Annotated in this window: 53 protein-coding genes and 2 pseudogenes (2 of these 55 running past the window's edge); 30 read left to right on the top strand and 25 right to left on the bottom strand. The window is 60.7% G+C overall.

Annotated features, from left to right (window positions below):
* The 7 genes from PQQ86_RS33065 to PQQ86_RS33035 all read right to left on the bottom strand — a co-directional run.
* Nucleotides 1-1,991 carry the 5' portion of a xanthine dehydrogenase family protein molybdopterin-binding subunit gene (locus PQQ86_RS33065; protein WP_408276810.1) on the bottom strand. Its footprint begins 232 nt before the window's first position, so the window shows 1,991 of its 2,223 coding nt (coding positions 1-1,991); the start codon lies at nucleotides 1,989-1,991; the stop codon falls past the left edge of the window.
* Nucleotides 1,988-3,001, bottom strand: a complete 1,014-nt coding sequence (locus PQQ86_RS33060; RefSeq protein WP_408276807.1) for an FAD binding domain-containing protein — start codon at nucleotides 2,999-3,001, stop codon at nucleotides 1,988-1,990. The genes PQQ86_RS33065 and PQQ86_RS33060 overlap by 4 nt, the downstream gene beginning before the upstream one ends.
* A 13-nt stretch (nucleotides 3,002-3,014) precedes the next feature.
* The gene (locus tag PQQ86_RS33055; protein ID WP_408276805.1) at nucleotides 3,015-3,794 is read right to left on the bottom strand and encodes a (2Fe-2S)-binding protein; all 780 of its coding nucleotides are present in this window, start codon (nucleotides 3,792-3,794) and stop codon (nucleotides 3,015-3,017) included.
* Between the two features lie 356 nt (nucleotides 3,795-4,150).
* Nucleotides 4,151-4,834, bottom strand: a complete 684-nt coding sequence (locus tag PQQ86_RS33050) for a Fe2+-dependent dioxygenase (protein ID WP_408276802.1) — start codon at nucleotides 4,832-4,834, stop codon at nucleotides 4,151-4,153.
* Nucleotides 4,831-5,592 (bottom strand): tetratricopeptide repeat protein, encoded by a 762-nt coding sequence (locus tag PQQ86_RS33045; RefSeq protein WP_408276799.1) that lies wholly within the window; start codon nucleotides 5,590-5,592, stop codon nucleotides 4,831-4,833. The genes PQQ86_RS33050 and PQQ86_RS33045 overlap by 4 nt, the downstream gene beginning before the upstream one ends.
* 7 nt (nucleotides 5,593-5,599) lie before the next feature.
* Entirely contained in the window at nucleotides 5,600-7,849 is a 2,250-nt protein-coding gene (locus PQQ86_RS33040) for a TonB-dependent receptor (protein ID WP_408276798.1), read from the bottom strand.
* Nucleotides 7,850-8,178: 329 nt separating this feature from the next.
* Nucleotides 8,179-8,832, bottom strand: coding sequence for a LysR substrate-binding domain-containing protein (locus PQQ86_RS33035; protein WP_408276795.1), 654 nt, complete (start codon nucleotides 8,830-8,832; stop codon nucleotides 8,179-8,181).
* A gap of 309 nt (nucleotides 8,833-9,141) precedes the next feature.
* On the opposite strand from PQQ86_RS33035, the gene PQQ86_RS33030 reads away from it, so the two are divergent.
* The 5 genes from PQQ86_RS33030 (at nucleotide 9,142) to PQQ86_RS33010 (ending at nucleotide 13,719) form a co-directional block, all read left to right on the top strand.
* A complete protein-coding gene (locus tag PQQ86_RS33030) occupies nucleotides 9,142-9,675 on the top strand; it encodes a 3'-5' exonuclease family protein (RefSeq protein WP_408276792.1) in 534 nt (177 codons plus the stop codon).
* A 140-nt stretch (nucleotides 9,676-9,815) separates the two neighbouring features.
* Nucleotides 9,816-10,268: a helix-turn-helix domain-containing protein gene (locus tag PQQ86_RS33025; RefSeq protein WP_408276789.1), complete on the top strand. Its 453-nt coding sequence runs from the start codon at nucleotides 9,816-9,818 to the stop codon at nucleotides 10,266-10,268.
* A 40-nt stretch (nucleotides 10,269-10,308) separates the two neighbouring features.
* Entirely contained in the window at nucleotides 10,309-10,791 is a 483-nt protein-coding gene (locus PQQ86_RS33020) for a hypothetical protein (protein WP_408276787.1), read from the top strand.
* A 389-nt stretch (nucleotides 10,792-11,180) separates the two neighbouring features.
* Nucleotides 11,181-11,810, top strand: a complete 630-nt coding sequence (locus PQQ86_RS33015; RefSeq protein ID WP_408276782.1) for a cupin domain-containing protein — start codon at nucleotides 11,181-11,183, stop codon at nucleotides 11,808-11,810.
* Between the two features lie 985 nt (nucleotides 11,811-12,795).
* Nucleotides 12,796-13,719, top strand: coding sequence for an alpha/beta fold hydrolase (locus tag PQQ86_RS33010; protein ID WP_408276778.1), 924 nt, complete (start codon nucleotides 12,796-12,798; stop codon nucleotides 13,717-13,719).
* Between the two features lie 173 nt (nucleotides 13,720-13,892).
* Here PQQ86_RS33010 and PQQ86_RS33005 read toward each other — a convergent pair.
* Nucleotides 13,893-14,870, bottom strand: a pseudogene (locus PQQ86_RS33005) (aldehyde dehydrogenase family protein); the annotation flags it as partial.
* Between the two features lie 227 nt (nucleotides 14,871-15,097).
* Here PQQ86_RS33005 and PQQ86_RS33000 point away from each other — a divergent pair.
* The 6 genes from PQQ86_RS33000 (at nucleotide 15,098) to PQQ86_RS32975 (ending at nucleotide 20,428) form a co-directional block, all read left to right on the top strand.
* Nucleotides 15,098-15,229, top strand: a complete 132-nt coding sequence (locus tag PQQ86_RS33000; protein ID WP_408276775.1) for a hypothetical protein — start codon at nucleotides 15,098-15,100, stop codon at nucleotides 15,227-15,229.
* Between the two features lie 470 nt (nucleotides 15,230-15,699).
* On the top strand, nucleotides 15,700-16,671 hold the full coding sequence (locus PQQ86_RS32995; protein ID WP_408276772.1) for a quinone oxidoreductase family protein: 972 nt from the start codon (nucleotides 15,700-15,702) through the stop codon (nucleotides 16,669-16,671).
* Between the two features lie 471 nt (nucleotides 16,672-17,142).
* Nucleotides 17,143-17,745 carry a sensor histidine kinase gene (locus PQQ86_RS32990; RefSeq protein WP_408276769.1) on the top strand — a complete coding sequence of 201 codons (603 nt, stop codon included), beginning with the start codon at nucleotides 17,143-17,145 and terminating at the stop codon, nucleotides 17,743-17,745.
* A 491-nt stretch (nucleotides 17,746-18,236) separates the two neighbouring features.
* Nucleotides 18,237-18,620 (top strand): BON domain-containing protein, encoded by a 384-nt coding sequence (locus tag PQQ86_RS32985; protein WP_408276766.1) that lies wholly within the window; start codon nucleotides 18,237-18,239, stop codon nucleotides 18,618-18,620.
* A 101-nt stretch (nucleotides 18,621-18,721) separates the two neighbouring features.
* The gene (locus PQQ86_RS32980; RefSeq protein WP_408276763.1) at nucleotides 18,722-19,165 is read left to right on the top strand and encodes a DUF3331 domain-containing protein; all 444 of its coding nucleotides are present in this window, start codon (nucleotides 18,722-18,724) and stop codon (nucleotides 19,163-19,165) included.
* 87 nt (nucleotides 19,166-19,252) lie between these two features.
* Nucleotides 19,253-20,428 carry an MFS transporter gene (locus tag PQQ86_RS32975; protein WP_408276760.1) on the top strand — a complete coding sequence of 392 codons (1,176 nt, stop codon included), beginning with the start codon at nucleotides 19,253-19,255 and terminating at the stop codon, nucleotides 20,426-20,428.
* Nucleotides 20,429-20,455: 27 nt separating this feature from the next.
* On the opposite strand, the gene PQQ86_RS32970 is transcribed toward PQQ86_RS32975, so the two are convergent.
* Entirely contained in the window at nucleotides 20,456-21,844 is a 1,389-nt protein-coding gene (locus tag PQQ86_RS32970; protein WP_408276758.1) for an aminotransferase-like domain-containing protein, read from the bottom strand.
* Nucleotides 21,845-22,004: 160 nt separating this feature from the next.
* Between PQQ86_RS32970 and PQQ86_RS32965 the strand changes: the two genes are divergently transcribed.
* From PQQ86_RS32965 to PQQ86_RS32955, 3 genes are all read left to right on the top strand, one after another.
* Nucleotides 22,005-23,291: a hydroxymethylglutaryl-CoA reductase, degradative gene (locus PQQ86_RS32965; RefSeq protein WP_408276755.1), complete on the top strand. Its 1,287-nt coding sequence runs from the start codon at nucleotides 22,005-22,007 to the stop codon at nucleotides 23,289-23,291.
* Between the two features lie 359 nt (nucleotides 23,292-23,650).
* Nucleotides 23,651-24,151 carry a hypothetical protein gene (locus tag PQQ86_RS32960; RefSeq protein WP_408276752.1) on the top strand — a complete coding sequence of 167 codons (501 nt, stop codon included), beginning with the start codon at nucleotides 23,651-23,653 and terminating at the stop codon, nucleotides 24,149-24,151.
* The gene (locus PQQ86_RS32955; RefSeq protein WP_408276749.1) at nucleotides 24,151-25,530 is read left to right on the top strand and encodes a tripartite tricarboxylate transporter permease; all 1,380 of its coding nucleotides are present in this window, start codon (nucleotides 24,151-24,153) and stop codon (nucleotides 25,528-25,530) included. The genes PQQ86_RS32960 and PQQ86_RS32955 overlap by 1 nt, the downstream gene beginning before the upstream one ends.
* 45 nt (nucleotides 25,531-25,575) lie before the next feature.
* Here PQQ86_RS32955 and PQQ86_RS32950 read toward each other — a convergent pair whose 3' ends face one another.
* Nucleotides 25,576-26,139 (bottom strand): thioredoxin family protein, encoded by a 564-nt coding sequence (locus PQQ86_RS32950; RefSeq protein ID WP_408276746.1) that lies wholly within the window; start codon nucleotides 26,137-26,139, stop codon nucleotides 25,576-25,578.
* A 335-nt stretch (nucleotides 26,140-26,474) separates the two neighbouring features.
* Between PQQ86_RS32950 and PQQ86_RS32945 the strand changes: the two genes are divergently transcribed.
* The gene (locus PQQ86_RS32945; RefSeq protein ID WP_408276743.1) at nucleotides 26,475-28,247 is read left to right on the top strand and encodes a cytochrome c biogenesis protein DipZ; all 1,773 of its coding nucleotides are present in this window, start codon (nucleotides 26,475-26,477) and stop codon (nucleotides 28,245-28,247) included.
* 10 nt (nucleotides 28,248-28,257) lie between these two features.
* On the opposite strand, the gene PQQ86_RS32940 is transcribed toward PQQ86_RS32945, so the two are convergent.
* Nucleotides 28,258-29,949: an FAD-dependent oxidoreductase gene (locus tag PQQ86_RS32940; RefSeq protein ID WP_408276740.1), complete on the bottom strand. Its 1,692-nt coding sequence runs from the start codon at nucleotides 29,947-29,949 to the stop codon at nucleotides 28,258-28,260.
* Between the two features lie 405 nt (nucleotides 29,950-30,354).
* Here PQQ86_RS32940 and PQQ86_RS32935 point away from each other — a divergent pair, with 405 nt between their 5' ends.
* From PQQ86_RS32935 to PQQ86_RS32915, 5 genes are all read left to right on the top strand, one after another.
* Nucleotides 30,355-31,443, top strand: coding sequence for an ATP-binding protein (locus PQQ86_RS32935; RefSeq protein WP_408276737.1), 1,089 nt, complete (start codon nucleotides 30,355-30,357; stop codon nucleotides 31,441-31,443).
* A 150-nt stretch (nucleotides 31,444-31,593) separates the two neighbouring features.
* Nucleotides 31,594-32,994, top strand: coding sequence for an amidase family protein (locus PQQ86_RS32930; protein ID WP_408279418.1), 1,401 nt, complete (start codon nucleotides 31,594-31,596; stop codon nucleotides 32,992-32,994).
* A 356-nt stretch (nucleotides 32,995-33,350) separates the two neighbouring features.
* Nucleotides 33,351-34,523, top strand: coding sequence for an FAD-dependent monooxygenase (locus PQQ86_RS32925; RefSeq protein WP_408276735.1), 1,173 nt, complete (start codon nucleotides 33,351-33,353; stop codon nucleotides 34,521-34,523).
* Nucleotides 34,524-34,835: 312 nt separating this feature from the next.
* Complete coding sequence (locus tag PQQ86_RS32920) at nucleotides 34,836-35,291, top strand: MarR family winged helix-turn-helix transcriptional regulator (RefSeq protein WP_408279417.1); 456 nt, start codon at nucleotides 34,836-34,838, stop codon at nucleotides 35,289-35,291.
* 82 nt (nucleotides 35,292-35,373) lie between these two features.
* Nucleotides 35,374-36,543, top strand: coding sequence for an ABC transporter substrate-binding protein (locus tag PQQ86_RS32915; protein ID WP_408276732.1), 1,170 nt, complete (start codon nucleotides 35,374-35,376; stop codon nucleotides 36,541-36,543).
* A gap of 76 nt (nucleotides 36,544-36,619) precedes the next feature.
* Here PQQ86_RS32915 and PQQ86_RS32910 read toward each other — a convergent pair whose 3' ends face one another.
* The 3 genes from PQQ86_RS32910 to PQQ86_RS32900 form a co-directional block, all read right to left on the bottom strand.
* Nucleotides 36,620-37,075 carry an MEKHLA domain-containing protein gene (locus PQQ86_RS32910; RefSeq protein ID WP_408276729.1) on the bottom strand — a complete coding sequence of 152 codons (456 nt, stop codon included), beginning with the start codon at nucleotides 37,073-37,075 and terminating at the stop codon, nucleotides 36,620-36,622.
* A gap of 61 nt (nucleotides 37,076-37,136) precedes the next feature.
* The gene (locus PQQ86_RS32905) at nucleotides 37,137-37,586 is read right to left on the bottom strand and encodes a universal stress protein (protein WP_408276727.1); all 450 of its coding nucleotides are present in this window, start codon (nucleotides 37,584-37,586) and stop codon (nucleotides 37,137-37,139) included.
* Nucleotides 37,587-37,727: 141 nt separating this feature from the next.
* Complete coding sequence (locus tag PQQ86_RS32900; RefSeq protein WP_408279416.1) at nucleotides 37,728-38,264, bottom strand: RNA polymerase sigma factor; 537 nt, start codon at nucleotides 38,262-38,264, stop codon at nucleotides 37,728-37,730.
* A gap of 729 nt (nucleotides 38,265-38,993) precedes the next feature.
* On the opposite strand from PQQ86_RS32900, the gene PQQ86_RS32895 reads away from it, so the two are divergent.
* Entirely contained in the window at nucleotides 38,994-40,463 is a 1,470-nt protein-coding gene (locus tag PQQ86_RS32895; protein ID WP_408276725.1) for an aldehyde dehydrogenase, read from the top strand.
* A 160-nt stretch (nucleotides 40,464-40,623) separates the two neighbouring features.
* Nucleotides 40,624-41,532: a helix-turn-helix domain-containing protein gene (locus PQQ86_RS32890; RefSeq protein WP_408276722.1), complete on the top strand. Its 909-nt coding sequence runs from the start codon at nucleotides 40,624-40,626 to the stop codon at nucleotides 41,530-41,532.
* Nucleotides 41,533-41,562: 30 nt separating this feature from the next.
* Here PQQ86_RS32890 and PQQ86_RS32885 read toward each other — a convergent pair whose 3' ends face one another.
* The 8 genes from PQQ86_RS32885 to PQQ86_RS32850 all read right to left on the bottom strand — a co-directional run bounded on the left by PQQ86_RS32885 (nucleotide 41,563) and on the right by PQQ86_RS32850 (nucleotide 47,811).
* Nucleotides 41,563-42,501, bottom strand: coding sequence for an anti-sigma factor (locus PQQ86_RS32885; protein WP_408276719.1), 939 nt, complete (start codon nucleotides 42,499-42,501; stop codon nucleotides 41,563-41,565).
* Entirely contained in the window at nucleotides 42,498-43,046 is a 549-nt protein-coding gene (locus PQQ86_RS32880) for an RNA polymerase sigma factor (RefSeq protein WP_408276716.1), read from the bottom strand. The genes PQQ86_RS32885 and PQQ86_RS32880 overlap by 4 nt, the downstream gene beginning before the upstream one ends.
* Before the next feature lie 298 nt (nucleotides 43,047-43,344).
* Nucleotides 43,345-44,079, bottom strand: a complete 735-nt coding sequence (locus tag PQQ86_RS32875) for a CPBP family intramembrane glutamic endopeptidase (RefSeq protein WP_408276713.1) — start codon at nucleotides 44,077-44,079, stop codon at nucleotides 43,345-43,347.
* A 171-nt stretch (nucleotides 44,080-44,250) separates the two neighbouring features.
* Nucleotides 44,251-45,045, bottom strand: coding sequence for a GNAT family N-acetyltransferase (locus PQQ86_RS32870; protein ID WP_408276711.1), 795 nt, complete (start codon nucleotides 45,043-45,045; stop codon nucleotides 44,251-44,253).
* A gap of 196 nt (nucleotides 45,046-45,241) precedes the next feature.
* Nucleotides 45,242-46,459, bottom strand: a complete 1,218-nt coding sequence (locus PQQ86_RS32865; protein ID WP_408276708.1) for an MFS transporter — start codon at nucleotides 46,457-46,459, stop codon at nucleotides 45,242-45,244.
* A 273-nt stretch (nucleotides 46,460-46,732) separates the two neighbouring features.
* Nucleotides 46,733-47,149 carry an organic hydroperoxide resistance protein gene (locus PQQ86_RS32860; protein ID WP_408276705.1) on the bottom strand — a complete coding sequence of 139 codons (417 nt, stop codon included), beginning with the start codon at nucleotides 47,147-47,149 and terminating at the stop codon, nucleotides 46,733-46,735.
* Nucleotides 47,150-47,202: 53 nt separating this feature from the next.
* A complete protein-coding gene (locus PQQ86_RS32855; protein ID WP_408276703.1) occupies nucleotides 47,203-47,490 on the bottom strand; it encodes a hypothetical protein in 288 nt (95 codons plus the stop codon).
* Between the two features lie 63 nt (nucleotides 47,491-47,553).
* Nucleotides 47,554-47,811 (bottom strand): DUF4148 domain-containing protein, encoded by a 258-nt coding sequence (locus PQQ86_RS32850; RefSeq protein WP_408276700.1) that lies wholly within the window; start codon nucleotides 47,809-47,811, stop codon nucleotides 47,554-47,556.
* A 462-nt stretch (nucleotides 47,812-48,273) separates the two neighbouring features.
* Between PQQ86_RS32850 and PQQ86_RS32845 the strand changes: the two genes are divergently transcribed.
* Nucleotides 48,274-48,708 (top strand): cupin domain-containing protein, encoded by a 435-nt coding sequence (locus PQQ86_RS32845; protein WP_408276697.1) that lies wholly within the window; start codon nucleotides 48,274-48,276, stop codon nucleotides 48,706-48,708.
* Between the two features lie 50 nt (nucleotides 48,709-48,758).
* On the opposite strand, the gene PQQ86_RS32840 is transcribed toward PQQ86_RS32845, so the two are convergent.
* The gene (locus PQQ86_RS32840) at nucleotides 48,759-49,958 is read right to left on the bottom strand and encodes a cytochrome P450 (RefSeq protein WP_408276694.1); all 1,200 of its coding nucleotides are present in this window, start codon (nucleotides 49,956-49,958) and stop codon (nucleotides 48,759-48,761) included.
* Nucleotides 49,959-50,279: 321 nt separating this feature from the next.
* On the opposite strand from PQQ86_RS32840, the gene PQQ86_RS32835 reads away from it, so the two are divergent.
* The 3 genes from PQQ86_RS32835 to PQQ86_RS32825 all read left to right on the top strand — a co-directional run bounded on the left by PQQ86_RS32835 (nucleotide 50,280) and on the right by PQQ86_RS32825 (nucleotide 52,324).
* Nucleotides 50,280-50,606, top strand: a complete 327-nt coding sequence (locus PQQ86_RS32835; protein WP_408276691.1) for a DUF4148 domain-containing protein — start codon at nucleotides 50,280-50,282, stop codon at nucleotides 50,604-50,606.
* Between the two features lie 153 nt (nucleotides 50,607-50,759).
* Nucleotides 50,760-51,791: an alpha/beta hydrolase gene (locus PQQ86_RS32830; RefSeq protein WP_408276688.1), complete on the top strand. Its 1,032-nt coding sequence runs from the start codon at nucleotides 50,760-50,762 to the stop codon at nucleotides 51,789-51,791.
* Between the two features lie 23 nt (nucleotides 51,792-51,814).
* Nucleotides 51,815-52,324: a cytochrome P460 family protein gene (locus PQQ86_RS32825; RefSeq protein ID WP_408276686.1), complete on the top strand. Its 510-nt coding sequence runs from the start codon at nucleotides 51,815-51,817 to the stop codon at nucleotides 52,322-52,324.
* 116 nt (nucleotides 52,325-52,440) lie between these two features.
* On the opposite strand, the pseudogene PQQ86_RS32820 reads toward PQQ86_RS32825, so the two are convergent.
* Nucleotides 52,441-52,958 (bottom strand): annotated as a pseudogene (locus PQQ86_RS32820) (redoxin family protein).
* A 202-nt stretch (nucleotides 52,959-53,160) separates the two neighbouring features.
* On the opposite strand from PQQ86_RS32820, the gene PQQ86_RS32815 reads away from it, so the two are divergent.
* Genes PQQ86_RS32815 through PQQ86_RS32800 form a run of 4 tightly spaced genes read left to right on the top strand, consistent with a single transcriptional unit; the run spans nucleotide 53,161 to nucleotide 55,715 of the window.
* On the top strand, nucleotides 53,161-53,532 hold the full coding sequence (locus PQQ86_RS32815) for a GFA family protein (protein WP_408276683.1): 372 nt from the start codon (nucleotides 53,161-53,163) through the stop codon (nucleotides 53,530-53,532).
* Complete coding sequence (locus PQQ86_RS32810; RefSeq protein WP_408276680.1) at nucleotides 53,529-53,651, top strand: hypothetical protein; 123 nt, start codon at nucleotides 53,529-53,531, stop codon at nucleotides 53,649-53,651. Before PQQ86_RS32815 ends, PQQ86_RS32810 begins: the two co-directional genes overlap by 4 nt.
* A gap of 7 nt (nucleotides 53,652-53,658) precedes the next feature.
* On the top strand, nucleotides 53,659-54,399 hold the full coding sequence (locus PQQ86_RS32805; RefSeq protein ID WP_408276677.1) for a response regulator: 741 nt from the start codon (nucleotides 53,659-53,661) through the stop codon (nucleotides 54,397-54,399).
* On the top strand, nucleotides 54,396-55,715 hold the full coding sequence (locus tag PQQ86_RS32800) for an ATP-binding protein (RefSeq protein WP_408276674.1): 1,320 nt from the start codon (nucleotides 54,396-54,398) through the stop codon (nucleotides 55,713-55,715). The genes PQQ86_RS32805 and PQQ86_RS32800 overlap by 4 nt, the downstream gene beginning before the upstream one ends.
* An 18-nt stretch (nucleotides 55,716-55,733) precedes the next feature.
* Here PQQ86_RS32800 and PQQ86_RS32795 read toward each other — a convergent pair whose 3' ends face one another.
* Nucleotides 55,734-55,945: the 3' portion of an SDR family oxidoreductase gene (locus tag PQQ86_RS32795; RefSeq protein WP_408276671.1), read on the bottom strand. It continues 529 nt past the right edge of the window; 212 of the gene's 741 nt are visible here — the last part of the coding sequence; the start codon falls outside the window, past its right edge — the gene reads right to left on this strand; it ends in the stop codon at nucleotides 55,734-55,736.

The raw sequence follows: 55,945 nt of genomic DNA, 5'->3' as shown, positions 1-55,945 counted from the left end.
GCGTTGGTGAAGCGGCCATAGCGCGTATCGAGCGAGGTCTCCTCCTGGAGCGCCGCTCCCACGCCCCACACGATGCCGCCCAACATCTGGCTGCGCGCGGTTTTCTGGTTCAGCACGCGCCCCACGTCATAAACGCCGACCACGCGCGCCACGCGAATCGTGCCGAGGTCCGCATCGACATGGACTTCGGCAAACACCGCGCCAAACGAGTGAAGCGAGTACTTCTGCCTTTCCTCGCCGGGTTTGACCGTCGCGGTGGCTTCGATCGGTTTGCCGCCTGAGCGCGCGATGATCGCCGCAGCCGGATCGCGCTTCGCCGGCTGTGAGCGGCTCGTGACCCAGCCGTTTTCCACCGTGATGTCGTCGGGCGCGATGCCGTGCACCGGCGAGGCTTCGTCGGCGAGCGCCAAGGCGATCAGCTGGCTGCGCGCCTGGCTTGCGGCCTCGCGCACAGCGGGCGAAACGCTCGCCGCCGATTGCGAGCCGCCCGACCCCGGCGCTTTCGGCAACGACGAATCGCCGAGCGCGAAGTGAATGTTTTCCGGCGCGAAGCCGAGTGCGTCGGCGGCCACCTGGGTCATTACCGTATAGGTGCCGGTGCCGAGGTCCTGGGTGCCGGAGGCGACCATGGCGCTGCCGTCCGGCAGAATCCGCGCGATGGCCGCGGCTTCGCTGCGGTTGGCCGGATAGGTGGCGGTTGCCATGCCCATGCCGATCAGCGTGTTGCCGTTGCGCATCGATCGTGGTGCGGCGGTGCGCCGCGACCAGCCGAATTTCTCGGCGCCGATCTGATAGCACTCGCGTAAGGATTTGCTCGACCACGGCTTGTTTTCCTGCGGATCGGCATCGGCGTAATTCTTCAGACGCAGCGCAAGCGGGTCCATCTTCAACGCTACGGCGAGTTCGTCCATCGCAGATTCGAGTGCAAACGAGCCGGTTGTCTCGCCGGGCGCGCGCATGAAGGTCGGCGTGCCGAGATTCATCGGCACGATCCGGTGCGTCGTGATCTGATTGGGCACCGCGTACAACATGCGCGTGACCATGCAGCAGGTCTCGGTCCAGTCTTCGAACATCGACGTGTTTGACGTACTGTCGTGGCGCATCGCCGTCAGCGTGCCGTCATGCCGCGCGGCAAGCGTGAAATGCTGCTCGGTGCGCGGCCGCGCGCCGACGGAGCCGAACATCTGCGGCCGCTCGAGCACGAGACGCACCGGACGCCCGGTCTGTTTCGACGCCATCGCGCACAACGACACGTGCGACCAGGACGATCCCTTGCAACCGAAGCCACCGCCGATAAACGGCGAAATCACGCGCACGTCGCCGGGTGACATGCCGAATGTCTTGGCGACCGCCTGCGCCGCATTGCTCACGCCTTGTGTCGAGTCGTAGAGCGTGAGTTGCGGGCCGTCCCAGTGCGCCATCGTGGCGTGCGGCTCCATTGGGTTGTGATGCTCGATCGGCGTGGTGTAAACGGCATCGACGTGGACTGGGCCGCTGCGCATACCGTCCTCGAAGTCGCCGCGTTGCGTGTCGGTTGTGCGGCCTTGCGGTTTGTCGGGCGCATGTCCGTTCGGCTTCGCCTGGGTGAAATCGAGTACTGCGGCGCTGCTCTGATAAGTGATGCGCAACTGGCGCGCGGCGTCGGTAGCATGTTCGAGCGTATCGGCAACCACTACCGCGACCGGCTCGTTGTTGTAGTGAACCTGGTTGTCCTGCAGCAGCGACAGGCGCCTGCCTGCCGGGGGCGTCAACGCGGGCTTGCCGCCATTCGGCAGGCGCGGCGCGTTCTGATACGTCATCACCAGCAGCACGCCCGGCAACGCTTGCGCGCGGCTTGCATCGATCGACGCAATCGTGCCGCTTGCAATCGTGCTGGTGACCAGCACCGCATGCGCAAGCCGCGCCTCGGGGAACTCGGCGGCGTAGCGCGCTTCGCCGGTGACTTTCAGGAGACCGTCGATGCGGTCGAGCGGTTGACCGATCAGATTCATGCGACACCTCCGGTGCGGCCCGCGGCCAGATTCACTGCGCGCACGATCGCGCGTTGCGCGAGCTGCACCTTGAACGCATTCTCGTGCTGAGGCCTCGCATCGCGTAGCGCGGCGGCTGCGGCGTCATGCAATCTCGCCTGGGTGAGCGGCTGGCCGTTGAGCATCTGCTCGGCCGCACTCGCGCGCCACGGTTTGTGCGCGACGCCGCCCAACGCGATGCGTGCGGTTCTCACGTGATCGCCGTCCATCTGCAGCGCGGCGGCCACCGAGACCAGCGCAAATGCGTAACTGGCCCGGTCACGCACCTTCAGATAGTGGGCGTTCGCGCTGAACAAAGGCGGCGGCAAATCGACGGCGGTAATCAACTCGCCCGCCTGCAAAGTTGTATCGATATCAGGCCGGTCACCGGGAAGCCGATGAAAGTCAGCAAACGGAATCGTCCGCTCGCCTGCGGGTCCGCTTATGGGTCCGCTCACGCGCACGACGGCGTCGAGCGCGGCGAGCGCCACGCTCATATCCGACGGGTTCACGGCAATGCATTGCGGACTCGCACCGAGAATCGCGTGCGTGCGATTGTGCCCGTCGAGCGCCGCGCAACCGCTGCCTGGTATGCGTTTATTGCACTGCGTGAAGGCGGTGTCGTAAAAGTAGCCGCAGCGCGTGCGCTGCAACAGATTGCCGCCCACGGTCGCCATATTGCGCAGCTGCGCTGAAGCACCCGCCAGAAAAGCTTGCGACAGCAACGGGTATTGTTCGCGCACCAGCGCATGATTGGCGGCATCGCTGTTGCGCACCAGAGCGCCGATGCGGATGCCGCCATTGGGCAGCGTGGTGACCGTATCGAGCCCGCCGATGTGCGTAATATCGATGAGCCGTAGCGGCCGCGCCACGCCGCCCTTCATCAGGTCGAGCAGATTGGTGCCGCCGCCGATGAACACCGCACCCGGTTGCTGCGCCGCGCGCACGGCGCCGGCGACGTCGCCGGCGCGTTCGTAAGAGATCGCATCCATGCTGGTCGCTCCGTCAGGCGTTGTGGCGGTTGTCGCTGCCGCTGCTGCCGTTGTTAGCGGCACTGCTCGCGTTGCTGCCGCTTGCAACGTTCTGCCCGCCGCCTTCATGCACGGCGCGCACCGCCGCGACGATATTCACGTACGCCCCGCAGCGACAGATATTGCCGCTCATGCGTTCGCGGATCTCGTCGTCGGAAAGTTGTGGAGGCCGGCTGCGGACATCGGCGGTCACGGTGCTGGCCGTGCCGTTACGGAATTCGTTCAGCAGGGCAGTCGCGGAACACAACTGCCCGGGCGTACAGTAGCCGCACTGGAATGCATCGTGTTCGATGAAGGCCCGCTGCAACGGACTCAGCACGCTGTTGCTGGCGAGTCCTTCCACCGTCATGATGTTCTCGCCTTCATGCATCACGGCAAGGGTCAGGCAGGAATTGATGCGACGGCCGTCGGCGATCACCGTGCATGCGCCACACTGCCCGCGGTCGCAGCCTTTCTTGGTGCCCATCAGGCCCGCGTACTCGCGCAGCGCATCGAGCAAGGTCACGCGCGGTTCGAGTTGCAGCGTGTAAGCGCGGCCGTTGATGGTCAGTGTGACCGGACGGCCCGGCACCGGCGAACGGACCCCCGCGGGCGGCGCAGCCGGGGCGGGTGTTTGTGTTTGCGCGCGCAGATGCGGCGCCGCGCCGACCGTGGCTGCCGCGGCAGCCGACTGCAGAAAGCGGCGGCGCGACGGTTGGGGTGGCGTGGTGGCGGGCGCGTCGCCCGAATCCTGATGTTCGTTCTTCGTGGACATGACGATCTGCTGGCTCCATTGAAAGGTCAATGCAGGCTGGCGACATGCGGGTAGCCGATGTGCGGATACCCGCACGTCGGCATCCGAAGCGTCGTGGTCTGACTCATCGTTATCAGCAATTTCGGTGCCGTTGCGAATGCAACAGGTTGCCGACGCGGCACAACCAGGTTCGCTGCGACCCGGCTATTGGGCCACGGCGAAGCGGATCGAATCCTGGAAAGCGCAACCAGAAACGTAGCGACGCGCGTCAACCACGCACGTTGCGCTTAACGAACGGGAAAGTAAACACGCGGACGTGCCTTCTTTCTGCGTGCAAAAAGAAAGACTGTTTTGTGTGGGACGAGGAGTCCGCCAGATCAGGCGTCGGCCCAGCGGCGCAGCAGATTGTGATAGATGCCGGTGAGACTTACCACGGTTGCATCGTTCGAACCTTTTTCGGCCGCCAAACGTTGCACGTCATTGTCGAGTTGAAACAGCATGGCGCGTTCGCCGTCGTCGCGGACCATGCTCTGAATCCAGAAGAAGGACGCGACCCGCACGCCACGCGTCACCGGGCTCACGTGATGCAGGCTCGAAGCGGGGTAGAGCACCATGTCGCCGGCCGGCAGCTTCGCGCGATGCACGCCGTAGGTGTCTTCGACGCAGAGTTCGCCACCGTCATAGGATTCCGGCTCGGCCAGAAAGAGCGTGGCCGACAGATCGCTGCGGATGCGGAAGTCGGTGCCGCGCAACTGGCGGATCGCGTTGTCCACGTGCGTGCCGAAACCGTCGCCGCCTGCATAGCGGTTAAAGAGCGGCGGAAAGACTTTCAGCGGCAACGCGGCGGAAAAGAAGCGCGGATTGCGGCCGAGTGCGTCCTGAATCGCATCACCAACGGCGCGCGCGGCGGGGGAGCCTTCGGGCAATTGCTGGTTGCGCTTGGCCTGCGCCGACTGTTCGCCGGAAGTCGCATTGCCGTCGATCCATTGTGCCGCGTCGAGGATTTCGCGGCATTGCGCGACCTGTTGTTTGCTGATCACGCCTTGCAAATGCAGCATCATGCGCGCACCTCTTCATCGATTTCTTCATCGATCTCCTTAGCCAGCGCACGAAATGCGCTAACCGGCGAAGCGGCCAGCCACGCTTGCATTTTCTCGACGAACGCTGCCGTTGCGGTGTGTGGCACACGCCGCAACCATTGCAGTGCGGTATCGATCTCGCCGCGTTCAGCCAGTAGCCGCGCATAGTTGAACTGGCCGCGGAAGTCGCCGGCCATCGCTGCACGCCCGTAATAGTCGAGCGCGATGTTTGCGTCGACATCGACTTCCCAGCCGTCCTCGTAAAAGCTGCCGATAAAGTTGATCGACTTCGCGTGACCCATTTCGGCGGCGCGCCTGAACCACAGCAGCGCCTCTGCACGATCGCACGCCACACCGTTGCCAAGCGCCAGCGCCGATGCATAGTTGTACATGCCCCAGTCGAGTCCGGCCTGCGCCGCGAGGCGGTACCAGTAGACCGCTACCGGCGCGCACGCAGTGGTTCCCCAACCGTGTTCGTAGCAACGGCCCAACATGTTCATCGCCATCGGATGATCCTGCCGGGCCGCGTGCCTGAACCAGGTCAACGCTTCCTCGGCGTTGCGTTTCACACCATGGCCGTCGAGCAGATACTGCCCGTACACCGCCTGCGCTTCGACGATGCCGTTATGCGCGGCCGCCGCCACCCACGAGGCAGCAACGGCCGGTGGCCCGGAGAAAATCGCGGCGAGCTCGTCATGCGACACGCTCGCCAACGCCTTCAGCGTTACCTGTTCCGTCATGCCGCGCCTAGTAGTGCGCGTTGAGCGTCAGGAAGGCGGAACGACCGGCTGCGATCGACGCGTAGTGCGCCGGATACGCCTGGTCGTAATACGTCCGGTTGAAGATGTTCTGCACGTTCAGTTGCAGATCGACCTTCTTGTTGATCCGGTACGTCGCCATGCCGTCGAAGCGCCAGTACGACGGCACCGCACGCAGGTTCGCCGTGTCGCCGTACACCTGTGACATGTAGAACGCGCCGCCACCGACCGTGAACTTCGGCAGCACGTCGTAGTTAGTCCACAGGCTGATGCTGTTCTTCGGCGTATTCGGGAACTGGTGGCCGTTGTCCGAGGTGGTCTTGCCGTTGTCGCGCAACTGGCTCTTCATGTACGTGTAGCCGCCGAACACCTGCCACTTGTTCGTCAACTGACCGGCCACGCCGAATTCGAAGCCTTGCACGCGCTTGTTGCCGACCATCGCGTATTCGTTGTTGGGCAGCGTGACGCGGGCATTGGTTGTGTCGATCTGGAACAGCGCGCCCGTCAGCGAGAGATGGTTGTCCAGCACATTCCACTTGGTGCCGAGTTCGACGCTACGGTTCTTTTCCGGCGCGAGCTGATCCGCGTTCGCGCCGACACCGCCACGCCCCGGCGTCAGCGATTGCGTTTCGCTGCCCTGGCCGAGCAGGGCGCCGGCCGGCGTCGAAGAAGTCGCGATCGACGCATACACGCTGCCGTTCGAAGCCGGTTTGAAGACGAGGCCGAGCTGGTAGTTGAACAGCGTGTCGTCGCGCGAGGTGCGCTTGCCGCCGTTGGCAACCGTGTTGCGGAAATCGGTCGAATAATCGTCGACGCGCAAGCCGACGTTGGCCTGCCAGCGTTTAGTGAGTTCGATCGTATCGAACGCATATAGCGACTTGGTGGTGGTGCGCTGCTCGCTCGGATCGTTCGTTTGCTTGACCGAGCCGGCCCACGGGTCGTTCGGATTCGGTGACCACAGGCTCGTGCAGTTATAGCCCGACGCCGCGCCGATGCCCTTGGTCTTGCAGATCGCACCGGTGGCCGTTGCGACGGTGTACGAATCATTCACGCTGGTTTCGCGCGACAGTTCGAGGCCGGTAGTGAAGCTGTGTTTCAGGAAGCCGGTCCTGAACTCGCCGAACAGTTCGGTCTGGTTCGCGAGGCTGTAGACGTCGCTTGCACGCGTATTCGCGCGGCGCCACACCATGCCGTTCACGACGTTGCCCTGGCTGTCGTCCGGCTGCGTCCAGATGTAGTCCTGAGTGGACTTCGTATAACGCGTGGTGTTGCGGATCGTCAGATTGCTGTTGATGTCGTGCTCGATGCGCACGGTGCCGACGTCCGAAGTCGTCTTGCGGAAATCGCGGTCGATCAGGCCGTAAAAGTTATGCCGGTCCACATTGGCAGGGTAGATCGTGTCGACGTTAGCCGGCTTGTTGGTGGTCGTGTAGAAGTACGGAATGCCGCTGTCGGGCAGGTCGTCGGTGGAGAGGTGGTAGTAGCTCGCCGTGACGCGGGTCGGCGTGCCGAGACCATAGGTGAACGACGGCGCGATGCCCCAGCGTTCGTTGTTGACCGCGTCGCGGCCGGCCACGTCGTTGTTGTGGCTCATCACGTTCAGGCGGAAGGCCGCGTGATCGGCCATTTGCCAGTTGCCGTCGGCGGTGAAGCGGCGGTAGCGGTCGGTGCCGAGGCCCGCGCTGCCGTCGGCGGAATTGCCCAGATGCGGGGTCTTGGTAATCAGGTTGATGCTGCCGCCCGCGCCGCCGCGGCCGCCGTAGGCGCCGTCCGAACCCTTGGTCACTTCCACGCTTTCGATGTTGAACACTTCGCGCGTGGTCGCGCCGATGTCGCGCATGCCGTCGACGAAGGTGCTGCCCTGGGCGTCGTAGCCGCGAATGAACGGCCGGTCGCCGAGCGGATTGCCGCCTTCGCCGGCGCCGAACGTGATGCCCGGCACCGTGCGCAGCGCTTCGGTCAGCGTCGAGGCGCCCGTGCTTTTGATCAACTCCTGCGGAATTACGGTCACCGATTTCGGGGTGTCGACCAGCGGCGCGGTGAATTTGACCGACGCCGAGTGGTCGGTCTTGAAGCCGTCGTCCGCCTGGCCTTGCACGGCGATCGGCGCGAGCTGGCTCTCCTTGTCAGGCGGCGCCGTGCCGGTCGTGCCCTGCGCGAGCGCGGGGCCTGCCGCCAACATGCTGCACAGCGTCGTGCTGATTTTGCCGAGCTTCGGTTCGTCGGACCGCAACTTCATTTTTATCCCCATCATGAGTGCTGGTGCCCGGGCGAGCAACGTATTCCTTACCCGAGCATTCCATGTTTATTACAAATTGTTTGCGGTGCGCATTCTATGCAATCTGGTTGTAATTGAGAAGCGTTCTCACCATGAAATCTTCGGCCGTGGAACTGAGTGCTTGTGTTAATTCGTGAAGTTGCCAGGATAATCGGCGAAGATGTGTGTAGAAAGGGTGATTTTGGCGACTTCGGCAGGCGTAAAGATGTCGGCGCTTTCGTAACCGCGAGCGGCTTCTGTAGCGCGTGGGGCGCGTCTTCTGGTCCAGCGCGGACTATCCGCCTGATTTTCTACCGTGCGGCCAACTCGGCCAGCATCTCCCGCAGCCACACGAGCGCCGGATCGGCCTGATTGCGCGGATGCCAGCCCGCGTACAACGTGAAGCCGCGCGCCTCGAACGGCAGCGCAAAGATGTCGAGCCGGTCGACGTAGCGTGCCGCGAAGCGCGACGGCAGCGTCGAAACGTAGTCGGTTTTAGACAGTAACTCCGGCACTAGCGCAAAGTGCTGGAGCGACAGCGCGACGCGCCGTTCGCGGCCGAGTTCGTCGAGATGCTCGTCCATGAAGCCGTGAAAACTGCCGCCGCTGGTTGACACCAGCACGTGATCGAGCGCGCAGTAGGTGTCGAGGTCGAGTGGGGCGTCGCCGCGCGGGTGGGCCTTGCGCTGCACGAACACGAAATGCTCGTCGTAGAGCTTGCGAACTTTCATCGACGGCGGAATCATCCGGTCGGAACCGAGCAGCAGGTCGATCTCGCCGCTTTCGAGCCGCGACGCGGCGGTGGGCTGATCGCCGATCACGAATGCCACGCGCACGCCCGACCCCGCCGACGCCGGCAAGCGCTCCATCAGACGCATGCCGAGCACGGCGGTGGCGTTGTCGTGCGCGGCGATCACGAAGCGCCGCGTGTCGGTGAGGGGATCGAAGGCAGGCTGGTGGCGCACCACCGCTTGGAGCCGCAGACGCGGCCAATGCACCGTCTGGACAAAGGCTGGCCGTGATAATCCGCCGTGTCGCGGCCAGCATGCGATCACCCGCGTCCGGCCTGCATGGTGTGGAGATGACATGAGCAGACAAAGGAAACCGCCAGCGCTGCCGCCTGAGGAGACGTCCGCGCAGCTACGCGCGCGCCTGCGTCGTTTCGTGCTTGCTACCCGCCAGGATGGTACGGGGGCCGCCTCGGTTCCGTTTCCCGGGCAAGTGACTGTGCTCGCCGGACCGCTGCGGAGGCGCAGCAGAAAGAGCAACAGGACATGACTGACACTTCCTTTCACGGCGCACTGCTCTGGCCGCTGCCGGCCGAACGGCACGGTGATTCGGTTAGCCGATATTTCATCGACACGGAATTTACGGATTTCCGGCACTGCCAGCTGGTCAGTGTCGCGCTCGTGGACGAGAACGGGGACGAGTTCTACGGCGAGCGTACCGACTTCGACCAGGCATGCTGCAGTGATTTTGTCCGGAAGGTGGTGCTGCCGCAGCTCGGCCAGTTTGAAGGGCGCGCCATGCCGTTCGACCGGTTGCGCGACGCCCTGTGCGGATGGCTTGGCAGCGCACCGGCCGAATCCGGGCCAGTGCTCTGTTACGACTGCGAGACGGACCTGAACCTGTTCCGTTTCCTGCTGGGCGGCCCCCTGCCGCGCGGCTGGCGGATCGAGAATATCGCGGGCCGCCGTGGCCGGGAGCGGCGCGCCGAATACTTCGCCCGGCATGACGGGGAGCACCACGCGCTGCATGACGCGCGGGCCAATGCGTATGCCTTTGAACGCTTAAAGGCCCGAACCTGATCCGGCGACCGGGGGCCACGTTTCCCGGGGCGGCGAGCAATGTCCTTTTCATTAACATTCAAAATACCAGGCGGGAGACAGGATTGACCGGGGGCCATGAGTGGATTCCGCGCGCCAGCGCACTTCGGATCGGACCGCGTATGCGTGAGCGTCGCAAGGCGCTGGGCATAACCCAGGCCGAACTCGCGACCACTGCTAACGTGTCGCAATCGAGATTTGGGTACTGGGAGAAAAGCAGGATGCCCAGCGCCATCGCGGACGCGACGGTGATCGCGCTGGAGACCGTCTTGCGGGTGCCGGGAGGGTGGCTGCTCAGTCTCGACATGCAACTGTTGCCGGATGACGGGGTTGATGGCCGAAATACCATAGCGCGGCAAGGCGGAAGCTATCCCCAGATGCGGATTCCTCCGGCGCAGTGCAGGGAAATCGGCCCTCATGCCAGGCGACTGCGCGAGGAGCTGGGCCTTTCGGTTGCAGAGGTGGCGCGTGTGTGCTGTCTCGAGTCCCACGCTAACGCAGTGGGAGCAGGGGACGTTTCCGAAGACGCTTACCGCTGCGTGTCTTCGCGCCTGGGAGCGAGCACTCCTGCTTGAGCCCGCTCAACTGCTGGTGCCTCCGGCGGCGCATCCTCGGTTGCTCGATGGCCGGTGGCGCGTAGTCATAGAGGCTGAAACCCTCGAAGCGGCAGTTCGCTGTGTTGCAGAATGTCTGGCGACCCGCGGACGTAACCTGGTCACGCCGGAGCAGCCACTGGAAGCACAAGCCAGTCGGAATGCTGACCTGCTTGCACATCGCTACGGAATCGGCACGCATCGCTGGCCACTGATCGATGTCGCGGTCGCGTACGGGATCACGCTCTCGCACGCACACCAGACCATTGCCCGCATGATCGCGCGTGCGGCACAGTTCAAATTTGACATCGGGGTGCTGGACGCTATCGGGGAGGCTATCGCGGCAGGCGATTCGCCGACGACCGCCGTGACCGATGTCCATCTGTGTAACCTGCTTGGGCCGTCGCTGTCTATGGAGCGTGCCGAGGCATTCGCTGACGAGATATTGTCCCGCCGACTGGTCCAAGATAGTACGCCGGGCGATCTTCTGCACCGGTATCCGTAAGTAACCGACGCATCCTCCGTTGATCAGGCCGGCGATCGCGGGGTATGTATGAATCCCCGATCAAGTACGCGTTACAGGACTGTAGGACCGGATGAAAGACCTATCAGAAGGAGAGGCGAACGCTGCGAGTCGCGGTTGAGTTGCTGCACGGTGGACGGGAAGCGCGTCAGTCGGACGGCGGATATTACGCGGATGAGTGGCGGTGCACTCGCGGACTACCGCGTGCGGCGGTGCATGGATATTCGCGATGGGTAAACAGCGTGTCGGACCTTGTTGCGCGCCGCCTTGCTGCTGCACTGGATCAGGGGCCCAAAGAATGTCCATCGGGACTTGCGAAACCGGAGGTGGCGGTTCACAACCGTCTGCAGCTGTCCAGATAGCGGTATTGGATGGTTATAGAAAAAGTTTGTCATCCTCCGGATGAGGTTAGCACTTTTACGACAACAGATTCGCTCCTCTCGGACAACTGGACTGGACCGCATCTCGATAAGATTTGGCTTTGTAGGCTCAAAATTATTTGCAATCCGTCGTTGAGACCTATTCCAGCCACGTCTTCCATTTCTTTTAAAGGAACTGTTTTGTCACTCTTTATCCGATGCACTACCCTTGGATTAATTTTGTGCTTTTGCGCGACGCAAGGATTTGCGGGGGAGGTCGATAATCCCGAGGCTACGGTGTCGACTCCACTTCTTCAGACTGACCATTCATGGGATGGCGCCGCATATAAGTCGTATCCTGCCGGGCAGCCACAACTGACCGTTCTCAGGATCGTAGTTCCTGCCCATACAGCTCTTCCATGGCACACGCATCCAATGCCGAATGCTGCATATGTGCTGTCCGGATCATTGCATGTCGAGAGCAAGGATGGCCTTCACAAGAAATCGTTGCACGCAGGCGAGGTGCTCTCCGAAATGGTCGGTACCGTTCACCGTGGCTGGACGGAGGAATCGCCCGTTGAATTGATCGTCTTTTACGCAGGCGTCAAAGGGATGCCGACCGCTGCACACGTAGACCAGTAACCGCCCGCTTCAAGCTGACCCTGATGGAATTAAAAGTCGCCCCCATGCGACTTCGCGGCCGTCACTCGACTCGCGCGCCAGGTGGTCGGTTAGACGAAAATCTGAAGGCGATCGCCGAGCTGGCGATTAGTGCAGTGATGAAGCCATGTTGTCACCGCACCATACCCACAAGGGAAAGGGGAGTCGCTTAGGTGGGATAGGGCTTCATCAGCCTTGACAAAGCAAAGGTTAGCCTCGTGGTTGAAACGCCGGTAGAGCTCTGCGAATTTTTGCCGGTTGCGTCGTCGGCGCAGGACCGAAATGCAGTCCCGACGAGCGCCCTTTTATGGAGCGCTTCCTCGGCACGATGGCCGGCTGGCTGTCTTCAGGCCTGCCTGGCCACACTGGATCCCAACCTCATGGTTTGCGTCAGGCGCCGGCTGACCCGAAAGGCCATGTACGCCTGTACGTGTCGCTCGATGAATTGGACGGGTTAATTAATTATGCGATGGCAAGCTACCACTGCGCGCCCATAGTGGGTTGAACGGCATTGCGCCGCCCGACGCGAATTCTTCGCTCGTGACAGAGGACAACTGCTGGCCTGGTCGCCCGAAGTGCATCGACGCACGCTATGTTTTATGCAATCCGCGTTGCGCTGTTCTTCTCCACAGCTGCCATTTGTCGTTGCTCTCGCGATTTGACGGAATTCGTTGATGAGTTGGTGCGCACAAAGCGAGTGCCTTTCTTTAGTGGGATTCACTCGTCGTCCGTTTGCATCAGCGTCTAGCTGATGCAACTGCCTCCCTGCTTTAGCCCGTTGCAGGGAATAAATGGGAAGGTCTGGCTGTTATCAAAGTTCGACGGACACGCAGATAACGAATACATGTCTGCGTCGGACTAGGTTTGGCGTCTCTCAATCGGTTCTGCATACGATTCCGGGTGCGCTGCCAATCAGTCGAAGACTCGCACTTATTACTCTGCTGAAAGCGCAAAAGGGCAGCGAATTATGGACACCACAACGCAACATAGAAGCTCCGTCAAGTCATCGGATCCGCTGGGTTCGGGAGACCACAACGTGTATCTCAATGGGGTTGATCTTCACTATTACGTTTGCGGCAACGGGCCACTCTTGTTCCTAATATCGCCGGGTTGGGGAGTAGGTAGCGGCTATTTGCAAAGAGGCTTCAAATTCCTGCAGGAGAGGTTCCGTCTGGTTTTTGTGGACACACGCGGAAGCGGTCTTTCTGGCCGGCCGGCTGACACCACTAAGATGAGCAGTAACGATATGGCGGATGATCTGGAGGCGCTCCGTGAGTTCCTCGGACTTTCTACCATTCAACTTCTGGGTCATTCCAACTCCGGAGCCATCGTACTCTTTTACGCCGAGCGGTACCAAAATCGTGTCGAAAAGCTAGTGCTTATTGACAGTCAGGTACTGGGCTTCGATGCAAACGCCGACACGCAGGCATTGTTGAAGGCAAAAGCTGAAGACCCTTGGTATCAAGCCGCGGTTCAAGTGGCTGTCAGTCATTTTTCTGGCAAGAGCCAGCCTTTTTCGAACGATGAAGAATTATCAGCCTTTGTAGCCGAAATTTTACCGCTGTACCTTGCAAATCCCGAAAAACATCTGATGTCGGCGAGGGAGCAGTTACTGGTTGAGCCGATCTCACTTTACGCCTTCGAGGCGCAAACCGCAGCCGACAAAGCTGCCGCGAGCGATCAGGTCGCCCTGTTTGATCAAATTCGCGCGCCAGTGCTGATTATGGCGGGGAAGCATGATTGGATTTGCCCCGTTGCTATTGCTGAGGGCCTGCATACAGGTATTCGTAAATCTTACCTCGTGACGTTCGAAGAAAGTGGCCACATGCCGTGGATCGAGGAGCCTGAGGAATTCTCAACCGAGTTGTTAAAATTCTTGGAAGGGTTATGAGGTAGGAGCCACGGGTGACGCGTTGTGTTGTCGGCAATTTGAAACTTGACGACGATGCCGTTTATTGGCCGGCTGTGCGCACGTTGCGGGAATTTCGAAAGCGGCTGCCTCATTGCGTTTTCCATTGCGCGATCGACTATCGAAATTGACTACTATAAAGTACCCGCTTCTAGCTATATTGACACGATGCACTTTGCTTCGAGGACGGCTTCCAGGCCGAAAGCGCCAAACTCTCTTCCGATGCCTGATTGCTTGACGCCACCGAAGGGGGCAAGGAGCTCCGGACTGATGCGGTTAATTAGCACCGTGCCCGCTTCAAGTAGGGATGCAAGACGCGCGGCTCTGTCAGGCTGAGAGGAGAACACATAGGCTTGCAGCCCATAGATCGAGTCATTGGCAATGCGGACGGCGTCGTCCTCGTTCTCGTAGGCAAAAATAGACAACACTGGTCCAAAAATTTCTTCTCGCGCAATTTCCATGTCATTGTCGACGTTCGAGAAAACGGTCGGCTTCACAAAGTAGCCTTTTTCCAGCCTTTCGGGCCGCCCTTCGCCGCCGACAACCAGTGTGGCTCCCTGTTCCTGCTCGCAGCGAATGAAACGCTGCACCCGGTCGTATTGGGCGCGATTGACCAAAGGTCCGACAACGGTCGACGGATCGCGAGGGTCGCTCACCCGCATGGTGGTGACGATTTTCTTCACGTGTTCGATCACCTGGTCGAGGCGCGCACGCGGAACCAGCAACCGAGTGCCCGCCACGCAGGCTTGGCCGTTGTTCATAAAGGCCGAACTAAGGGCGAGTGGAATTGCTGTGTTCAGATCCGCATCCTCCAGCACGATTGAAGCGGATTTGCCGGTGAGTGCCAGGCTAACCCGTTTCATGGTCTCCATGCCCGCGCGGGCGATGAGCTTGCCGGTCGCAGTGGAGCCCGTGAAGGAAATCTTCGCGATGCCGGGGCTGGTGCTGATTTCGTCGCCGACATCCGCGCCCCGTCCGAGCAGAATATTGAACACGCCTGCCGGCAAGCCTGCTTCATGCAGCGCGTCGGCGACCACCTGGGTTTGGAGGGGACTCAGCTCGCTGGGTTTGATCACCGACGCGCACCCCGCAGCAAGGGCCGAGGCAAGTTTGCTGCATATGGTGCCGGCGGTGCTGCTCCATGGGAGCGATCAGGCCCGCAACGCCGACTGGTTCCATTACAACTGTAGCCTCGCCTGCGCGGCGCGTCAGCTCATAGGTTTCGAGCGTTTCCGCCGCGTTCGCAAAGCATCGGGAAGCGTATTGGCTGACCATTGAGCACGCGCTACGGGGCCGCCGTATTCGTCGATCGTGGCGTCCAGCGCAGCGCGAACGCTTCTTCCGCAATATTGCGGAAGCGATGGCAGGCGTTGCGAAGGATATCGTGGAACGACAACTGGCGTTGTTCGAAAGAGTCGACCCGAGTTATGCAGAAGGCGTGATGAAGGAACTCGGCAAAGCTGCGCCTGTTTTGGAAGCGGCTCTGCCCTGAAGAAGGCATTCGTCGGCACCCAACGCCGCTTATTTTCGCCGACGCGTTCCTTAATGCGCCCAAATTCGATTCAATCGAGTTGCGCGGCATCTGTGCTGACCCTCGCGATTGAGCGGCTAAATCACGGAGAGCCTTGCACGACCGCCGTACAAGCGTGCTACACACGCGCTCATAGTGGGCGCGTCGTGCAAGCGAAATCAGAGACGGTATGTAATCGGTTCTTGTCGCATTTGTCTCGGTCCCGTCGGCTCATTCGCTCCGGTGACCGGGGCCGGCATGCCCGGTCTCGGCGGCGCAACTGAATGAATCATCGCGTCCACGCATCGCCCGCGGCTACAGAACGCTACATTTTAGTAATGGACAGATCAGTCCATAAAGAGCTATCGTGCGCTTATGACACGACCGCGAGAATTTGGCTGCGGCAAAGGGCTCGCGAGCGCCAATTGAGTCAAATTAAAAGGAGTCTTATTTTGAAGGTCATCACAATGAAGCGCCCGGGCGGCCGCGAAGTGCTTGAGTACGCCGACCGACCGGACCCTCTGCCGGGCCCGGGAGAGGCGGTAGTCGAAGTTGCCATCGCAGGCGTCAATTTTATGGATATCGGCGTGCGGCAGGGCATGGCGTGGGATACGATCCCAGATCCCAAGACGCTCGGTGTCGAAGGCGTCGGGCGAGTGATCGCACTTGGCGAAGGGGCCGGGGGCGTCCGCCCGGGCGAGCGTGTCGCATGGGTTTATGCACCGGGCAGCTACGCGGAGAAGGTGCTGATATCCGTAAGTTCGCTCGTGCCGGTGCCCGACGAAATCGACGATCGGACTGCAGCTTCTGTCATGATGCAGGGGCTAACCGCGAGCCATTTCGCAACTGACTTTTATCCGGTTCAGCCTGGCGACATCGCGCTCGTGCATGCAGCGGCCGGTGGCCTCGGCTTGCTTCTCACGCAGATCATCAAGCTCAGAGGCGGCCACGTGATTGGTCGCGTGTCATCGGCTGACAAGGCTGCGATCGCCCAAGAAGCAGGCGCCGATCACGTGATCGTCGACACTGAGGGCGATTTTGCCGATGAGGCGATCCGGCTCACGGGTGGTGAGGGCGTACACGTCGTCTATGACGGTTCGGGTCCGAAGACGTTCAAGGGGTCGCTAGACGCACTCCGGCGATCGGGCACGCTCTGCTGGTATGGTCCCGTGCTCGGCGGTCCGGGGCCGTTCGATATCATGAGTCTGTCGAAGAGCATCAAGATCGGCTATGCGGTATTCGCCGATCACATCCACACACCCGAGTTGCTTCGCTCGCGCACATCGCAACTGTTCCATCTGATTGCCGAAGGAAAACTCAAGATTCGGGTAGGAGGCGAATACCGGCTCGCCGACGCAGCGAAGGCGCATGCCGATATGGAAAGCCGCGCGACCACCGGCAAGTTGTTGCTCTTGCCAGGTTGATACGGACGCGTGATCCTTTGATAGCTGCACTTTGGCCGATCGGGAGTTCCGCGGCCAGTTAAAACTGTATTGGACGTTCATACCCCAAGACGAACTCTGATATTCCGCCGAGGCGCGCGTCCCGTGCTTCGGCGTGAGTTCGATCAGTGCGTCCGGTGATCTCGACGAGGATCTCGTGAAAATACGCACCAAGGCCGCACACGCGGCGGTACCAGTAACGTCGCATCGCTCTGGCTCATAAGGCTGGCGATAAGGTAAGCCGACTGGTCCGAGCGATATCCGATATACCGGCCACCACGACTTCAAACAGTGGCGTTCGGTTTCGCTGCTGCAGCAGAACAAGCCATGCGGCAACAGTGCTGCGTTCGCACAAGATCCTTACCCAACTCTCTCCGACAGCACTGTCCAAACCCTCGCGGACAGTTGATCGCGTACCCGACCCATCGAGACGAGCTGCTTTCGGAGTCACACTTGCGGGCCCGCACGAATCCATTTGCGATTCCGGAGCGTTTGCACGCCCGCGCGCTGTGCGCGTGCGCGTTGCTGGCGCTGGCCGGCCAAGGCCTTTATTGCGTCCATCTCGCGGAAGTGGCCGCGTGGTCAGTGCTGGCGAACGCCGGCTTGCCGCTGCTCGCAGTGGCCGTTCTCGCGATGAGCCTCGCCATCGTGGCGATACTGAAGGCGACCGAACTCTTGAGCGGACTGAAGAAGCTTGCCCACGCGATCGAAGCGGACAGCGGCGAAGGTACAGACGCGGTGTTATCCGAGGACGGCACGCGCGCGGTTGCGCGACTCGTTCGCGCGATCAACGAGTCCGCTCGCCATCGCGCCAATCGCTGGGTCGAGTTGTTGCAGGTGCTTGCCGCCTATGCGCATGATCAGCGCACGCCGCTGACGCGCATGGGCATGCGCGGCGAACTTATTGAAGACGAGGCAGTGCGCGAGGCATTGCAACGCGATCTCGCGGAGATGGCCGAGCTCGTCGAAGCCAGCTTGTCGTGGGCGAAGATGCAGTGCAGCGCCGGCGAGCAGACACAGCGTGTCGATGCCGACAAACTACTGGATACACGCTGATCGGCGATTACCAGGATGCGGGGCGCACCATTTCTTTGGAGGGGCGTGTGGGGCGTCCGCGCGTCACCTGTCCACACGCGCTGCGGCCTGTGCTGATGAATCTGATCGACAATGCACTGCGTCACGGCGACGACGTGCGTCTGTACCGTCGCGCGGGCGGCCTCGAAGCGCGTCTCGCCTTGCCGCTGTTGCCAGCCTGAGCATCCTCGCTCCGACGATGTTCTTCCATTCGTCAGACACTGCGCGCACGCCGATCTGGCCATTCTTTTTCGACCTTCTCCGGCCACGGTTTGCGCTGATTTGTCGGGCGATACGTTTTGATACTTCGCAGACACACACAGGATACATTCCGCGCTTTTAATTACTGCATGGCGTCAGGTTAGCCACGTTGGGAAAACAACCGACGCAATACGTGTTCACGCACGTCGAAGTCGCAGTGACAGTTCAATAACTCAAAACGAGTTTTTCTCAGACCTCAAAAGGATCCAATCATGAAACTTCGACAACTCGTCGTTAGCAGCGGCCTTGCGATTGCACTTGTGACTTTTGCCTATGCGCCGGCATTCGCGGCGGACGCGGCGGTTGCTGCGTCGGACAGCACTGCGGCGACCAGCAAGCAGGTGCCGACGAAAAAGTCGGTTCGTATAGCTAATCGTGCATTTTCGAAAACGGTTCAGAAAGCCATTTTCAAAACCACGGGTCTCGAACAAACATCGATCGCCGCTTTCGGCAATGCGAGGACGGGTCATGTGACGCTGGCCGGCCAGATTGAAAGTGAGGACCAGGAGGGCCTTGCCATCGAAGCAGCGAAGAAAGTGCAAGGCGTGACCTCCGTCAGCAGCAACCTGACGCTGCACGAGCAAGGCGGAAACTGAGCGAGCAGAGCGGTACACGGCGCAATGCCTGAATCAGGCAACCGCGCCGCCCGTCTGGCCGTTTTCGCACTATGTCCATGCAGGCTACCGGAGATGGATCTATGACCGCACTTTCCGAAGAAAATATCGTGGTTCGCACGTTGCTGAACGTCCTCGATCCGTCCGCTGAGCAGCTCGACGCGTGCTCGAAAAAGCCTTTCGTGAGGCTCAAGAAGCGCCGCGCCAAGCGGTGCGTGCCTGCAGCCGAGGAATTTCGCGGTATAGCGGGGCGGCCGGCCAACATCGTGGTTGTTGAGCGCTTGTCGTCGTGTACGATCAGCGTCTCGTGGAGCGACCCATGTTCCGGGCGCTGCACTGAGCAGATCTGGTGCGGCGGTTTCGCTCATGTTCCGACAGTTTGCGCGCTGACGGGCCGCACGATCAATCGCGGCGATCAGGTGTTTCGTCCCCGCACACGCGAAGTGCGTGTGCCGCCGAATCGGCATCAGATGATTCTTGCTGCGACAATCCGGCATCAAGCCGATCTGGCGATCGCCGGAACGTGACACTATCGGTTCGCAATGCTCGCCGCTCGCGTTTCTGCAGGCCGCGCAGAGCGAGCTTCGATTTAACTGGTGATCCGGACTTTCGCCATGCGCCCATTCAGCGCCTTTTTCGTGCTTATCGGCACCTTGCTCGCAGCGGGCGGTTACGGCGCGACATTTTTCCTCTCGATGCATTTCAGCTCCATGGGCGGAAATGATCTTGATACCGGTCTCGCGCTTGCGGAAGCGACTGTCGGTACGCTCGTCGGCGTGCCGTTGGTCGGCTGGTTCGCGCAGCGCATTGGCGCCGCCCGTACGACCGCGCTCGCGGCGTTGTGTATCGGCTCGGGCGTGGCAGGGTTCGCATTTGTCGACCGCATGAGCGCACTCAGCGTCTTTCCCGGCTTTCTCGTCGGATTTGGTTGGGGCGCGTTCTGTCTGGCCGCGCCGATGGCGCTCGCGGAACGCACGAGCGATACGGACCGCAGTTTCTGGTTCATGCGGTTCGGTACGATTCAGATGGCGGGCATCGGCGCATGCCCGGCAGTGGCGGCGTTCGCTATTCGCTCATGGCACTGGCCGCTTACGAGCGTGCTCTACATTGTCGGCGGCCTGTGTGCGATCGCGGCACTGATGCTTGAAGTGTTTGGCCGGATCTCACCGCGCTCGCCCGCATCCCCCGTGCAGGAGCGCTGGCTGCGCGAGATCGGCGCCATTAGCCGGACGCGCGCGGCTTATCCGATCATCATGATTTCGCTGTGCGCTTGCGTCTTCTCAGGCCTGATGACTTTCCAGATGTCTTTCGTGCAAGGCACACATGCGAAGGCGGGCACTTTCTTCAGTCTCTACGCGGTGACGGTCGTGGCGGCGCGCTGGCTGCTGACGCGCGTCGTGATCCGGATTCATCGCGAAGTCGCGACAAAACTGCTGCTCGGCATCATGGTGCTCGGTATCGCGGCGATGTTCGCAGTGCCGTATTATGCGTGGCTGCACTCCGCAAGCGCGGTGTTGCTCGGTACGGGCTACGGTCTCGTGTATCCCACCATCCAGGCCCAGGCGGTCAACGACTCCGCTGCGATGCATCGCCATGCTGCCTTGACGTGGTTCGTCGTGGCGTACTTTCTCGGTACTTTCGGCTTTCCTGCTATTGGCGGCTGGGTAATGGTTCATCTGGGCAAGATCGCGTTGATCGCACTGATCACGCTGTGCGGCCTTGCGGCGCTCATGCTCGCGGTCATGCGTGACAAGCGGGTTAGATTCAACATCGGGCGCGCGAAAGCCTAGCTACGCACACGCTGCCATCGCGCGGCGCTACGGTGCAACTGCACGCAATGCGTTGACGAACCGTTCGTCGGCGAGATACGCGACGTTGAATCGGCAATACACCGAGACTCGCTCCGACGCGGGCGAAAAAACGGCGCCCGGCGCGAGTATCACGCCGCGCTCGAGCATGGCCTTTGCGAGCTTCATCGAGTCCGGCCATTCCGGCAACGACGCCCACAAGTACATGCTTTGCTCGCTTTCCTTGAAGATATCCGCACCCAATTTCTTTAACGCGGATTTTGCGGTCGCGGTTGCGCGTTTCAATTTTTCCTGAAGCTGATTGGTATGCCGCAGGAAATGGCCGTCGCTGACAATGGCTGCGAGCGTTCGCTCGCTGTATTCGGAACTGCTCACGTGGATCAGCATTTTCACATCGGCGAGATCGCTCGCGAGCGCGGCGTTGCACGCGAGAAAGCCCACGCGCAATGCCGCCGAAACGGACTTCGAAAAGCTGCCGACGTAAATGGTGCGGCGTAGCTGATCGAGCGTGGCGATACGCGTCAATGAGCGCGGCCGCAAGTCGGCAAAGGCGTCGTCTTCCACAATTATTGTGTCGTGCATCTCTGCGAGCTGCAGAATGCGATACGCCTTCGCCGCGCTCGTATCCGTGCCAGTAGGATTGTGTCCGACCGATTGCGTGAAGAACAGCTTCGGCCGATGTTCGACCATGCAGCGTTCGAGTTCGGCGAGATTCGGGCCGTCCACTTCGCGCGGCACGCCGATGATGTTCGCACCGCTCAACTTCAGTTTGCCGAACAGCGGATAGTAGCCGGGATCGTCCACCAGCACGGTATCGCCGGGGCGTACAAAATAGCGCAACACGAGGTCCATTGCCTGGTTGGCGCCATGCGTGAGAACGATCTGCGAAGGCGCGGCCTCGATCTCGTAGCTGGAGAGTTTTTGTTGCAACGACTGACGCAGCGGCAGATAACCGTAGCGGCTGCCATAACGAAATAGCGACGCGACGCCAGTGCGTACAACCCGCTGATGGTACTGATCGAGCCGCGTTGCTTCGAGCCATTCGATCGGCGGAAAGCCTTCGCCGAGATTGAGAACATCGGGCTTGACCTGCAACTGCTCACGCATCAACCAGACGGTGTCCATCGCCCGATCGAGTACACCCCCTTCGTCGACCTCGCTCGCGGCTTTTATTCTTTGTGCCACGTAAAAGCCCGAGCCTCGGCGCGGCTCGATCAATCCGCTCGCGGTAAGCATTTCGAATGCACTGATGACGGTGTTCTTCGAACAACCGGATGCATCAGCATATTCCCTGATTGAAGGAAGTTTGGTACCTGCCGGAATCACGCCTTCTTCGATCTGTTTGGAAAGACTGTCTGCCATGGAACTCGACAGACTCACACCAGTACGCAAGCTCATTGACGCGGCTCCGCAGATTAGAAAAAGTGTAACTGGTACAGCTGCGCAACTGTAAGTGCAAACTGTACCTTTTAAAGGGGTACGGTCTGCTTATTATTGATTCTTTATTCAATAGGCGCAAGCGCAGATCAATGCGGCGACCGTAACCCGAGGACAACGTATGGCTATCGATTCGACACTTCCGAAGTTCCGTTCACTCAAGCCGGAAGAGCGTCTTGCGCACGTCTGCAAAGAAGCGGGTCTCGACGACATGCAACATGCCCTATTGGCGAAGCCTGGCGCGCTGTCGCTCGAAACGGCGAATGGGATGATCGAGAACGTGATCGGTACTTTCGAGTTGCCGATGGCGGTCGCTGGCTATTTTCAGATCAATGGCAAAGACGTCATCGTGCCCATGGCGGTCGAAGAACCGTCCATCGTCGCGGCGGCTTCGTTCATGGCGAAACTCGCGCGAGTGAGCGGCGGCTTCCAGACGTCGAGCACCGGGCCGCTGATGCGTGCACAGGTACAAGTGGTCGGAGTTAGCGATCCGTCCGGCGCGCGACTCTCGATCCTCAAACACAAGGAAGATTTGATCGACCTCGCAAATCGCTGCGACAAGGTACTCATCGGCCTGGGCGGCGGTTGTCGCGACGTCGAGGTCCATGTGTTTCCTGAGACGCCGCGCGGTCCGATGATCGTCGCGCACCTGATCGTCGACGTTCGCGATGCCATGGGCGCGAACACTGTCAATACGATGGCCGAGTCGGTCGCGGATCGAATCGAGCAGATCACCGGCGGCAAGGTGCGTCTTCGTATTCTGTCGAACCTCGCCGACCTGCGGCTCGCGCGTGCCTCGGTGCGCTATTCGGCGGACACGTTGGCAACCAGGGATTATTCCGGCGAGGAAGTGATCGACGGCGTAATCGACGCCTATCTCTTCGCTGCGCTGGACTCGTATCGCGCGGCGACGCACAACAAAGGCATCATGAACGGCATCGATCCGGTGATCGTTGCGACCGGCAACGACTGGCGCGCGGTGGAAGCGGGCGCTCACGCGTATGCGGCGCGGGGCGGCCGTTATACCTCGCTCACCACGTGGGAGAAGGCGCAGAACGGTGATCTCGTCGGGACCATCGAGATGCCGATGCCGGTCGGACTGGTTGGCGGAGCAACCAAGACTCACCCGCTCGCCCGTCTCGCGCTGAAGATCATGGACGTGAAATCCGCGCAGGAACTCGGCGAGATCACGGTGGCTGTCGGTCTCGCGCAAAACATGGGCGCATTGCGCGCGCTCGCAACGGAAGGCATCCAACGCGGACACATGACCTTGCACGCACGCAATATCGCGTTGGGGGCGGGCGCAACCGGTAGTGATGTTGACTGGATAGTCAAGAAAATGATAACTTCGATGGACTTCCGCACGGACTTCGCAATAGAGATGCTGGAAGGTCCACGCGATGCATGACATCCTCGTGGACACGATTTGCCGGGGCCGTAATCACCGCTCCCGGCAAAGCGAGATGGCGCTGAACCGGCGTCGGCAGTATCTTTGCATCAGAACCGGCCATGTGCGCCAATAGTGCTGAGCGTAACCGCGTGCTGATTAGCAATCCGGCGGAATACATTTCCCGATATATGAGTTGGCTTTCGCTGCCCCTGTATGAGCTGCGCTCGCTGGGGGAGCGCTCATTCTTGCGACGTCTTTGCTCACTAAATTGGACGGAATAGAGACGCCACTCGAAGGCACACGCTAATGGCCCGACCGTGAATGCGGCGGCGCAAAGCGGACGCCCTAAATAAAACATGTCGGTCAGGAGACAGACTTTGAAACCATCCAGTGCCAATACGACACCGGCCGCGAGCGACGGTCTGGGCCTTCATGCACACGTCGACGCTTCCGCCTTCACGCTGGCCGAAGTGTGGGGTGATACGGTCGATCTGCGCCATCTGGCGTGGTCCGTGGTGCTGGGCGTGGCGATTAGCGTCGCCGCGTTCGAGGCGGGCAGGGCGGTGTTGTCGTCCGCCGTGAGCGACGCGGCCATCGTGCGCGCCTACGCCATGCTGATTGGACTGGGTGGGTGCCTCGTGGCGGGTGCGCTCAGTGCATTTTTCTTTCGACCGAAGCGCATCGTGATCGACCAGATGGTCGATGAATCGGACCGCCTGCATGTGTTGAAGCAACTCGCGGAAGAGTGGGGCGACATTGGCTCGCTCGCCGACCTTCCGGCGAGCGCCGAAGCCGAACTGAAAGAGCTTGGCCTCTACGATCTATTCGCCACCTACGAATCTTCCCAACAAGCCGCGCAAGCAAAAGGAGAGCGCTGATGGACTCGCTGCTCCACCAGGTTCCCATGGCCCTGACAATGGGACTGCTTGGCGCCGTCGTTTTCGCTGCGATCGGCCTTGTTTCAGGCACGGATGAAACCACCACGATCGCGCCATTGACCTTGCTCGTTGCCCTGCTCGGTGTGCCGCCGGCCGGCGTATTCACATTTTTCATGGCGGGTGCGGTCGCCAAGCACATGACCCACGCCATTCCAACCGCGTTGCTAGGCATTCCCGGCGACACCATGGCCGCGCCTCTGCTCCAGCAAGCCGCGATGCTGCGCTCGCTGGGCGTGCCGCATATCGCATTGCGCAAGATGATTTCTGGCGCGATCGTGGCGGCTTTCGTCGCGTTGCCTTTTGCCGTGTTGTTCGCGGTGATGCTTGCGCCGTTCGGTGGATTGATCACGCGCGCGGCGCCGTGGGTGTTCCTGTTCGCGGCGGTATGCATCGCCTATTTCTCGGCGGGACGATGGGCCGCGGTGCTTCTGCTGATTCCGTTCGTGTTGCTGATCGTCGGATTGCAGGCTCTCACGCGTAGTCATGGCGTGAATCTGAGCGTGAGCTATTTTCTCGGCATTGCGATCGGTCCGTTGATCGCGGATCTGTTCTCGATACTTTCGCCGGTGGAGCGGCGGCGTATGCGCCGCGATAGCGTGTCGAAATTCGCGCTGGCACCGGATCTCAAAGGCTGGCGCGGGTACTTTCCGAATCCGTTGAAAGTACTCGATCGGCAACAGGCTGCCTACACGGTCGCGACGGCGGCCGTGTCGAGCGCGACCTTCGTGTTCAGTCCCGTCGCGATGACGGTGCTGATGGGCGAAATAGTCGGAGCGCGAATCCGGCATGCGTATCATCGCTTGACGACCGTGATCGCCGTGCGCAATGGCGTGACCGAAGCCACCTATATTGCCGAGGCGCTGATTCCGCTCGTTGCATTCGGCTTGCCGCTCAGCCCGGTGGCCGCGGGGCCGGCCGCACCGCTTTTCAATGCGCCGCCGCGCTTCACCGTGAATACGGTGACGGGGCACATCGACAACCTGCATACGCTGATGACGACATGGCAGTTCCTCGTTTTCGGTCTGTTGTCCATTCTGCTGGCGGCACTGATTGCTTATCCTCTCGCGATGAACTATGCGCACCCGGCCGCCTCCTTCGTTGCGCGCAAACTGAGTCATGAGGCGATCATTGCTACGTTTTCCGGGCTGATCGTCGTGATCGGTCTTTGGGAAGGACAGTTGTTGGGACTTGCGGTGATCCTTACGGTGGGGCTGTTCGGCGGGCTGCTTTCCCGTCTGTTCGCCTTCAACGCAGGCGTGCAGTTCATGGGGTATTACGCCGCTGTGCTGAGTGTGCCCGCGATAATCAAACTCTTCTAACGAAGGAGGCGGGCCTGCCGCCATCGAATTTCAATCGTTGCGAACTTAACCGCGCTTGGCATCAAGCCCGAGCAGACCGCGAATCTTGTCTTCCATCTCCGCATAACGGCCTTCGCCGAAATGGCCGTAGACGAGTTTGCCGTTCTGATCGAACAGATAGAGCGCGGGCCAGTACTGATTGCCGTACGCGTTCCACGTCGCGTACTGGTTGTCCTGCGCCACGGGATACTCGATGCCGAAGCGTTTCACCGCGTTCTTCAGATTGTCGGTGTCATGCTCGAACGAATACTCGGGCGTATGTACGCCGACTACTACGAGCCCTTTGTCGCGATAGCGGGCATACCAGTCCTTGACATACGGAAGCGTGTGCGCGCAGTTGATGCAATCGAACGTCCAGAACTCGACGAGCACGACCTTGCCGCGCAACTGCTTCTGGTCGAGCGGCGCACTGTTGATCCAGTTGCTTATGCCCTTGAAATCCGGAGCAGGCGTTCCGGTTTCCAACGAGGGCATCTGATCGGTCGCGCCGCCGGTATAGGCGAAGCCGGCAAGCAATGCCGCACCTGCCACGCCGGCGACGATGGTAGCCATCTTGAGGCGGTCGAACATGTGGGAAATCTCCAATGAGTCAGCATTTGAGCCTATTGGAGCGCATGGACGTATCTGGATTATGTCCGCGATTTGCGGGTGTGAAACGCTTTGTGTCCGTCAGGCGGCTAGGTACGTTTCGATACAAGGCACGTGCGTAAGCGGACATGGAACGAAGCGCTTTGTATCGTCATGTATCGTGCACCGCGATCGATACATGGCGTTGCGTATTGCGCGCCCGCTGAAATTTTCCCGATACATGAGAGCGGTGGAATACGGCTCATGGCTTTATGCGTCGTCTCGTGCGACGTTCGATTCCAGTCCGTCCAATCATCTACTGTGTGGATACCGATCTCATGTTACTCATCGTCATCGCATTTCTGGGCGGCGCATTCACCGTGCTGAGTCCCTGTATCCTGCCCGTCGTGCCGTTTGTGTTCGCGCGCTCCGACCGGCCGTTCGCCACCGAGCGACTGCCTCTTCTGGTCGGCCTTGCCGGCACTTTTGCGCTCGTCACTGGACTCGGCACGGCCGGTCTGAGCGCCGCGGCACAACTCAGTGAATACGGCCGCTGGATTTCGCTCGCGCTGTTCGCCGCGTTCGGCGCGGCGTTGCTGTTTCCGCAGATCGCGTCGCGGCTGTCGCGCCCGCTGTCCGGTCTCGCCGACCGCTTCGTTGCGCATTCGCAAGGCGCCGGCACGACGCGGCGGATCGGCTCGGCCGTATTGCTCGGCGCGGCGACTGGTCTGCTGTGGGCGCCGTGTGCGGGCCCGATTCTCGGTCTGATCCTGACTGGCGCGGCGTTGCACGGCGCCACGTGGCAAACCGGCGCGGCGCTCGCTGCCTACGCTGGCGGCGCAGCCTGCTCGCTGGCGGTAGCGTCCGGATTAGGCAAACGTTCACTCGATATGCTCAAGCGTTCCCTCGGCGTCGGCGAGGGCTTGCGCCGTGTCATGGGCGCGCTCGTGCTGATTACCGTGGGCGTGATTTCGTTTGGCGTCGACACGCGGCTTCTCACGCATGTTCCGGCCGCGCCGACAAACGTGATCGAAAGCCGGCTGGTCAGTCTGATTGCGGCGAAGAAGCCGAAGACCACGGCACGCAAGCAGCGGCACGAAGGCCGGATCATGCGCGTGTCGCTACCCGCCGCGCAGCCCGCGCTGCCGGTGGAAGGCCGCTTGCCATCGCTCGATGGCGCGACCGCCTGGCTGAACAGCACGCCGCTTTCCAGCGACGCATTGCGCGGCAAAGTCGTCGTGGTGAATTTCTGGACTTACTCGTGTATTAACTGCCTGCGCACGCTGCCCTACTTAAAGACCTGGGAACAGCGCTATCACGACGACGGCCTCGTCGTGGTCGGTGTGCACACGCCCGAGTTCGGCTTCGAGCACGACGCGGGCAACGTCAAGCGCGCGCTCAAAGACCTGAACATCCGCTACCCGGTGGCAATCGATAACGATTACGGCATCTGGAAGGCCTTCGGCAATCAGTACTGGCCGGCGTTCTATATCGTCGATGCGCAAGGCCACATCAGGTATCACCATTTTGGCGAGGGCGATTACGGCGAAGCGGAACAGGCGATCAGGCAACTGCTCGCCGAGAAAGGCAATCCGATGGCCGCCGGCACTCGGGAAGCGGTGCAGGCGAACGGCGCGCAAGCCGCCGCTGATCCGGCGGACGTCGGATCGGGCGAGACCTACGTGGGTTATCGAGAATCGCAAGGCTTTGCATCGACGCAACGTGTGAAGCCCGACGCAAACGGCACGTACACGCTGCCTACGCAATTGCCGCTCAACAACTGGGGACTCGCGGGCGAGTGGAACATCGGCGCCGAATCCGCCGTGCCGACAGCGTCGGGCGCGCGCATCGCTTATCGCTTCCATGCGCGCGATCTGCATCTGGTATTGGCGCCCGCGGCGGACGGCAAGCCGGTGCGCTTTCGCATCACGATCGATGGTGCGCCTCCCGGCGCGGCGCACGGTGCGGATGTCGCCAGTGACGGCACGGGTGTCGTGACCAGCGCGCGCCTGTATCAGCTCGTGCGCCAGCCCGGTGCGGTTGCCGACCGCACGTTCGAGATTGAATTCCTCGATCCCGGCGTGAAGGCATTCAGCTTCACATTTGGCTGATGGCGGGCGATCACGCTGTTGACGAAACCGAACTCAGGAACTGGTGAATCTCCGACACGACGGCCGCGCCGTCGCCCACTGCGGCGGCGACGCGTTTTGCCGACGCGGCCCTCGCGTCGCCGATCGCGAAGACGCCGGGCACGTTCGTCTGCAACGCGAAGCAGCCCGTCCCTGGCCGAGCGTCGGCGGCATAGCCGGTTTTGATGAAGCCGCGTTCGTCGATCGCGACACTGCAATCGCGCAGCCAGTGCGTGTTCGGATCGGCGCCGGTGAACAGGAACACGTGACGCGTGGCAACGCAATGCGGCCCGTCGGGCGTGTCGCAAACGACTGATTCGAGTCCCAACTGATCGCTCGTGACGGCTGAGACGACGGTGTTCGTATGCAGCACGATATTGCTCAGCGACGCGATGCGATCGATCAGATAGCGGGACATGCTTTTGGCAAGATCATCGCCGCGAATCAGCATGTGGACGCAGCTCGCGTGCGACGCGAGGAACACCGCGGCTTGCCCCGCCGAGTTGCCGCCGCCGATCAGCACGACTTCGGCGCCCCGGCACAAACGTCCCTCGACGGACGACGCCCAGTAGTAGACGCCGCGTCCGTTCAGCGCGTCGAGTCCGGCAATCGCAGGTCGCCGGTACGCTGCCCCCGTTGCAATGACAACGGTGCGCGAGACGATTCGCTGTCCGTCTTCGAGCGTCAGTTGAAGCGGCGTCTGTGCGCAATCGAGCGTCTCGATTCTGGCGGGCATGACGATCTCCGCGCCGAACTTGACGGCCTGAACGAATGCATTCGCGGCCAGTTCATGGCCTGACACGCCGGAGGGAAAGCCGAGATAGTTTTCGATGCGCGCGCTCGCGCCGGCCTGTCCGCCTGGACCGTGCCCGTCGAACACGATCACCGACAGGCCCTCGGACGCGGCATAAACCGCCGCGGCCAAGCCCGCCGGTCCCGCGCCGACCACGGCGACGTCGTAGGTACGGGCTGCGTCTACATCGAGCAGCAGGCCGAGTTTCGCCGACAATTCGCGCGCGTCGGGATTGCGCAGCAAAGTGCCGTCCGCGAGCATGACGACGGGGTAATCGTTCTCCCAGCCGTCCAGACCCGCGAACAGTTCGCGCACATCGGGATCGGTGTCGGGATCGGCCACCGAATACGGATGATCGAGCCGATGCAGCAAGCCTTCTAGTGCGACCAGTTTCATGTCGCCCACGGGGCCGATCAACACTGGCCCGCAACCTTCCTGCACGAGACCGAAACGGCGCAAAATCACCGAGCGCATGAACGTCTCGCCGATGTGTGCGTCAGCAACCAGCATTGCGCGAATCTGTTCGGGCTGAATCATTAGCGCTTCGACGTCAGTGAGCGCAAGGCCGTCGGCGAGCGCAGGCTTGCCGGTTAACTGGGCGACTTCGCCGAGAAACTGGCCGGCGCTCAATTCAGCGATGACTTGCGACCGACCGAGGCCGTCGCGCCGTGTGAGTCTCGCTTGTCCACTGAGCAGCACGCGCATGCCAAGGCCCGGCTGTCCCGTGCGAAACATGACGTCACCCGCATTCCAATGTTCGAGTGTGCCGAAGCGCCGCATCCTGTCGATGTCGGCTTCGCTGAAACGCGGATAGAGATGATCGCTCGGCGCGCCGAGCGATGCGGGAAGGCGCGGTGCCGATGTGGGCTGATTGTTTCGATCCTGGTTCATCGCATGCCTTTCCTTGCGCGCTGGCCAAGCGCCGCCGCGCATGCAGCGCAGCGGTTCGCTGGCTGCCAATCATGCAGCCGACCGGAGCGGCGGTCAATAAAACGAAGGTATGGCAGTAAAGACGTGGCAAGCAATTGAAAGAAGTTTTGTCGGCCCGTTCGTAAGCCAGGCCGACGAGATTTCGCATGCCGAACCCATACTTCCATATGATGGTGCTCCATGCATCGAACGGTATGCTTGTGTGTCGGGCAATGACGAGAGACTTTCTTGCCCGGCGTGCTCGAACGAACAAGCTGCCTCATAACCGGCGACCAGATGCCCGCGACGAACGGCGTCGAAACGCTCGCACGATTCGATCGCGGGCGCATTCATATACGGTCCACCGCGGCGGCAATAGGAGAAAAAATGACGATGACTGCCGCTGCGCCGCCCGATTCCACGCGCCGTTCACTCACGCAAGTTCGCCCAGACGCTGAGGATTTCGCATTGCGGCCGGCAATTCCGCTTCGCCGCTCGCGTGGTGCTAGCCGATACCGCTGCGTGTTGGCGATCGCGATGTGCGCAATACTCGTGCCGTTGAGCGAGCAAGGCGGCCGCGCGATGCCGCTGTTCCTGATTCGTTGTTTCGCGGCCAACTTTCCTCTTGTGATCGTCGTGGCCGTGAGTGCATCGCTGTCGCTGCTCGCCGTCGCGCTGTGGATGTATGTGATCAATCTGCGTTCCAGCATCGTGCGTCTCGCAACGGCAATCGAACTGCAAGGTGTGGACGGCGAGCATGCGCCGCTGCCGGCGCTCGGTCCATTTTCCGTATTGCAATTGACGCGCGCGATCAATCTCACGCGTCGCCGTCATGCGGAGCGCCTCGTGGAATTGCTCGACGTTCAGACCGCTTACGCACACGACCTGCACAAGCCGCTGACGCGCATGGGCATTCGCTGCGAGACGCTCGACGATCCCGCGTTGCGTCGGGCGCTGAACCGCGATCTCGCCGAAATGAAAGAGCTTGTCGAGGCGAGCGCGGCTTGCGCGCGGATGCAGTGCAATCTGGACGAGCCGCCAGGACGTGTGGACGCCGACGAACTGCTTGCCGGCCTGATCGCCGACTATCGTGATGCCGGGCATTGCATCGAATTGGAGGGCAATGTGTGTTATCCGGTCGTGACTTGCCCGCATGCGATTCGCCGCGTGCTCGTCAACCTGATCGACAACGCCTTGCGCTACGGCAGCGGCGTGTGTTTAAGCGTGCGAGTGGAAGCGCAGACGCTCGTATTCGCCGTGATGGATAACGGACCGGGCATCGAGCCATCGCAGTTGGAAGCGGTATTCGCACCGTGGTATCGCGCGCCGCACACTGCCGCGCGTGCGCCTGGTTCGGGGCTTGGCCTCGCGATCGCGCGCCGCTTGACGCTGGCGATGCACGGTGATCTGCAACTGCAGAATCGCCGTACGGGTGGGCTCGAAGCGCGCCTGACATTGCCCTTGATCACCGCGTGAACGGCGCAACGTACAGCATGGCAAACGTCGGAATTTTGTAGCGCAGTGTATCTGCGGCGCGCCTGGAAAAATTAGCTTGCAAAGCCGCACCTGGCGGAAATACGGCGGATACGTTTAGCCAGTCAAATGAAAAATCTTATTGGAGACATGATGACTGAACTATGGCGTTTATCCGCGGCTGAACTAGCCGGGCTGGTCAAAACCCGCAAGGTGTCCGCGCGCGAAGCCGCGCAATCCGCGCTCGAGCGGCTCGACGCGGTGAATCCAAAAGTCAACGCGGTGGTAGCGCATCGACCGGATCTGGTCTTGGGGCAAGCGGACAATATCGACCGCGCGATAGCGCGTGGCGAAGATCCAGGGCCGCTCGCCGGCGTGCCGGTCACAACTAAAATCAACACGGACCACGCCGGTTTCGCGACCACTAACGGCACCCGGTTGCAGGAGCACCTCATCGCGCAGGCCAATAGTCCCGCCGTCGATAATCTCGCAAAAGCCGGCGCCGTGCTGCTCGGCCGTAGCAATTCGCCGACCTTTGCGCTGCGCTGGTTTACCTCCAACCAGGTGCATGGCCGCACGCTGAATCCGCGCAATCCGAAATTGACACCGGGCGGCTCGACCGGCGGCGGCGCGGCGGCGGTCACCGCGGGCATCGGCCAACTCGCGCTTGGCACGGACATCGGTGGCTCACTGCGCTATCCCGCCTACGCGTGCGGCGTACACGGACTCCGGCCGACTTTCGGTCGCGTGCCGGCGTTCAACGCGTCGTCGCCGGAGCGGGCGATTGGTGCCCAACTGATGTCCGCGACCGGACCCATCGCGCGCACGGTAGAGGACCTGCGTCTCAGTCTTGCGGCGCTCGCCGCGCCCGATCTGCGCGATCCCTGGTATATGCCGATGCCGCTCGAAGGCCGCGCGGTGCCGTTGCGCGCGGCCATTTGCCTGCGGCCGGGCGGCTTGCAGACCGAAAAGGAAGTAGAGGACGCATTGCTCGATGCCGCTCGGCGCCTGGTCGACGCCGGCTGGACCGTCGAGGAAATCGACGACGTGCCGGCCATCCGCGAAGCTGCGCAATTGCAGGAGCGGCTCTGGCTCGGCGACGGTTTCGAAGCGCTCGCCGAGATTGTGGCAAGTGACGGCGATCCAGGCGCCCACGCGGTGATCGCGGCCGCGCGCCTGAAAGTGAAGGATCTGCCCGCCGACGTAATCAGCCGCTCGCTCGTGCGACGCACCACGTTGCTGCGTCAATGGCGGCTGTTCCTTGATCAGTACGCGGTCGTGCTGATGCCGGTTTCTTCGGAACTGCCGTTCCCCGAAGACCTCGACATGCAAGGTGCCGCGGGTTTCGACCGCGTGTGGGAAGCGCAGTTGACGATGCGCGCCCTGCCGGCGATGGGCTTGCCGGGGCTGGCCGTGACGACGCAACTGGTCGGCGGCGTGCCGGTCGGCGTTCAGATCGTCGCGGCGCACTTCCGCGAGGACCTGTGTCTGCTCGCGGGTGAAGCAATCGAGGCGCGTGGTGCGCCGGCTTCGCCGATCGATCCGGGCTTTTGAGCGGATATCTTTTGTGCCCGGCGTCGCCCAGGGCTGATCGAACACCACCTCATGGCGATAAAGGCATGTCCAAATAGCGGGTGTGCACTTTATCGGTCGCCGTGTTTCTTGAAGCCAGTGGGATGCTGGCAGCAAGGAAAACTATGACTTCCACGATCAGATAGGGTGCTCAAAATCATGCCGGTGCCACCACTCATTCACCTTCCTTTTATCGTGAAACCTTGACGCTGTTTGCCACATTCTGGTGAGCCGAAAAAATCTTGCCGCTTTTTAATGTAGCGTGTACGCTTTAATGAGTCGATTGGTTCGATCTTCGAGGCAGTCCGCCCGGGTGGACGCATTGGAGGATGACTCTCATGAGCAAGACGCGCATCGCCGTGGTTGGCGCCGGTCTCGGTGGCATCGCGGCCGCCGCGCTGCTGCAAGGCAGCGGCTACGACATAAAGTTATACGAGCAGGCACGGGGCTTCTCGCGTCTGGACGCGGGCATTCACCTCGGGCCCAACGTCATGAAAGTGATGCGGCGGATCGGCTGCGAAGATGCGTTGAATGCAATGGGATCGCGCCCCGACTTCTGGTTTAGCCGCCAGTGGAAAACCGCGGAACCCACTGCTGGAATTCTACTCGGCGACCACGCTCTCGAGGCCTACGGCGCAAATTATCTGACCGTGCACCGCGGCGATCTCCATGCCCTGATGACGAGCATCGTCGCTCCGCATACCATCGTATTCGGCAAACGCCTGCACGCTCTGGAAGACACAGGCTACGACGTGCGCATGGGCTTCACCGACGGCACCGAGGAAACCGCAGATCTGGTGATCGGCGCCGACGGCCTGAGGTCGAAAGTTCGCGAACATCTTCTCGGTGAAGAGCCGCCGCGCTACACCGGGTATGTGGCGCATCGCGCGGTGTTGCCTGCTTCGCTACTAGGCTACAAATCGTATGACGCATGTGTGAAATGGTGGTCGAACGACCGGCACATGCTGGCCTATTACGTCAATGGCAAGCATAGCGAGTACTTCTATGTGACCGGCGTGCCGCAGATCGAATGGCCCGCCGGCGCGTCGATGATGCGAAGCAGCCGCGAAGAAATGAAGGAGGCGTTTGTCGGTTTTCACGCGGACGTGCAGCATCTGATCGATATATCGCCATCGGTGACGAAGTGGCCGCTGTTCGAACGTGACCGCACGCCGCTATGGAGTCGCGGACGCATGGCGCTGCTTGGCGACGCATGCCGTTCCCTCAGTCCGCATATGGGCCACGCTGCGGCGATGGGAATAGAAGACGCCGCGATGCTGATGCGTTGTCTCGGCGAGGCGGGTGTCGGCGACTACGTGAACGCGTTCGCACTGTACGAGGCCAATCGCTCGGCGCGCACGGCGAGAGTCCAGTGCGCTTCGCGCAACGGCGTATGGTTGTGTTCGGACAAAGATCCGTCTTGGACTTACGACTATGACGTGTTCAATGTGCCGCTCGTGATGCCGGGAACGGAAAGTTTTTCTACTGTTGACGCGGAGTTCCGGCAGTAAGCAGGCGGCAAGTTCAACGTGCTATTCGTGCGGTATTCATGGCTGGTCCATACATCGCAATCAAGCGTCAGTTCGTCAGCCTTCAGGTAACGCTGCATGGCCCGACGAACCTGTCGTGACGCAATTTCTTCTCACGCATCTGCCGGTCTCGACCGCAAACTTTTCGGAATAAACCGGCCGCCCAGTTGTTCTATGGACATGCGGCGAGCCGGGCTGGCCGCCATTCATGATCCCCGAGCGCTGGGCAATCCGGCGATTGCGAGTTGCAGATTGCCGACCAGCGACTCCCATGCATTAAAACTGCCGTTGCAGATGGAAAGACTCGACGAGAGCGTAGGCTACTTGCTAAGCCGTGTCCGCTCTACGATGTGGAACGGCATGACCCAGCAAACGCTGGCCGAACTGCAAATCACGGCAACCCAGGCGAGCATCGTAATGATGCTGGCGAGCGGGCGCAGTCCGGTCGCCGCGGAACTCGCGCGTGAGTGTGGGTTGGACGCGAGTTCGGTGACGCGGCTGATTGACCGGCTCGAAAGACACGGCTTGCTGACGCGCATCCGCAGCGATGCCGACCGCCGCATGGTCAGGCTGGCGCTGACCGTAAAAGGGGCACGCGTTGCCGCCAAAATTCCACCTATCTTCTCGCGGGTGATGGACTCGCTTTTCGACGGCTTTACGCCGGAAGAGATCGGCTTTTTAAAAAGCATGCTTCGGCGGGTTCTGGCGAATTCGGACTGCCTTGTCGCTGCCGATCAGCTTATGGAATAGAACGGCAAGCCTGATTGTTATCAGTGATTCGATCCGCGCTTTCTGCGCTCAGGATCCGTTTAGTCAAACTCGAACCAACAACATGAATTCAATTTTTTCGTCCGCGCTGAAACCGCTTTACGCCGCCTGTCTGATCGCCGGCGTCTGGAGCGTGCAAGCGCATGCCGAGGTGAAAATCGGCGTCACCGTGTCGGCCACCGGGCCGGCCGCTTCGCTCGGCATCTCGCAGAAGAACACCATTGCGTTACTGCCGAAAGAAATAGCGGGGCAGAAGATCGACTATATCGTGCTGGACGACGCGTCTGACCCGACTCTTGCAGTCAAGAATACGCGCAAGCTCACGAGCGAAGATCATGTCGACGCATTGATCGGCTCGACCATCGTGCCGAATTCGCTGGCAATGATCGATGTCGCCGCTCAGACTTCCACGCCGATGATCGCTTTGGCCGCAGCCGCATCGATCGTCGAGCCGATGGACGCGAAGCGTTCGTGGGTCTTCAAGACGCCGCAGAACGACGCGTTAATGGCTGCTGGCATCGTGCAAAACATGGTGGCGCATCAGGTGAAGACCGTGGGCTTCATCGGTTTCGCGGATGCGTACGGCGAAAGCTGGCTTACCGAATTCAAAAAGGACGCGGAAAAGGCGAACATCAAACTCGTCGCGAGCGAGCGATTCGCGCGCAACGACACTTCAGTGACGGGGCAGGTGCTGAAGATCGTTTCACAGAACCCGGACGCCGTGTTGATCGCCGGTGCGGGCACGCCCGCCGCATTGCCGCAGAAGACGTTGAAAGAGCGCGGCTATAAAGGTCTGTATTACCAGACGCACGGCGTCGCCAACAATGATTTTCTGCGCGTCTGCGGTAAGGATTGCGACGGCACGTTCCTTCCGGCCGGTCCGTTGCTAGTCGCCGATCAACTGCCCGACTCGAACTCCGTGAAGCGCAGCGCGCTTGCCTACAAGCAGGCGTACGACACAGCGTACGGTGCAAGCACAGTGTCGACTTTCGGCGGCAATGCGTGGGACGCGGGGTTATTGCTGCAACACGCAATCCCGCTGGCGCTGAAGAAAGCTCAGCCCGGAACTGACGCGTTCCGCGAGGCGCTGCGTTCGGCGCTCGAAGGCACAGCCGATCTGCATACGTCTCAGGGCGTCGTGAATATGACCGCGGCGGACCATTCCGGTCTCGACGAACGTGCGCGCGTGATGGTGCAGATCGTGAATGGCACGTGGCGGCTCGCTGCAAACTAAACATACGAAGCCCGACTATCCGGCGCGGAGTGGCTGGCACGCTTGCTCCGCGCCAAACGTCGCGCGTGCCGCAACTTCACGCAGTGGACGACCCGGGAATGAGCGCTGCCTGGCCGCAGTACCTGCCGGTCTCGTCATGCAATTGCCAGACCACTGCATTTTCGATCCAGAAGCGTCTGCCCGATTTCGCCACGCGTACGCCGCGGTAAGCGGCGACGAAACCATGTCGCTGCACCTGCTCGAGAAAGGCCTGGCGCGCGTCCCGGTCGGGCGCTTCCGCTGATAATTTCGAAGGCAGCGCAGTCAACTCATTCCAGCTGTATTCGAACAGTTCTTGCGCCTTCCGGTTGCCATATACGAAGACGGGGTCCGGCTCTGTGTTATGCGCGAGCAGGCCGAACGGGGCCTTTTCGTAAAGCCAGACTGCGGCTTCTTCCGCTGGAATGTCAGACGCAACCAGCGGCTTGCCAAGCAGACGCCGGTAGCTCATCGAGAGCAGCTTAAAAAATTCCTGATCGATGGGGGATGTCATGGGCTGTCGCCTGTTATGAGATTCGTACCTGTTCGTTATACATTTTCGGAAATGCGCAATGCTATGCGGAGGGCAGCGTCACGGTGACAATCGTCGATCCAATCAGGCGTTCGGCCAGATCGAGATGAACCGGCCGATCGCTCCACCAGCGCGAGAGCCCTTTGCGCGTGCGATGGCCGAGCACGACTATATCCGAATTGAAAGTCGCTGCGTGTCGCGAGACGGCGTCGACCGTGCGTCCGAAAGTGACGTATCCATGCGCGGAAATCCCATTGTCCGCGAGTTTGCCGATAGCGATTCGCAGCGTATGGCGGGCGGATTCTTCGAGGCGCATGTAGGCAAGATCGCTGAGCATGCCCGCAGAATTCGCGTTCGCGCTGACCGAATCCACGACTGAAATCACATCGACTTGTGCCGATAATGCCAGCGACAGTTCCGCGCAACGCGACAGCGCGGCATGAGATTCGTCCGTGCCGTCGTACACGAGTAGCATTCTGGAAAGGGATGGCATGGTCTTGTCTTGTCAATCGCTGCTTGGGTCCGCATCGCGCCGGATCCCAATCTAGGAAATGAGTGCTTCGTGGGGGCGATCTCTTCGTTCGCTGGCGGTGAGTGCGCGGCAGCCAACACCACAACACGCCGTGCCATGCGTTTATTCCCGCCGGCCGGCAGCGCCATGCGGTCTTACCGACTGGTCATTTTCGAAAAGCGCACCGATAGTTCGACGAGCGCGAGACAGGCGACTCATGACGGTGCCGACCGGTATATCGAGCGCTTCGGCGGCTTCCTGATAATTGAAGCCCTCTACGCTTACCAGCAACAGGACGACGCGCTGAGCTTCAGGCAGTCGCTCGACCGCCGCTATGATCTGGCCAGCGAGCGCGCCTGTTTCCGATGCCGAACCCGGATCGGCAATCGTCTCCGGCAGCGTCTCGTTCCATTCGGCTTGCAAGCGGCCGCGCTGTTCGCGCTGCTTCAAATCGTTCAGCCATGTCGAGTGGACGATCGAAAACATCCAGCTCAACGGAGACGTATCGACGCGCAACTGATGCGCTCGCTCCAATCCCCGTACGCATGCTCGTTGCACCAGTTCTTCTGCGTCATAGCGATTCCGTGAAATCCGGAATGCAAACGACCAGAGCCGGGGAAGCATGTCGGGAAGCAGGAGTGAGAGATCGGTTTGCTTCATTGCCCTGTATAAAGCTGATAAGAAACGCCGCCTCTGCACCGTGTACACCGCCGTGCCTGTCAACATGCTTCCAGCCTGCTGGAAGCATTCATCGACTGACGTAGGCGATCCCACACGCTGCAGAAAATTTACTTTGGGAAAAACCCTTACTTTATAGCGTGATGCATCGGACATATTGTCTAAACCACACGTGTTTCTTGTCTGACACGCGCATTTGCAACTCGAATAGAGAAGCCACACGACGTCAGTACCGCGAATTCACCTGCTAAAAGAGCCGTCGTTGATGTATTGGAACGTCTCGAGGTATCCGCCGTATGTCGCCGAAGCGGACTTCTGCAACGTTGTGTAGCGGTAGGGACAATAGATACATTGCGAAAAGATAGAAACGTGATTGGTTTTTTTGTATCCGAAGTGTGACCAGATACATTACGACACACTGTGGAGAGGCAAATGCGCTATAAGACACCGAGCGTCGCTGCGCGACGCAAAGGCAGTGCATTGCTGACCTGTGAGGCTAACTTATCCTGGACCGCTCAAAAAGCGCGTTTTGGACAAGCGAGCGGTCTATCCCGGACAATCGCCCGAAGAACACCCTCAATACACTGATAAGTCGCTGGTTCCCGAATTGGAGGGAGTCAGGTAATGGATTCCGAACGCATGTCACGTGTGCCACAGCGCCGCCTGATCGAATCCATTCCTTCGCTGTTAAGACTACTTATCGGAAAGACAATGCAAGAACATTCAGCAGCACTTTCGTCGAACGTCCGTACGCGTTTCTTCATTGACGGCGAATGGGTGGCGAGCCACTCGCAACAGCGCCACGTGCTGATCTCCCCGGCGACCGAAGAACCGTTCATAGAGGTTCCACTTGCCGACCACGTCGATGTGGAGCGCGCGATCGCAGCGGCGCGCCGCGCGTTCGATCATGGCCCGTGGCCGAAAATGTCGGGTCAGGAACGAGGCATTTATCTGAAGCGTCTAACGGAGGAGGTTCGCCAGCGCCTGCCGCTGTTGACGCAATTGTGGACGGATCAGGTTGGTGCGCCGTCAGCATTTGCGAAGGGCTTGATTCCGGTCGGCATCACGCGTTTCGAGTTCTTCTCGTCGCTCCTCGATACCTACGAATTCGAAGACTCGAGGCCGACGCAGCGCGGACACGTGCGCGTGCGCCGGGAGCCGGTCGGCGTGGCCGCATTGATCGTGCCGTGGAACGCAACCTTTCCCATCGTTTCGCAGAAGATGGCGGCGGCGTTGGCGGCGGGTTGCACGGTGGTCGTCAAGTCGCCGTTGGAGAGCCCGCTCGACGCATTGATCATCGCCGAATGCGCGGCGGCTGCGGGCCTTCCGCCGGGCGTACTGAATGTGATCACGGCCGGGCGCGACGAGGGCGCGCAACTGGTGCAGTCGCCGGATGTCGACAAGATCAGCTTCACCGGTAGCGTGCCAACGGGACAATGGATAGCGCATGCCGCGGCTGACCGAATTGCGCGCGTCACGCTCGAACTCGGCGGCAAGTCGGCAGCGATTTTGCTCGACGATGTGGACCTTCCTTCCGCATTCGCCGCGCTTGTGCCGTTCACGATGCCGTTTGCCGGGCAAATATGCTTCTCGCAAACGCGCCTTCTCGCGCCGCGTGGCCGATACGAGGAAGTCGTTGACGCCTATGCACAAATCATTTCGAAGCTGAAAGTCGGCGATCCGACGCATGCCGATACGAAAGTCGGACCGGTACTGAGCGACTCTCAACGCAAACGCGTGCGCACTTATATCGAGCGTGGTATCGGCGAAGGCGCGAGGCTGGTGACGGGTGGCATCGGCAATGCGGGCTTCGAAAAGGGCTACTTTGTCGAGCCGACCGTCTTCAGCAATGTTACGCAGGAGATGACCATCGCACGCGAAGAGATCTTCGGGCCGGTCGTGTCCATTCTCGCGTACGACACAGTGAACGACGCCATCCGCATCGCGAACGATACGCCGTACGGCTTGAGCGGATCGGTATATGGCAAGGACCCGGAGCGGGCCTACGAAGTGGCATGCCGCGTTCGCACCGGCAACATCGGTATCAATGGTGTCGAGTTGGCCGCCAATGCGCCGTTCGGCGGCTTCAAGCAATCCGGACTCGGCCGTGAAGGCGGTCGCGAGGGACTCGAAGCCTACCTCGAAACCAAGGCAGTTTTCATGCCGAAGCCGGCGGCTTAGAAGTTATCCCGGTCCACGAGAACGCACGACGCGTTTTCGGGGGCGGGGTCGGCTTTGAGCCCGTCCGTCGCTGATAAACGGGATGTCTTTAATGCACTTCAGCACGCACGAGATCACTTTCGATAGCAGTCAGAGCGCGGCCGAGCGTTGGGTCGACATCATGCGCAATACGCACGGTCTGACATGTTCTTTCGATACACGACAGTCTCTCGATTCTTCCGTCAAAAGCTGGAAGCTGGGCGATGTAGGGGTTTCCCTTGCAAATCTCGCCGTGCAGACACTTTCGCCGGTCGGCGAGGAAATGTCCTCATGGCAGGGCGACTGGTTATTCGTCAAGCTCGTTACGGCGGGGCATGTCCATGTGCGTTGGCGTGAGCAGGTGCAACGTTTTGATACGGGCAGTATCTTCGTCATCGACCCGGCCTACCCGTTCGTCGAAATATTCCCGGAGCGCGCGGAAATGACGGTGCTGCGTATTCCGAAAGCCACGCTGCGGGACCGCGGCGTACATTTCTCGGCGGTGGGGCCATTGGCTGGCGACACGCTCTCGCCCGACATTCGTGCAGCGAGGGAGTTGATCAAGTGCATCACCGGTCAGTCCACCACGCCTAGTCAGATTGCACAAAATATAATGGGCGAACATTTACTCGAACTCGTCCAGGTTGCCGTAATCGATCCCGCCGCGCGTTCCAAAAGGCGTAGTTCTGAAGCGCTGACTTATCAGGCAAGGCGCTATATCGACGATCATCTGGGCGACGCGGATCTGGATATTGCGCGAATCGCGGGCGCCGTGCATGTATCGGCACAACATCTGCAACGCCTGTTTCGCGCGAGCGGCACTTCGTTGATGCGCTACGTGTGGCAGGCGCGGCTCGAGCGCGCCGCGCACCTGCTGCGGGCCAATGGTTCCCGTGGTTGTTCGATTCAGGAAATTGCATGGCAATGCGGCTTTACGACTGCTGCTCATTTCAGCCGCCTGTTCCGGCGGCGTTACGGCGAGTCGCCTTCGGATTATAGATATTCGAGTACACAGAGCCAATGTGAGTCAGCGAAACTGCCCGCGTCGTGACGTGTGGGCAGTTTTTTCAAATGCCTTCTTTCAACTCGCGAACGCCGGGCCGACTTTCGATAACTGGCCGATAAGTTCTTCCGCATTACTTTCGGCGATGCGCCGGCCGATAGTGCTGAGGTCGGTCTCGCCGGGCGTGGCGATTAGCGCGTAACTGAGCTTGGCATGCCGCCAGGTGACAACATCCATACTGTCGACCTGTTGCTGCGTGAGCGCCGAGTCGGCCTTTTCGTCCTTCATCACGCAAAGCGCCACCGGCAAGCCTTTTTCGGGCAGATAGACGATCTGCACCAGCGGCCGATTGTTGAACCGCAGACGCTGTATGCGCTTGAAAGTCAGCCCGGCCGAGCGAAGGTCGGGCACGTGGATCGGCAGTCCGTCGTCGCGGCGAATATTATCGACAATATGCGCCGCGGTAGCCATGTTGGAAGAATCGAACTCGACCGTGTCACGCGTGTAAAGCCGCTGATAATTGGCCGCTGCCATCACCCACGGCGATGTGCCTGTTCCCGCCGCCATTTGAGCGGGCGGTTGTGCAAAGCCGCCTTGCGCGGCACCGGGTGCGAAGCGCAGCACGGCGCCGCAGCAGAATGCACCTGCGATGAAAGCCACCGCGAGCCACGGCATGGCGGTGCGAAAAGTCGAGCGTACCGGCGCGGATGGCCCCGCGTGGGCCTCGGGCTGCGAATCGGGCGCGGCCGCGCGATGCTTGTCGCCGGCCGGCGCTGAGTCCGCTGGCATGGCGTACGCTTGCGCGAGTTCGGCTATCTTGCGCGTCAGGCTCTCCGGAACCGGCGGTAAGGCCTGTTGCTGGAATGCGCGCCGGTACGGCAGCACCGACGCTTCGAGTAACGCAACGCGTTCGGCGATATTGGCCGAGGTGCGCATCGCTTTCTCGACTTCCTCGCGCTCGTGCGGCGTGAGTTCGCCGTCCACATACGCCATGAGCAGGATGTCGTCCATTTTCATGCCCCTTGGTCCTTACTAATCGCCGCGCTTGTTACGCGTTTTTCTTTTGGGTCACTGAACAGGGCACCGATGGCCTGGCGAGCCCGCGAAAGCCGGCTCATGATCGTGCCGATCGGCACGCCGAGCGCTTCGGCCGCTTCGTTATAGCTAAGGCCTTCCACACCCACCAACAGCATAACCACGCGCTGGGCTTCGGGCAACCGTTGCACCGCGCTGACGATCTGGCCGTCCATAACGTGCTGTTCCGGCGTGCGCGCAGCCGGGTCTGCGACCGTTTCGAGAAAGTCATCGTCCCAATCCATGCCCGAGCGGCTGCGCACGCTGCGCGCACGCAGTTCGTTGATCCACGTCGATTGCACGATCGAGAACATCCAGCTGAGCGGCGCGGTGTCGGGTTGCAATTGATGCGCGCGTTCGAGCGCGCGCACACAGGCGCGTTGCACGAGATCTTCCGCGTCGTGCTGATCACCCGAGATACGCAGTGCGAATGCCCAGAGACGTGGCAGCAGCGGCGGAAGCATGGGGGACAGGTCGGCGGCGGTCATCGGCATTGGCCTCCGCCCGAAGCGACACGACCGGCTTGGGCCGGCTCGGCGAACGGGTGCTTTTTCATCTGGCAGGAGCACCGCTGTCGGGTTGATTGGTGCGCCAAGGTCCGCCTCCGACTCGAATGTCGAGGGTCGGGGACCGATTGCGGTATCTGACGAGTATCCATGGGTTCAGGCTAAATTGGGCAGGCAATCCATCAACACGTAAACAAGCCGATCGAATAAATATTCCATCAGGCTCGCAACGAAACGTGAAATACCGTGTGCCACTTTCCCACGCTCGTTCCGTTTTTATCTATGAATGGGCGATGAATGGATAGGTAAACAACGCGAATTGCGCCAGGTTGAGTCCGAAGTGCGTCAGCATCGCGGCTTGTAGTCCGCCGGCGCGGTACGCGAGGCCATAGCCCACACCGGATAGGGCTGCCAGCAGAACGAGCGCCGCGCCGCCCTGGTAGTGCGTGAGACCGAATAGGACAACTGCAACGATAAGCCCGAACCACTGGGCATGCGGGCGTGCCTTTAACAGCCGCGCTATACCTGCCTGAATATAGCCGCGGAAAAGCGCTTCTTCAGCGAATGCGACTAGCAGGAAGTTGTTAAGCATCCAGAGCCACGCGAGATGCGGCCACTTCGGCGTCCATGCAATCGATCCGGCCTCCAGCGCAATGAAAAGGCAAACGGCCGATGTAATCGCACAAGCGCCGAGCGCGGAAATCGCCAGGACGGGAAAGGCTTTCTTCGGCTGAACCCACGGGTAGGTCAACAGCAACCAGAAGCCGATAAGCGGCTTGTCGAAGTTGAGGTACATCGTATAAGGCGCGGCGTTGGGAGTGAATCGTGCCGCGTCGATCACCCTTAGATTGTGAAAGCCCGGCAGCCAATGCTGAAACAGACCAAGCGCCACGATGACGAAAACGACATTGCACAGCAGCTTGCCGAGCCGCGAAGGATTCCACTGCAACAGAATGCCAGTGCAAAGCAGAAGCGCGATTGGGACGATCGCGATCGCCCGTAATTGTCCTAGCACGAATGCGAGTCCATAGCCGATTGCGAGAACGACTAATGTGAGCCGGCGAGGCGCTTGGCAAAACGCCGCGAGAGCGGCGAGAAAAACAGCAATCCATGGCATTACGGCCATTGCAACTTCCGAAAATTTTTAACGGCGATAGATCGAATCGCACTATGTTAGGTCGCGCCTTCAGGCCGGCTTGTAGGTCTTGAAGACGGTTGTACGATGGTAGCCGACTCGCTGATAAACCGGGAAGCCTGCGTCGGTGGCATGCAACGTGGTCCGCGTGATTCCTGTCGCGTGGTACGCGGCGTTGAGCGCGTAGCGGACCGTGGCCTCGCCGAAGCCTCTGCGTTGAACGTCCGGCCGTGTCGCGACGAGCGCGAGATAGATCTGGCCGTCGTTGAGGATCGCTGCCGCCGTCGACACCGGCTCGCCATTCTGATAACCGATGTACGCGAACGCGACTTTCTTCCAGAACGTTGATCCGCCAAGGCCCGAGCGCCCCGCTTCGAGTGGGAAACCGTATCCTTCGCTATTGATATCGGCATACGCCTGCAAGGCCGTTTCGCTTTCGACCCGCGCGAAGTCCAGCACCGGATGGGGTATGCCCACTTCGAGCGGCAGAATATCGCCGGCCATGCCTGTGATGTCCAGCGCAAAAGTCAGGCTCTCACTCGCGGCGATTGCGTCGAGATGTTCCCTCGCCGCGCCGTTCAAAAGACCTTCGCAGACGTATACGAGGCCGCTGTGTCGCTTCGGCAGCATATAGGTATGTGACATTCTCAGGCGAACGCGCAGCAGGTCCCGATCCGAAATGGTCTCGTTGAGAAATAACGCATTCCAGAACGGGAACGGGCTGTCCGCCCAGCAAACGGAAAGTCCCGCTCTATCGCGCAGATCGGCGCCTTTCCGATCGCCGGCGAGTACCTTCCACATCGACACGTACTGGTCGTTGGATTCGAGAATTTCTGATCTTTTCATGACTATCGGATGGTGTGCGGAGACGCGACGCGTGGCGAACATGGCGAGCGCCGAATGGCGCAATGCAAGTACTCGCTTGATCTACTGTTTCAGAACACCTAAGCGCCGGTTTTATTCCAGCGATAAACGCTTGCTTACCACGCAAAACTTTGTCGTTGGAGCTCGCCGTTAAAAACTTGAGGAGCGTGCGAGAAAATTAGCGCGGCTCCGAGATCGCAGGCATCGCTTCGGTGCTGAATTGCGCCGGTCGCAGTAGCGGCACCATCAACGTAATCCCCACGGCGACCGCGAAGAGCATGAGATACGAGGCGGAGTAGCCGGCCGTGCGATCCCGCAGAAAGCCGAAGCTCAATGGCCCGAGCGCCGCAACCAGATAGCCGATGAAGAGCATGAACACGCTCCATGCATTGGTCTCGGCGGGCGTATGCGTGTTGTCTAGCGGCAAGGTCATTGCCAGCGTGAAGCACATGCCCTGGCCAATTGCGATCAGTACGATGCACGACACAGGATAGGCCGTAGGTGCGAAAGCGAGCCCACCGATACCCGCCGCCGTGATGGCCGAAGCGAGACCCAGCCAGCCGCGCCGGTCATTGGAGCGCCCGGCTTTCATGCCCATACCCAGGCTGCTCAAAGCGAATACGCAAGTGAAGAGGCCGAGCACGAGGCCGGGTGAAAGCGCATCTATGTGCATCTCCGCGCTTGACGATGCGAGCCATGCGAAGCATGCATAGACGATGAACTGGCTCGCGCCGAAGTAGATGGCAACCCGCCACGCCGCGAATTTTTTCCACGGAAGTCTAACCGCTGCGGAAGGCTGTGCGACCTGATGCCATTCACGCCCGCCGGTACTTGCTTTCAGGAATTGCTGGGCCAGTTTTCGCCAGCTCAGGATCGCGGTGATGCAGAGTACGCTCCACAATGCGACGGCTATGCGCCATCCACCGAGGCCCTGCGCGATGTAACCCGACGAACTTGCAGCAACCGTGGCGCCTACGCTGAGTCCCGCGCTGTAGATGCCCATGAACATCGATGCGTCGGTAGCGAAGTGCTTCTTGACCCAACCACCGATCAGCGAGCCAGAAATAGCGATACCAATTCCTGTGAATACAGTGCAAACGAGTAGTACGCTTGCCGAGCCGGCCAGCGCACGAGCGATCATCGCAACGCAAAGTAGAGCTAGCGCGGCGATCACAGCGTTATCGGTGCCTAATCTGCGTGCCACGCCCGGAGCGACGAGCGCGAACACGCCCATGCAGATATCGGGAATCGCCGTCAGCAACGAAGCCTGCGTGTAGCTCAAACTGAAGCTTTTCTGAATCAAATCGAGTACTGGGCCGATCGAAACGATCGGCGGACGCAGCGCCACCGAAAGTATCAGAAGCGCGATGGCCGCAGCCGCTTTCTTTGTGCTCATGGATTGAGGCATGACGGTTCCCGACGTGGTGGCACTTGCTGTCTGCGCTAGCTTGAATACGGCGTGGCGACCGCGCGTGCGATATGAATCGAGCCCCAGCCAGTCGTCTTCGGTTGTTCGGAGAAGCCGGGCAGCGAGATGTTTGATGTTCTGGCGCAGTGAGACGCCGGCCCGCCGATCGTGGCGAGCCGGAATGTTCACGAAGAAAGCGCTCTACAGCCGAACTGGTTGAAGAGCAAACGGCATAAAGCGGGGATCAGGTCGCAGCAAAAATCAGACTACCGTGATGACGACGTCGATATTGCCGCGCGTTGCCTTCGAGTACGGGCATGTTTGATGTGCTGCATCCACGAGCGCCTGCGCGACTTCGGCCTCGACGCCCGGCACGCTGACGTTGAGCCGGGCCCGCAGAAAATACGAGCTGTCTTTCACGGCCAGATCGATTTCCGCGTCGACGGCGGTGTCGCGTGGCAGCGCAACTTGCAGCTTCTGTGCGGCGAGACCCATTGCGCCGATGAAGCACGCGGACCAACCGGCCGCCAGCATCTGCTCGGGATTGGTGCCGGATGCCGACGAACCGGGCGGAGACAACTTGACGTCCAGTTGGCCGTCGGAGCTACGCGCGGCGCCATCGCGGCCGCCGGTTACATGGGTCTTACCGGTGTACAGAATCTTGTCTGCTTGGGTCATGATCGATATCCCGCTTGAATAGTGAGTAGAGATGCTGAAGAAACAATGCGCGCTCAGTGATGCGCATACGGCGCGATCGATAAGTCGGAAACGACGCGTGAGCCCGATTGCGAAGTCACATCGGGCATGCCGCCGTACGATTGCGCGGCGTCGTCCGTGCTGGCCATCAAGTCGGCCTGTTCGGCGCGCACGGTCAGTGCGCTTTGGCCGCGTTGCGATGCAGGTGCGCCGATCTGCGGGTTGTAGTGCGGCGCGGGACCGTAGCCACTGCTGGCAAAGACGGGAGCGGCAATTGCGGCGCCGGCGGAGAGCAGCGCGGCGATAGCGAGACGCTTGATCATGGTGAAACCTCCAATAAGTAAATTGACAGCAAATGTTCTTTGCAACTTCAACCGGATGCCGACTTAACCACCCCGATAGAGCTTGCTGAGCGCCGCGATCTGACCGTCCTTCTCCGCTCGCACCAGCTCCTGACGAACCTCCGCACGCGTCTTCGTTTTCGGCGCCGTTTGGACCGGCGACCATTGATGCGTTTGCTGGGCGTCGTAGCTGCTGGCGTTCGTATCGGTGGAATTGGCTACTGGATTGGCTGCATAAGCGGAGAGAGCCGTCGCCGATGCGGCAATAGCGGCAAACGTCACTGCGATGATCGAAACTTTCATGTCGTGCTCCTGAAACAAATTAAGTGGGAAACATCCGTACGGGTATCTGGAGGGCCGCTGTGGACAATAAGGTCCGCTGCGTTGCCTCAATCGGATTCCGTCGTTGGGATGCATTAGAACCAGGTGAGGTATCTGGCTTGTGTCGCTAGAACGGGCTATTGCAAGGCTGTGTATCAGTTCGAACTTCATACACATTGGGAAACAATTCTGTCAGTGCGCTTTCGGGTGCGTTTCAATTCGATCGAGGATTCAAGGGAAAAAATGCGCGTCACGAAAGGATGAAGTGACGTTGCTGGTCAAATGCCGCGTCGATTGTTTCGCAATGTGTCCAAGGGCCGGCTTGATACAAAGCGACGCCAAAGCGCACTACGTGCGACCTAAAATGCGTTCGCCCGTTGCCACGACGTGGCCCGCGCTACGCCATCAAGTGGTGTCACCGACCAGGACAGGAGGAGATAGTCGATGAAGAGATTTCTAAGTGCGACGCTAATACTAGTGAGCGTGATGACGTCGAACGCAGCACGCGCCGAAACAATCAAGCCGTTCAAGGCATCGAAGTCCGATCTGGCCGGCGCGATCTTCAATCGCGAGGGTGCTGTGAAGAACGGTAAGAGCGTGGACGTCGTGACATTTGCATCGCAGGACACGGCGTATCAGACGGGCGTGTACAAATCGGGCCCGCTGCGCGAAGAGATAAAGGGACCTCAGGGGCTGCCATACAACGAGTTTCTGTACTTTCTCACGGGCAGCGTGAAGCTGACTTCGGCGGACGGCTCGGTGATGGTGGTGAAAGCCGGCGAAGCGGTCACGTTGCCCAGGGGATGGACCGGTCACTTCGATACGCCCGGCTATACCAAGCTCTACGTTACCTACAATCCCGACGACGCGAAGAAGTAACGCTCAAACGCAGCTAAAAGCAGTCGGCATGTAATATCGTCTGCAATCGCTCAGGTATGTATCCGCAGCGATTGCACGCCGCGCAGATTGTTGCGGCGATGCCACTTCAACTGGTCCAGATCCTCGGGTTGCATCCGCGGAAAGCGGGCGAGGAGATCGCGTAATGCCACCTCCATTTCGAGCAGCGCCAGCCGCGCGCCCAGGCAATAGTGAATGCCGCCGCCAAATGCGAGCGAAGGCACGTTCGCGCCGCGGTCGAAGTCGAGTTCATCGGGATGCGAGAACACCGCGGGGTCGCGATTTGCCGCGCCAGTCAGCATGAAGACGATCGTGCCGGGGCTCAGCGTCACGTCGTGAATCACCACTTCCTCGAGCGCGGTGCGTACGACCATCTGCACCGAGCCGTCGTAGCGCATGCACTCCGCAACCGCCTTCGCGATTGCTGCCGGCTCGCGCCTAAGCGCCTCGAACCGGATTGGCTGCCGAAACAGTGCGACCATCGCATTGCCGATCATGTTCGACGTGGTTTCATGGCCTGCAATGAACAACAGTATGACGTTCGAGATGATTTCGTCGTCGCTCAGGGTCGCACCGTCGTCGGCGGCGTTCACCAGCGAGGACACGATGTCGTCGCCAGGCCGTGCGCGCCGCTGCTCGATTACCGTCCGGAAATAGCGTTCGAGCGTGAGCGCGGCTGCGTTGGCCGCTGCGAGCGCGGTTTCGTCGAGCGGTGCGAGATCGAATGCGGAGACCAAACGGCTGGCCGCAACGCCGAGTTCGGAGCCATGTGAGGACGGAATATCGAGCAGGCGGCAAATGATCTCGACTGGCAGAGGCATCGCATACTGGCTCACCAGATCAAATTGCGCCGCCGCACCGATGCGGTCGAGAAGATCGCGGCTCGTGGCTTCGACAATTTCTCGCTGTTTCTCGATTTGCCGCGCGTTGAACGCTTTCATCAGCAGCGTTCGCAGCTTCGTGTGAGCAGGCGGATTCATCATCAGAAAGGTACGACTCAATGCCTGAAATACGGGCTGTTCAGTCGCCTCATCGCCATAACGCGCACGCACGCTTTGCAGATAGGTTTTGCCCATCCGCCGGTCGCGCAGCAGAGCGTCGATGATTTCGAAGCGGCCCGTGACGAGTGCGTTGGGCCCGACAGGCAGCAGCGGACCTGCTTCCCGCAGCTCTTTATACATCGGATAGGGATCAGTAAAGAAAGCGGGGGACGAGAAGGTCGCGAAATTCATTGTGCGAGATGTTCCAGTAGGTCGATGGGCGAACGGCTACGGCGATTGCCACCGGATAACAGCCGGTACACCCGCGTTATTCCACTGCTGGCCGAAAATCTCCCCAAAGAGAGATTCCTGGAGTGTCTTATGGCCCACTTTTGTATCTCAATGTATCTATACGGCAGGGTGTTACATAACGTTGCACCGGCGCGCATCCCGGACATACACCAGATACTTGGGGGGCGCCTAATAGCCACATGCAGGCCAAGCGCGGCCCATGCTGAACCAGCGACGCAAATGGGCGTTTGCGTCGAAAAACATTCTCTTGAGGTGTATATCATGCAAGCCATTCGATCGCTTATCTTCGCCGCCTCGGTCGCCGCTGCTGCATTGCCGGCGGTCTCGTTCGCGCAAGCCAACCAGCCATCGACTCGCGCGGACGTTCGCGCACAATTGGTCGAATTGCAGGAAGCCGGATACAACCCCGCCAGCGACGAAACGCAGTATCCGAAAAACATCGAAGCCGCCGAGGCGCGTATCGACGCCCAGAAGGGGTTGCTGGCATCGTCGTATGGATCGTCAAGTGCCGGAAATTCGGCTTCTGGTTCGCGGCGTTCGTCGGAATCAGACATCGTCGGCCTCGGTCCGATCTACGCAAAGCCGTAACGTAACGCGCGCCGCTTACTCAATCCTCCCGCCTGTACTCATTTCGACCATTGGGTTGTCCGCACGCCGTCGATAGCGTGCGGACTCGCCAAAAGTCTTTTTCCCGAGTGCATGCAGGTGCTACTAAGCTCTCGTACATTGAAGGAAATAGCCATGTCTGAACAGATCAATACCCGGCGGCGTCGCATACTTGGGTCGACGGTTGCGGGTATCAGCTTGATGGAACTGGGCTTGGGCGACCTTGCGCATGCGCAGTCCAACGGCGCGAAGGCGGGAACCGGCGCGACGTCATTCGAGAATCTGCGGCAGATCGACGCCGGTACGCTGAACATCGGATATGCGGAAGCGGGTCCGAAGAACGGACCTGTTGTAATCCTGCTGCACGGGTGGCCGTACGACATCTATAGCTATGTCGATGTGGCTCCCTTGCTGGCCGCCGCCGGCTACCGCGTTATCGTGCCGTACCTGCGCGGCTACGGTTCCACGCGGATTGCTTCAGCGGATACGCCGCGCAACGGCCAGCAAGCAGTCATCGCGGTAGACATCATCAATCTGATGGACGCGCTGAAGATCGGCAATGCCATCTTTGGCGGCTTCGATTGGGGCGCACGCACCGTGAACATCATCGCCGCTTTGTGGCCGGAACGTTGCAAGGCGATGGTATCGGTGAGCGGCTATCTGATCGGTAGCCAGGCGGCCAACAGGGCGCCGTTGCCGCCGAAAGCGGAACTCGCCTGGTGGTATCAGTTCTACTTCGCGACCGAGCGCGGCTACGCCGGATACGACGCGAACCGCCGCGACTTCAACAAGCTGATCTGGCACACGGCGTCACCGAAATGGGATTTCGACGACGCGACTTACGAGCGCTCGGCCGCGTCGTTCAACAACCCGGACCACGTCGCGATCGTTATTCACAACTACCGCTGGCGTCTGGGTATCGTATCGGGCGAAGCGAAGTACGACGATCTGGAGAAGCATCTGGCGACGGGACCCACCATCTCAGTGCCGACCATAACGATGGAAGGCGACGCCAACGGCGCGCCGCATCCAGAGCCTGCGGCCTACGCGAAGAAGTTCACCGGAAAGTATGCGCACCGCAACATCGGCGGCGGGATTGGGCATAACTTGCCGCAGGAAGCGCCGAAAGCCTTCGCCGATGCCGTCATCGACGTCGCGCGCTTCTGATCTGGCCAACTGGAGGCAGGCACATGCAAAGAACGCGGATTGCACATTTAGCGCTAAATGCAGCGCTTCTACTCGGCGCTGTGGTGGATCAAGCGATGGCGGAACCCGCGAAGTCGGCGCCGTCACCGATCTATGGCGTCACGATTCCCGAGGGCTACCGCAAGTGGCAAATGATCGCCCCGGCCGAGGAAGCCGCGCCGCTCGACGAACTGCGCGTCGTGCTCGGCAATCCCGCCGCGATCAAGGCGATCGAAAACTCGACGCTGCCGTATCCCGACGGGACCATCCTGGTGAAGCTCGCATACAAGCGCACGCAGTCGCCCGAGTTCGCCACGGCGACGATCCCTGGGGCGCCCACCACCGTACAGGTGATGGTGAAGGACTCGCGCCGCTATGCGTCGACGGGTGGTTGGGGCTTCGGGCGTTTCGTCAACGGACAGCCGGTCGACGCGGCGCAGCATCAGACCTGCTTCGCCTGTCACACGGCCAAGGTGAAGGATCGTGATTACGTGTTCACGCGGTTTGCGCCGTAACTGACGAAAACCGGTGGTTCACGAGAGCGGCCTGCAGCGACATACCCAAAATCGCTGTGGCCCAGGCGAACATTACGGCGTCTGTCCGGCGCGACGTCTTCCAACGTCGGGCCAAGTCAGTCTTTCTGTGCAACCAAAAGCCTGAATTGCTGCCTCGGTCTGCGCATAGTCGCCTTCGTCGAAGTGCGTGTGGACCACCTCGCCCTTTCTGTCGCTCAGATAGAAAGCGGGCCAGTGCTGGTTTTCATGAGCGGTCCACGCGGCGTACTGGTTGTCCTGCGCCACCGGATATGTAAGCCGAAACGTCTGATCGCGGAGTTGACGTTGTCCGTATCGCGCTCGAACGGACGCTCCGGCGTATGTAGGCCGATCACTGCGAGCCCTGATCCTTGTACTTCTGATTCCAGCGTTTCACGTGCGGCAACGTGTTGATGCAAGGTCCAGAAATCGACCAGAACGACTTAGCCACGTGGCTTCTGGATTTTGAGCGGATCGCTGTTCAACCAAATCGAGATGCCGGTGAATTCCGGCGCGGGGGTCCGCTTTTCGGCGGACCTGCGACTGCCGGCGTGCCGGTAGCTGCCGTCGTGGCGAGTGCGGCCGCGACGGCAAGTGTTTTCAGGCGTCTCAGCATGTCATAGTCCTTTCAGGCAGAGGGCGCGACGCATGAAACGCCCCATGCGTGCATATTGGACCGCCAGCTGGTATCTGGCTTGTGTCGGCAGAACGGCGTTGATGCAATTTTTTGTGTCTGACCGCGGCGTGGATACATTGCGACACATATGCGCGTTCAGCTCGCGCTATAAAGCAGCCATCACCTCTTCAAGGACACTTCCATGACCGAAGACATTCTCAAAGGCTCCTGCCACTGCGGGGCCGTCGAATTCGAAGTACGCACGCCCGTCGCTCCTGCGGCGCGCTGCAATTGCAGCTTGTGCCGCCGCAAGGGCGCATTGATGACGCCACCGTTTGCTGCGAATCAATTGACGATCTTGCAGGGCGAGGACGCACTTTCGCTGTACTATTTCAACACGCGCGTGGCGAAGCACTTCTTCTGCAGGCACTGCGGCGTTTATCCGTTTCATCAAACGCGCAAAGCCCCGCAGTTGTGGCGCGCCAATATCGGCTGCCTCGAGGGCGTCGATCCGTATGCGCTCGAAGCGGGTCTGTCCGACGGCGCGAGCCTTTCCGTCGTGGAGGACGCATGAAACGCCTGTTCGCGATTCTTGCCTTCATGGCGGGAGGTCTGGCTGCGGAGTTGGCGCATCCGGTGCGGTGTTCGTTGATTACCGCGAGACGGGTGCAGGTCAAACGTCAAATGAGATGATGTAGCGATGGATACGACCGACCACATTCTGATCGTAGACGATGACCGCGGCATTCGCGAACTGATCGCCGGCTATCTGGAAAAGAGCGGTATGCGCGTTTCGCTTGCTGCCAACGGACGCCAGATGCATGCCGTGCTGGAACACGGCGCGCCGGACCTCATCCTGCTCGATCTGATGATGCCCGGCGAAGACGGCCTCGTGCTGTGCCGCGAATTGCGCGCCGGCCGGTTTCGCGCGGTGCCGGTGCTGATGCTGACCGCGAGAAACGAGGAAGCCGACCGCATTCTCGGCCTGGAAATGGGCGCCGACGATTACCTGCCCAAGCCCTTCGCGGTGCGCGAGTTGCTCGCGCGGATTCGCGCGGTGTTGCGCCGTGCGCGCATGCTGCCGCCCGGCATGCAGTTGAGCGAAGCGGCGCAGATGCTCGAATTTGGCGACTGGCGGCTCGACACCACCGCGCGCCATCTGCTCGATTTGGAAGGCACGATGGTCGCACTGAGCGGGGCGGAATATCGCCTGCTGCGCGTGTTTCTGGATCACCCGCAACGCGTGCTCACACGCGACCAGTTGCTTAATCTGACGCGAGGCCGTCAGACCGACCAGTTCGACCGCTCGATCGATCTGATGGTCAGCCGTCTGCGTCAGCGGCTGCGCGATGTGGCGCGTGAACCGCGCTACATCAAGACACTGCGCAACGAGGGCTATGTGTTTTCGTCGGCGGTGAATGTTATCGAGGAATCGCAATGAATGCGCGCGCATGGCTGCACTGGCCGCGCACGTTGTTCGCGCGGCTGACGGTCATCCTGTTCATCGGTCTAGCTTCGGCGCAAGCGCTCTCGTTCTGGCTCACCATGGCGGAACGCGACCAGACTATGACTAATGTGATGATGGGTTATATCGAGCGTGAAGTGGTCAGTTCGGTCGCGCTCCTCGATCATCTGCCGGCCAGCGAGCGTGCGCAATGGCTGCCACGTCTCGCGCGGCGCAGCTACGATTTCATTCTCGGGCCGGGCATTGCTGGCGGACCGCTCGACGCGCAACTGTCGGCGCGGGTGGCTCATTCCATCTCCGAAGGCATAGGCACGAGTTATCCGCTCACCGTGAACGCCGTGCCGGGCGATCGCGAGCGGTTGCAGCTACATCTCAAGCTCTCCGACGGCAGTCCGCTGACGATCGATCTGCAACCCATGTCGAGCGCGCCGTTGTCGCGCTGGCTGCCGCTTGGACTGGTGCTGCAATTAGTCGCACTGCTCGCGTGCTGCTGGCTCGCGGTGCGGCTTGCCACGCGTCCGCTGCACGAACTGGCCGCTGCCGCCGACGGGCTCGGCCCCGACCTGAAAGCGGCGCGTCTACCGGAAGACGGCCCGTCGGAAGTGGCGCGCGCGGCGCGTGCATTCAACTCGATGCAGGACCGGATTTCAATGTACATGACCGAGCGCATGCAGATTCTCGCGGCGATATCGCACGATCTGCAAACGCCGATAACCCGTATGCGTTTGCGAGTGGACGTGATGGACGACGAAGCGGAAGGCGTCAAGCTGCGCCAGGATATTCAGGAAATGGAAGCGCTTGTGAAAGAAGGCGTGACCTACGCGCGCACGCTACACGGCGCGACCGAGGTACTTTGCCGCATCGATCCTGACGCACTGTTCGATAGCTTGGTTTGCGACTATGTCGACGCAGGTCAGGACGTGTCCCTGCAAGGGCGCCTCGACACGCCGCTGATGACCCGTCCGCAAGCGTTGCGCCGGATTGTCGGTAATCTCGTCGACAACGCGCTGAAGTTCAGCGGCGTCGCGGAGATCAACGTGACGGCGCAGTCTGATGGGCAGGCGACCATCACGGTGCTGGATCGTGGGCCGGGCATTCCAGCGGAGTCCTTGGAGGCCGTCTTCCAGCCGTTCTTCCGACTCGAAGCGTCGCGTAACCGCAATACCGGCGGCACGGGTCTCGGTCTCGCCATCGCGCGCCAACTCGCCCTCGCGATGAACGCGACGCTCTCGCTTCACAACCGAATTGGCGGCGGACTGGAAGCGAGGTTGATCCTGAAAACGCTGCGTTAGCGATTCACCGGCGGCAGCTTAGAGCGACAGGCCACCGTCGATAGTCAGGCTCGCGCCGGTCATGTACGCGGCTTCGCCGTTGGCGAGAAACGATACGAGCGCGGCGATCTCATTCGCGTCGCCGGCACGGTGCAGCGGAATGAGCGGCACGATCTGGTCGAGATGAGCGGAAGTCATGTCGGTGACGATCGGACCTGGCTGCACGTTGTTGATAGTGATCTTGCGCGGCG

It is taken from the genome of Paraburkholderia sediminicola, assembly GCF_046026675.1.
In the GTDB taxonomy this organism is placed as follows: Bacteria; Pseudomonadota; Gammaproteobacteria; order Burkholderiales; family Burkholderiaceae; genus Paraburkholderia; species Paraburkholderia sediminicola_F.
Note: the sequence above shows the minus strand (reverse complement) of the source record. Positions and strands in the feature narration are given on the sequence as shown.

Excerpts from the sequence above, each read along its gene's own strand:
- PQQ86_RS33025 (WP_408276789.1), top strand. The coding sequence starts at position 9,816 with ATGCGTGAGCGTCGCAAGGCGCTGGGCATAACCCAGGCCGAACTCGCG.
- PQQ86_RS32955 (WP_408276749.1), top strand. The coding sequence starts at position 24,151 with ATGGACTCGCTGCTCCACCAGGTTCCCATGGCCCTGACAATGGGACTG.
- PQQ86_RS32915 (WP_408276732.1), top strand. The coding sequence starts at position 35,374 with ATGAATTCAATTTTTTCGTCCGCGCTGAAACCGCTTTACGCCGCCTGT.
- PQQ86_RS32940 (WP_408276740.1), bottom strand. The coding sequence starts at position 29,949 with ATGAACCAGGATCGAAACAATCAGCCCACATCGGCACCGCGCCTTCCC.
- PQQ86_RS32950 (WP_408276746.1), bottom strand. The coding sequence starts at position 26,139 with ATGTTCGACCGCCTCAAGATGGCTACCATCGTCGCCGGCGTGGCAGGT.
- PQQ86_RS33050 (WP_408276802.1), bottom strand. The coding sequence starts at position 4,834 with ATGATGCTGCATTTGCAAGGCGTGATCAGCAAACAACAGGTCGCGCAA.
- PQQ86_RS32905 (WP_408276727.1), bottom strand. The coding sequence starts at position 37,586 with ATGCCATCCCTTTCCAGAATGCTACTCGTGTACGACGGCACGGACGAA.
- PQQ86_RS33000 (WP_408276775.1), top strand. The coding sequence starts at position 15,098 with ATGGCAGGCGTTGCGAAGGATATCGTGGAACGACAACTGGCGTTGTTC.
- PQQ86_RS32880 (WP_408276716.1), bottom strand. The coding sequence starts at position 43,046 with ATGACCGCCGCCGACCTGTCCCCCATGCTTCCGCCGCTGCTGCCACGT.
- PQQ86_RS32800 (WP_408276674.1), top strand. The coding sequence starts at position 54,396 with ATGAATGCGCGCGCATGGCTGCACTGGCCGCGCACGTTGTTCGCGCGG.
- PQQ86_RS32850 (WP_408276700.1), bottom strand. The coding sequence starts at position 47,811 with ATGAAAGTTTCGATCATCGCAGTGACGTTTGCCGCTATTGCCGCATCG.
- PQQ86_RS33055 (WP_408276805.1), bottom strand. The coding sequence starts at position 3,794 with ATGTCCACGAAGAACGAACATCAGGATTCGGGCGACGCGCCCGCCACC.
- PQQ86_RS32980 (WP_408276763.1), top strand. The coding sequence starts at position 18,722 with ATGACCGCACTTTCCGAAGAAAATATCGTGGTTCGCACGTTGCTGAAC.
- PQQ86_RS32810 (WP_408276680.1), top strand. The coding sequence starts at position 53,529 with ATGAAACGCCTGTTCGCGATTCTTGCCTTCATGGCGGGAGGTCTGGCT.
- PQQ86_RS32965 (WP_408276755.1), top strand. The coding sequence starts at position 22,005 with ATGGCTATCGATTCGACACTTCCGAAGTTCCGTTCACTCAAGCCGGAA.
- PQQ86_RS33060 (WP_408276807.1), bottom strand. The coding sequence starts at position 3,001 with ATGGATGCGATCTCTTACGAACGCGCCGGCGACGTCGCCGGCGCCGTG.
- PQQ86_RS32900 (WP_408279416.1), bottom strand. The coding sequence starts at position 38,264 with ATGAAGCAAACCGATCTCTCACTCCTGCTTCCCGACATGCTTCCCCGG.
- PQQ86_RS33015 (WP_408276782.1), top strand. The coding sequence starts at position 11,181 with ATGGTTATAGAAAAAGTTTGTCATCCTCCGGATGAGGTTAGCACTTTT.
- PQQ86_RS33040 (WP_408276798.1), bottom strand. The coding sequence starts at position 7,849 with ATGAAGTTGCGGTCCGACGAACCGAAGCTCGGCAAAATCAGCACGACG.
- PQQ86_RS32805 (WP_408276677.1), top strand. The coding sequence starts at position 53,659 with ATGGATACGACCGACCACATTCTGATCGTAGACGATGACCGCGGCATT.
- PQQ86_RS32930 (WP_408279418.1), top strand. The coding sequence starts at position 31,594 with ATGACTGAACTATGGCGTTTATCCGCGGCTGAACTAGCCGGGCTGGTC.
- PQQ86_RS32975 (WP_408276760.1), top strand. The coding sequence starts at position 19,253 with ATGCGCCCATTCAGCGCCTTTTTCGTGCTTATCGGCACCTTGCTCGCA.
- PQQ86_RS32855 (WP_408276703.1), bottom strand. The coding sequence starts at position 47,490 with ATGATCAAGCGTCTCGCTATCGCCGCGCTGCTCTCCGCCGGCGCCGCA.
- PQQ86_RS32925 (WP_408276735.1), top strand. The coding sequence starts at position 33,351 with ATGAGCAAGACGCGCATCGCCGTGGTTGGCGCCGGTCTCGGTGGCATC.
- PQQ86_RS32935 (WP_408276737.1), top strand. The coding sequence starts at position 30,355 with ATGACGATGACTGCCGCTGCGCCGCCCGATTCCACGCGCCGTTCACTC.
- PQQ86_RS32860 (WP_408276705.1), bottom strand. The coding sequence starts at position 47,149 with ATGACCCAAGCAGACAAGATTCTGTACACCGGTAAGACCCATGTAACC.
- PQQ86_RS32835 (WP_408276691.1), top strand. The coding sequence starts at position 50,280 with ATGCAAGCCATTCGATCGCTTATCTTCGCCGCCTCGGTCGCCGCTGCT.
- PQQ86_RS32895 (WP_408276725.1), top strand. The coding sequence starts at position 38,994 with ATGCAAGAACATTCAGCAGCACTTTCGTCGAACGTCCGTACGCGTTTC.
- PQQ86_RS32830 (WP_408276688.1), top strand. The coding sequence starts at position 50,760 with ATGTCTGAACAGATCAATACCCGGCGGCGTCGCATACTTGGGTCGACG.
- PQQ86_RS32845 (WP_408276697.1), top strand. The coding sequence starts at position 48,274 with ATGAAGAGATTTCTAAGTGCGACGCTAATACTAGTGAGCGTGATGACG.
- PQQ86_RS33030 (WP_408276792.1), top strand. The coding sequence starts at position 9,142 with ATGACTGACACTTCCTTTCACGGCGCACTGCTCTGGCCGCTGCCGGCC.
- PQQ86_RS32885 (WP_408276719.1), bottom strand. The coding sequence starts at position 42,501 with ATGAAAATGGACGACATCCTGCTCATGGCGTATGTGGACGGCGAACTC.
- PQQ86_RS33010 (WP_408276778.1), top strand. The coding sequence starts at position 12,796 with ATGGACACCACAACGCAACATAGAAGCTCCGTCAAGTCATCGGATCCG.
- PQQ86_RS32865 (WP_408276708.1), bottom strand. The coding sequence starts at position 46,459 with ATGAGCACAAAGAAAGCGGCTGCGGCCATCGCGCTTCTGATACTTTCG.
- PQQ86_RS32840 (WP_408276694.1), bottom strand. The coding sequence starts at position 49,958 with ATGAATTTCGCGACCTTCTCGTCCCCCGCTTTCTTTACTGATCCCTAT.
- PQQ86_RS32985 (WP_408276766.1), top strand. The coding sequence starts at position 18,237 with ATGAAACTTCGACAACTCGTCGTTAGCAGCGGCCTTGCGATTGCACTT.
- PQQ86_RS32970 (WP_408276758.1), bottom strand. The coding sequence starts at position 21,844 with ATGAGCTTGCGTACTGGTGTGAGTCTGTCGAGTTCCATGGCAGACAGT.
- PQQ86_RS33045 (WP_408276799.1), bottom strand. The coding sequence starts at position 5,592 with ATGACGGAACAGGTAACGCTGAAGGCGTTGGCGAGCGTGTCGCATGAC.
- PQQ86_RS32815 (WP_408276683.1), top strand. The coding sequence starts at position 53,161 with ATGACCGAAGACATTCTCAAAGGCTCCTGCCACTGCGGGGCCGTCGAA.
- PQQ86_RS32890 (WP_408276722.1), top strand. The coding sequence starts at position 40,624 with ATGCGCAATACGCACGGTCTGACATGTTCTTTCGATACACGACAGTCT.
- PQQ86_RS32825 (WP_408276686.1), top strand. The coding sequence starts at position 51,815 with ATGCAAAGAACGCGGATTGCACATTTAGCGCTAAATGCAGCGCTTCTA.
- PQQ86_RS32945 (WP_408276743.1), top strand. The coding sequence starts at position 26,475 with ATGTTACTCATCGTCATCGCATTTCTGGGCGGCGCATTCACCGTGCTG.
- PQQ86_RS32920 (WP_408279417.1), top strand. The coding sequence starts at position 34,836 with ATGGAAAGACTCGACGAGAGCGTAGGCTACTTGCTAAGCCGTGTCCGC.
- PQQ86_RS32870 (WP_408276711.1), bottom strand. The coding sequence starts at position 45,045 with ATGAAAAGATCAGAAATTCTCGAATCCAACGACCAGTACGTGTCGATG.
- PQQ86_RS32910 (WP_408276729.1), bottom strand. The coding sequence starts at position 37,075 with ATGACATCCCCCATCGATCAGGAATTTTTTAAGCTGCTCTCGATGAGC.